The sequence below is a fragment of the Streptomyces sp. NPDC017095 genome (assembly GCF_044332325.1).
Classification (GTDB): Bacteria; Actinomycetota; Actinomycetes; order Streptomycetales; family Streptomycetaceae; genus Streptomyces.
On sequence record NZ_JBIROU010000013.1, the window covers coordinates 112376 to 170046 of the forward strand.

The following is a 57671-nucleotide window of genomic DNA, read 5'->3' on the forward strand; positions in this document are numbered from 1 at the left end:
ACCGCTGTTGTCGCCTGCCGTGAACTGGACCCCGGTGTTGTCACCCTCGAAGTGAGGGGCGTTGTACTGATGGCCCCGACCGGTGTTCACAGGACCCTGCGGCTCGTTGACGAAGGTGCCGGACAGGTCTCCGTTGAGGTTCCCGATGCCGCCGCGCACATCCCCGACATCGCGCGTCCGCATCCTGGTGCGTCCGGTGTCCCGGGCCGACTTCTCGCGGGACTTCGCCTCCGCTCGCTCCCGCACCGCACGGGCGTCCCGGTCCCTGGCGCCCAGCTCGGGCAGGAGCCGGGCGAGGGTGTCGCCGAGCGTCGTCAGGTCCGATTCGGCGTTGCGGTGGTCGAACCGCCGGTACTGGTAGTCCGCCAGCTCCAGCAGATCCTTCGGAAGGACGGAGCGGTCGATCCTCGTGGCCTTTCCGACGAGCACGGGGATCACGAGGATCCCGCGGTCGAGCGCGGTCTGGATCTCGCGGCGGGTCCAGTCCTGCTCGGCTTCGAGGGCGGGGCGGCCATCGGCCCCCTCTACCTCTGCCCAGCGCGGGCCGATCACGGCGAGGAGGGCCTCGCACTCCTCCACCGCCCTGACCAACTCCACCGGAAAACGGTGTCCGGGCTCGATCGAGTTGCTGGCGAAGAAGATCCGCTCGTCGCCGAACCGGCGGGCGAGTTCCCGAGCGATCATGGTCGCTGCGGACTCCTCGTCGCCTGTGCGGTAGTTGACGAAGACATCGGGCATGAAGGTTCCCTTCGTGAAAGGGGACGGGGTGAATGGGCACAGGGCTGTGGACCGGGGATCCGGTCCGCCCGGCCGTGGGGCCCCGACCGTGTGGACGGCATGGCGCAGCCACGGCAGGGCGTGCGGACGGGGGGACGCCGCCTGGTGCGTCACTGGTCGCGGGCAGCCCGGAGAAGCCGGGGACGCGATGCGGCGCGTCGAGCGGTGGTCAGAGGGTCCCGCCGGGGATCGTGGGATCCGGAGGGGCACACGGACCGGGTGGTCCGGCGAGCCGGGCGGCTCGGGTCCGTGTCGGCCGTGGAGCGGCCGTCAGTCGTGCGCGGGGGCGAGCACGCGTGCCAGCGCGGGCTGCAGATCACGTACGGCGCGGCTGCTCCGGAACCGGGAGAGTTCCCGCGCGAGACGCCGGACGTCGTGGTTCACCGTCGCCGAGGGCACGGCCGGCATCACTCCCAGGAGATCCCCGGCGATCGAGCACGCGTGCTCGACCTCCCCGGAGGCGGCATGGGCCAAGGACCGGCGGAAGCCGTACCGGGCGCGGGTACGCAGCGCGTGCGGCGGGAGGAGGCGGTACTCCCGGTCGAGCACCTCGGCGGCGGCCTTGGGGCGGCCGAGGTCGTGCAGGCACCAGCCGGTCGACATCGCCGCCGGATCGCTCACGTGGGAGGTGCCGATCACGGGCTCGACGCCCTCACGGGCGTCGTCGCCGGCGAGCAGTTCCCGCGCCCTGTCGAGGCTGCGGAGGCAGTCGGCCTCGTTGCCGGCGAGGGCGTGCCCCTGGGCCTCCCGCTGGGCCGCGAGTCCCCGGATGCGCGACGGGAGTTCGCTGCTCTGGGCGCGGCGGGCCAGGGCGATGGTGCCGGTGGCGTCCCCGCCGTACATGGTGACCAGGGCGCGTCGCACCAGTGCGTAGGAACCGAGGTACGGGTCACCCCCTGCACGCGCCAGTTCGGCGGCCTCGCCTGTCCAGCCGAGTGCCGCGTCGTTGTCCCCCGCCTCCTGGGCCATCCAGCCGGTGAACTCCGCGAAACGTGAGGCGAGCAGGAGGGCGGCGGTTCGCGAACCGGGCCGGGCATCGGCGGCCAGGCCGGCGATCACGCGGGTCTGCGTCTCCAGCAGGGGCAGCAGGACCTTGGGCGCGGTGGACTGCCCCAGCTTCCGCAGCTGGTCGAACTGCATGCGGAAGGAGAGCAGGACCGGGTCGTCGGTGGAGGACAGCGGCTGGGTGCCGAGCCTCAGGCCGAGGTCGATCAGCGCTCCGGTGCCCGCCGAGAGGACCGCCCGGCGTCCGACGAGCCAGCGGCTGGGACCGGCGGGGGATGCGGCGGTGCCCGGGTCCGAGTCGGTCGCGGGACGGGTGACCAGGCGCTCCAGCTCGCCGTCAGCGCCGAGGAAGGCGTCGCACCGCCGGGCTAGTTGGGGCGAGGCGGATCGCTCCCCGCGCTCGACCTTGCTCAGGTGCCCCTTGTCGTAGTTGAGTGCAACGGAGAACTCGGTCAGAGTCAGTCCCGCTTCCCCTCGTAAACGGCGAAGTTCCGGGCCAAAACGTGAATTCGTGCTCATCGTCAACCTCCCCTTGAACAGTGACCGTGAGAGCCGTCCGCTCTCACGGGAGCCGTCATCCGACGATCACCGGGCGACACGACCCGACGGCGAACACTCGCGGTGACGGCATGGTTCCGTCCCGCGTCCGAAAGGGAGTCTGGCACGGCGCGCGCCAGGGGAATCGGGGTTCGGCGGTGTTGCCCGTTGCCTCTTTCGGTCTTCCTTGCCGTCCGTCCGGGTCCGTTGTCGTCCGTCCGGTTCTTGGAGTGACCGGGGTCAACCGGAATCGGTATATTGCGATCGGGAATGACAAACTCACCAGCGGAGCACCGTCGTTGACGAGGGCGCAGCGTCCGCCGGTCCAGTGGCGTGGGCCGGTCGGGGCGGGGAGGTGGTCGGGCCGGCGCCGTGAACTGACCCGGGCGGAGTGTTCTCGCTCGTGCCGGGTCGTGCCGTATTCGAACGGTCCTCGCACGCGCTCAGTCGAGCACATGACCATACCTGGCAGATATTTGCGATTCCGCCTCAGCGTGCGGGGCGTAGTGCACGATGAGCTTCATCAGTCTCACCGTCGGTCGGCGGAGGACGAGGAGGGATCGTGGGGCAGGAACTGGCAGGGGCGGACGCGCCTGGCGGTGGAGGCGCGAAGTCGGTGCGCCGCGCTCGTTACCTCAAGGACGAGGCGGTGCCGTCCGCGCAGCGGATGGTGGTCGGCAACGCGCTGAGGGTGCGCCGGGAGCAGCTCGGTCTGAAGCAGGAGGAAGTCGCGCGGCTGCTGGGCGGGTCGAACTCGAAGGTCAGCCGGATCGAGTCGGGCCAGCACCAGTTCAAGGAGCGCGACCTGGCCCGCTTCTTCGCCATCTACCAGGTGACCGATCCGGTGGAACAGGACCAGCTGCGGGAGCTGGCCGAGCAGGCGAACCAGATGCCGTGGTGGCAGCCCTGGGCGGGCGTGACCCAGCGGCACCTCCAGGCGGTGGTGAGCTTCGAGGACATGGCGCAGCGCATCCGCTCCTACGAGCCGCAGCAGTTGTCGGGCCTGCTCCAGACCGAGGAGTACGCCCGCGCGGTCATCGCCAGCGGCGGCGGGGACACCCGGCAGCGTGACGCACTGGTCGCCTTCCGCATGCAGCGGCAGGCGCGGTTCCAGCAGGCCGACCCGGACAAGAAGCTGATCTGCGTCGTCGACGAGGGGTCGTTGATACGCGGATTCGGCTCACCGCAGGTCATGCGCCGGCAACTGGAGCACCTGCTGGCGCTCACGGACAGCCCGCGCTACCTGATTCGCATAGCCGAGCTGAGCCGGTACAACGTGCCGGTTCACCTCGGCTCGATCGCCATCTGGGACTTCTCCGCGCGCATCCTGCCCACCATCGCCTACCAGGAGGTCTTCGACGGCGGGATGGTGTTCCAGGACGAGACCCAGGTCGATGACCGCGCCCGGGCCTTCGACCGCCTGCGCGGGGCGTCGCTGACACCGGCACGGTCGGTCCAGCGGCTGCGGGACATACTGAAGAGAGCCGGCCGCTGACCACGCCGGCGGGCACGGCCATGCCGGATCACGGCTTGCGTGCCACACCCGCGTAGAGGGAGACCTGCGCGTCGCTGACCAGACTGGGGCCGCTCGCCGGCTCGGGGCGCCAGCGGTGGGCCACCACCAGTCCGGGGTCGACCAGTTCCAGCTTCTCGAAGAAGCGCTCCACCTCGGCCCGGGTGCGCACCTGGGCCGGGGTGCCGCGCCGTTCGTAGGTGTCGACGATGGCCGCCCAGGCTTCCGGTTCGAAGTCGCCGGTGCAGTGCGACAGGCTCAGGTACGAGCCCGGTGCCAGGCGTTCCACCAGCCGGCCGACGATCCCGTAGGCGTCTTTGGCGTCCGGTACGAAGTGCAGCAGCGCGTGCAGGCTCAGGGCCACCGGCTGGCCGAAGTCGATGCACTCGGTGCTTTCCACGGCCTCCAGCACCTTCTCGGGCCGGGTCGCGTCCGCCTCGACGTAGTGGGTGATCCCCTCCGGAGTGCCGTCGAGGAGTTCGTCGGCGTACACCAGGACGATCGGGTCGTTGTCGACGTAGACGATCCTCGCGTCGGGCGCGACGCCCTGCACCACCTCGTGGAGGTTGGGAGCGGTGGGGATGCCGGTGCCGACGTCGATGAACTGCCGCACCCCCTGGCGGGCCAGATAGCGTACGGCACGGTGCATGTACGCCCGGTTGACCCGGGCGACCACCTCGATGGCGGGGAAGACCCGGATCACGGCCTCGGCGGCCTCGCGGTCCACGGAGTAGTTCGTCTTGCCGCCGAGGTAGTAGTCGTACATCCGCGCGCTGTGCGGTCTGTCCTGCCCTAACACCTCTTCCACGCCGGGCTCCTGCGCCGGTTCTTCCCGCTCCCCCACGGCTGATATCCCCTTGCGTCGAAGTCCGTTCGCACCCGGATGAGGAGCGAATGCATGTGCACCGGCCCCATGCCTACTGGCCGGTCCCGTCACCTGTCCAGTACGACCGCGGGTGGCACGGGTGTGACGGGAGAGGCGAGGCAGGCGAGGGAGGCGGAGGGGAGCGCGCGGACGGCAACCGTGCGCGCCGTCGCCGCCCCACCTCGCCGACCTGCGCCCGCGACGCGCGGGCGTACGCCCGCGCCGGCATGGGCGTGCGCCCACGTCACACGGGCCCGCACCCGCGACGCACAAGCCCGCGCACCCGAAGCCACCGCCGTGCGTGCCCATCGGTCGCACGCCGGCCGCCTACCCGTCGCTCGGATGCCGGCCGTGCCCGTCGGTCAGATGCCGCCGCGTGCCACGGCCGCCGTGAACGCCGCCGCTGCGGCCCGGTGTACGGCCATGACGGGGCCGCCCGTCACCTTCGAGTCCCGGAACAGGATCCGGGCGCCGTCGGGTTCGGCCACCTCCACACACGCGCCCTGGGGGTTGCTGTGCGAACTCTTGCGCCACCGGAGCACCGGCTCGTCCGCGGCCGTTCGCGTGTCCTTCTTCGCCATCTGCTTTTTCACCGTCTGCTTCGTCACCGGTGTGCCTCCGTTGGAACAACTCCCCGTCGCCCAAATGCAATTGCATCCGGCCTGCCACCTGAAGGATGGCCCTGCCCGGGGCGCCGTAAGCGCGCGGGGGCGACGTTGTCGCAATCTGGCTCCTGTCGAACCGGCTGGGTGTGGCGATGCCGCGGCGAGCCCGGACGGACCGCCAGACGGACCGCCAGACGGACGACCAGACGGACGACCAGACGGACGACCAGACGGACAGGAAACCGCACTGGCGTACCACCCGGCAATGCAAATGCGTCAGGCAGGGAAAGGCGTTCATCGCACAGTTCGACCGTCGCGCCGGGGCCCTGACGCGACCCGCACGTGGTCGAACAGGCGACGCCTGGTCCGCGGGCGTCCCCGCCGTGGCGGTGATTTCACCAGCCAGCAGACGGCGTACGCCGGGCGCACGCCACGAACACCGGGTTCGAACACGGCGGACCCGAGGTCCTGACCGGCGGGTGGGAGGAGCCGCGCGGCGCCGCTCGGCCGGGAAACGGCCCGGCTACCGCGACGGCCACCTTCTGCTTACCGTCGGTCGCGTTCGGCCACGGTGGCCGGGCGGCGGCAGAGCCCGGCGGTTCGCGTCCGGAGCGGACGCCGAGGCTCTGCGCCCACGACTGTCCGAAGGAGACACCGTCATGGCCTCCTGTCCTGGTCCCGCCGCCGCGCACCCGCGCAGCCACCCGCTCGCCGTACGCGGAGCCTGCCGGTAGCCGACCCCGAGGGACGCCGCCCACGGCAGCCCCCCGCACACCCGGTCGGCACCTCACTTTCCCGCCACGGAGCACCACGGAGCACCCCGTGTCCCAGCCAGAAGACACCCGCCCTTCGGCGGCCCGCACCCACATCGGCCTGGTCATGGAATCGATCCGGCAGCAGTCCCGCCTCCCGCTGACCATCCTGGCCCGGAGAACCGGCAGCACCCCGGACCACCTGACCCGCGTCCTGGCGGGCGAGCACTTCCCCAGCCGCCGGCTCACCGTCCTCTACGCCCGGGCCTGCGGCGCGGACCCCCTCGTGATGCTCCGGATATGGGACGACGAACGCGAACGCCGGCACCGTCCCGCCTCCGGGACCCGGCACACACCGGCCCGGGCACCGGCACCCGACCAGCCGTCACACGCGACGTCACCGTGTGGCCCGGCAAAACCCGTGCCCCGCTCGCCGGCCTGACCGTCCGCGTCCGGCGCTCCGTACGACGCGCCTCGGGTCACAGGCTCGTGACCGGGTACGGCGCCGGTTCCGTGACCCAGCCCGCCGCCAGCACCAGACGCGTGTCGCGGTCGGTGGCCAGGAAGCCGAACGGGCGGTCGAAGACGACCCGGACGACCGTGGTCTCGTAGCGGAACTGCGGTGCGGCCCCCGCCACCGGCATCACCGCCGTCACCGCGGCCGCCCGGAAGCCGAGCGCGCCGAACTGGGCCACTGCCGACTGCCGGGCCTCTCCCACGGCCAGCGGGCAGGCGCTCACCCCGGGGAAGTGACCGGCCTGGAGGTCCGCCGCCGAGGTGAGTCCGAACAGGCCGGCCAGGGCCAGCAGATCGTGGTCGGCCCGCACCTCGTACGCCACCGTCCGCACGTCCAGCGTCCGCGGTTCCGGTGTGTCGGCGGGCTGCTGCTCCACATGCAGGCCGGGGCCGACGTGCCCGTGCGGCAGGGCGCCGCCCGGGGTCAGCGGCAGGGACCGCTCCACGATTCCGACGCCGGCCGCCAGCACCCGGCCCGGCGCCATCCGTTCCTCCCCGAGCACCAGATGGACGTCGACGCCGTTGTCCCCGGGCACCGTCAGCGCGGTGACGAAGCCGTCCGGGGTGCCCGTGACGCCCACCCGGTCCGGCCGGACGCTGCGCCGGTGCAGGCCCCGCAGCATCCGGCCCTGCCAGGGCCCGGCGTCGGGCCGTACCGGCAGCTCGGTGAACGGCTGCCGCCACCGGGTGCGCAGCGCCAGGGCACTGGCCAGCACCATCCGCGCGTCCCGGGTCAGCGTCACCGGCATCCGCTCGACCAGCCCGCCGGTCCGCTCGGCCGCCCACGCGTCCAGCCGCTCCTGCGCGGTGACGAGGTCGTCGCCGAAGCTGCCGTGGGTCCCGGCGGGCAGCCCGGCCCGCCACTCCTCGCGCAGCGCCAGCCCCTGGTGGGTCCACAGCCCGAGCGCCGCGTCCACGCCGGTCACCGCCGCCAGCCCCGCCAGCAGCTCCCGTGCGGCACCGGCCGCCCGCTCGGCCGGCACGCCCAGGGCGCCGGCCAGTTCCGCGCGCGCCGGGCCCGCCGCGCCGTCGGCCAGGAAGGCCAGCAGCGGCCAGACGCCCGGCGCCGAGAACACCGTGCCCTCGGGCAGGGCGTGGGCCCAGCGGGCCGTCAGCCCGTTGACCCGCCGGACCGTCTCCTCGGTCACGTTGCCCACTCGTCCCCCGTTCCGGCCGGCCGCCCGTGTCTCCACCCGCGTTCCGCCCCCGTCCGTGCCCCGCTTACCATGCGGCCAGTCGTCCATCCGTCCAGCCGCCGGCCGGCCGCCGGTCCTGTGCTGCCGCCGCCCGACCCAGGAGCACGGTACCGGTGTCCATACCTCCGCCTCCCGGCCCCCACCAGCAACAAGGGCCGTTCCCGCCACCGCAGTCGCCGCCACCCGGGCCGTACGGACCGGTGCCCTACGGCCAACCGGCGGGCGACGGACCGGGGTTGCCCGGCTACCGGCCGTGGACGCAGGGCTACCGCCCCTACAACGCCCCGGCGCCGGTCAACGGCCTCGCGATCGCCTCCCTGGTGCTCGGTGTGCTGTGCTTCCTGCCCGCGGTGGGACTGGCGTTCGGGCTGGCCGCGCTCCGGCAGATCCGCCGGCGCGGCGAACGCGGCACCGGCCTGGCGGTGGGCGGCGCGGTGCTGTCCGCGGTGGGACTCGCCTTGTGGGTGCTGCTGTTCGCCACCGGCGCCGCGTCCGAGGTGTGGCACGGGATCAAAGAGGGCGCACGCGAGGGCACGGTCGCCTCGCTGACGGAGGGCGAGTGCTTCGACGCGCCGGGCGGTGCGCTGAGTGGCGAGACGTACTACGACGTGGACAAGGTGCCGTGCGCCGGCGTGCACGACGCCGAGGTGTTCGCGTCCTTCCGGCTGCCGGCCGGCGCGTACCCGGGGGACGACGCGGTCGCCGAGAGCGCCGACGACCGCTGCTGGAGCCTCCAGGACGGCTACGCGATGGACGGCTGGGCCGTCCCGCGGAACGTCGACGTGTACTACCTGACGCCGACCGGGCGCAGCTGGGCCGCCGGGGACCGCGAGGTCACCTGCGTGTTCGGCAACACCGAGGAGGGCGGCGGGCTGACCGGGTCGCTGCGCAACGACGAGACGGTCCTCGACGCCGACCAGCTCGCGTACCTGAAGGCCGCCCACCTGCTCAACGCGGCCCTGGACAGCGCGCCCGCCGAGGAGTACGCCGAGGACGACCTGGCGGGGCACAAGGCGTGGGCCGGCCGGGTGTCGGGCGCGCTGGACCGGCAGGCCCGGACGCTGCGGGCGCACGACTGGCCGGCCGGCTCCCGGCGGCCGGTCGCCGAGCTGGCCGCCGGTCTGGACAAGGCGCGCGGGGAGTGGGCGCGGGCGGCCCGGGCCACGGACGCGGACGCCTTCTCCGAGCACTGCGAGGCCGGCCTCGGCCTGATCACCCCGAGCCACGCGGTCACCGTCCGCCGGGCCCTCGGGCTGGCCACCACGCCGCCCGCGCGGCCGGACGACGACGAGGGAAGCGGCACCGGCATGCAGGTGTGAGCCGTGCGCCGCGGGGACAGCAGTACGCGGGGGCGGCCGTCCGCGCATGGCCGCCTATACGGGAGGGAAAGTGCCTGCGTAAAGCCCTCCCGGGCCTTATGTCATCACATCGAGTGATTCTCTGGCCTTTGCTTGCACGGTACAACCCAGGGTTGCCAGGCTGTTGCTGTCTGTACAACTCGAGGGGAGTGGCCAGTGGCTTTCGGTGAACAGCCGGCGTACCTGCGCGTCGCGGGTGATCTGCGCAAGAAGATCGTCGACGGTTCACTCCCGCCGCATACCCGGCTGCCCTCGCAGGCCCGCATCCGCGAGGAGTACGGCGTCTCGGACACGGTGGCGCTGGAGGCCCGCAAGGTGCTGATGGCCGAGGGGCTGGTCGAGGGCCGCTCCGGGTCGGGCACGTACGTGCGCGAGCGGCCCGTGCCCCGGCGGGTGGCCCGCTCCGGATACCGCCCGGCCGGCGGTGCCACGCCGTTCCGGCAGGAGCAGTCCGACGCCTCCGTGCGCGGCACCTGGGAGTCCCGGAGCGAACGGGCCGTGGCGGGCGCGGCCATCGCCGAGCGGCTCGCGATCCAGGCCGGCGACCGGGTCATGCGCACCAAGTACGTCTTCCGGGAGGCCGGCGAGCCGATGATGCTCTCCACCTCCTGGGAGCCCCTCGCCGTCACCGGCCGCACCCCGGTGATGCTGCCCGAGGAGGGCCCGCTCGGCGGGATGGGCGTGGTGGAGCGGATGCGGGCCATCGACGTCATCGTGGACAACGTCACCGAGGAGGTCGGCGCCCGCCCCGGTCTCGCCGAGGAACTGCACCTGCTCGGCGGGGTCCCCGGCCATGTGGTCCTCGTCGTCCAGCGCACCTACTTCGCCTCCGGCCGCCCGGTGGAGACCGCCGACGTGGTCATCCCGGCCGACCGCTACCGGGTCGCCTACCACCTGCCCGTCAAATGAGCCGCAGCCTGCCCGTCAAACGGCCTCGGCCTGCCCGTCGCCTGGCTGGACCGGGTCCCTTCCCGGTTCGGTCCGGTCGATGCGAGGTAGCCGCGGAGGCCCGCGTTCCTCTTCGCGTGAGCTAGCGCACACCCGGCGTGCGCCCCGGGAGCGGCCGGTGCCGCCGCCGGTTACGGCCGTCGGCTCGCGGGCCGCAGCGATCCGGCCGTTCTCCCAGGTGGCCACGGGTGGCCCCGGCGGGCCCCCGACCCCCGCCGACGTGCCGGGCGACGGCGCGTTCGGTCCCGTGCGCCCCTCGCGTTCCGGCTCAGTTGCGTACCTCTTCGTGAAAATCCGTATGCGCAGCGTGAAGGTAGGGCGTACGCTCGGGCATATGCGGAGTGCGGTTTCCTTATCCGGGGGAAGCGGGTGGGGCGGTGCGAGAGGGGATGCGAGCGGTGGGGGCCATGAGTGAGGGCACGGTCGCGCTGCCCTGGATCGTCATACGGCAGGACGACAACGGCAATCGCTACCGCGTCGGCCGGTACGCGACCCGCGCGGAGGCGCAGAAGGTCGCCGACAGCTTCGACGACCGCGGCCACAAGCAGCTCTACTGGGTCGAGCGCATCGGTCAGACCGGGGACGGCATAAGGAACTGACCGTCGACGGCGTACGGAACCGACCGTCAACGGCATACGGAACCGACCCGCGACGGCGTGCGGAACCGACCGGCCGCGCGCTCCCGTAGGCTCCCCTCCATGACGCGCACGACCCCCGGGGCGGACCCGGTCCTGGTGGTGGCGGCCGCCCTGCTCGACGGCGGCCGGCTGCTCGCCGCGCGCCGCAGCGCCCCCGAAGACCTGGCCGGACGCTGGGAGCTGCCCGGCGGCAAGGTCGAGCCGGGCGAACGGCCCGAGGACGCCTTGGTGCGGGAACTGCGCGAGGAACTGGGCGTCGACGCCGAGCCGGTGACGCGCGTGCCCGGCACCTGGCCGCTGCGCCCGCCGTACGCCCTGGCGGTGTGGACCGCCCGGCTGCGCCCCGGCTCGCCCGCGCCCCGCCCCCTCCAGGACCATGACGCGCTGCGCTGGCTCACGCCGGACGAGCTGTGGGACGTGCCCTGGCTGGACCAGGACGTGGCCGCGGTACGGGAGATCGGGAGACGCGGGCTGGGCTGAGCCCGTCGTACGCCGTTCGTGCCACAGTGCGCCCTCTTGAACGGTACTGGCTCCCAGATACCGGGTATGTGCCCATTAACCCCATGAAAACGGACATGGGTGGGCTCCGCTGGCCTGGGAAGTGATCGGCGTGATCGACACCGATGGCGGCTGCGCCGAATGGACCTTCCCCGCGGAGCCGGGTGCCGTGCGCACCGCCCGCGCGGCGGTCCGGGGCCAGTTGCACGGCTGGGACCTGGACTGCCTCGCCGACCTCGCCGCGCTGCTGGTCAGCGAGCTGGTCACCAACTCGCTGCGGCATGCCAGCGGCCCCATCGGCGTCCGCCTGGTCCGGCCCGCCACGCTCGACGACACCCTGCGGGTGGAGGTCTCCGACCCGCTCCCCGACCTGCCGCGCGAACGCGTCGCGCACGCCGAGGACGAGAGCGGACGCGGCCTCCAGCTCGTCGCCGGCTCCTCGCGCCGCTGGGGCACCCGGCCGGGCACGGGCGGAAAGACCGTCTGGTTCGAACTGGCGATGCCCGGGTGAGACGGGCGCTCCACGGGGCACAGGGGTGTACGGCTGCCGACGTGCCGTACAGCGTGCGCGCCGGGGGCGCACGGGGTCCGTCGGCGGAAGGTTCGGGGGTGTGTTCCCTGGTTAGAAGAGTGGAAGTGTTGTGACGGGCCGGTCCGAAAAGCACCTCGACCGAGCTGTGATCGTGAACACCGTGTCGTGCGGCGCCGTAGTGCTGGATACTGCGGGCAGCCGCCCCCGGTGACCGGTGCCGGACGCGGTGAGCTGGAGGGGACGGTTCGCGTGAGCGAGATACCAGCGAAGGCCACGGAGTCCGAGGACCCGTCGGACGGCGCGAGGAGTCAGGCCGCGGAGGCAGACGCGGGACCCGGTGACGCCATGTGGCAGAGCAGTCCACCCGGTTCGATCTACGACTACATCCGGGTGGCGTCCTTCTCCATCAGCCCCGGCGGGCTCGTCGACCAGTGGAGCCTGCGCGCCGAACAGCTCTTCGGCATCCCCGCCGCACACGCCGTGGGCAGGGACCCGATAGAGGCGTTCGTCGATCCCGACCTGCGCGAGCGCGGTCAGCGGAAGATGGCCGAAATACTCGACGGGCGCGAGTGGACCGGAGTGGTGCCGTTCCGGATGCCGGACCTGCCCGACGGCACGCGCGGCGAGGAGGGCCTCGCCGAGGTGTACGTCATGCCGACGCACACCGCCGAGGGCGAGAAGGCGGCCGTCTGTATCGTCGTGGACGTGCGCACACTGCGCAGCATCGAGACCGATCTCGCCGCCTCGCAGGCCATATTCGGCCAATCGCCCTTCGGCTTCCTGCTGATAGACACCGATCTGCGGGTCCGCCGGGCCAACACGCGGTTCGCCTCCCTCTACGGCGGCACCCCGGACGACCACCGGGGCAAGGGAGTTCACGAGTACCTGCCGCGCCCCGAGGCGGAGCGGGTCTCGGCCACGCTGCGCCGGGTGCTGGAAACGGGCGAGTCCATCACCGACATGCACGTCACCGGGTACGTCCCGGGCTCCGAGGAACGCCGGCACTGGTCCATCAACCTCTACCGCGTGCACAGCGGCACCGGCCGGCCGATCGGCGTCGCCTGGCTCGGCACGGACATCACCGCCCGCCGGGCCGCCGCCCGCGAGGCCGCCGCCGCCCGGCGCAATCTGGCCCTGCTCAACGAGGCCGGTGCCCGCATAGGCAACTCCCTGGACCTGGAGACCACCGCCCGCGAACTCCTCGACGTGGTCGTCCCCGGCTTCTGCGACCTCGCCACCGTCGACCTCTACCAGGGCCTGCTGGCCGGCGACGAGGCCCCGCCCGGCCTCGCCGACGGCAGCGCCGAACTGCGCCGCGTCGCCTTCGCCAGCGCCGTCTCCGGCGCGCCCTTCGGCGGCTCCGGGCAGCCCGTCGACGTCGGCGCGGTCCACCACTTCCCGTTCAGCTCGCCCAGCGCCGAAGCCCTGCGCACCGCCCGGCCGCAGCGCGTGCCCGCCGAGGAGGGCGGCCTGGTGCAGTCCACGCTGGCCGTGCCGATGGTCGCCCACGACACGGTCGTGGGACTCGCGCAGTTCGCCCGTACGAAGGGCAGCGAGCCGTTCGGCGACCGGGACCGCGACCTCGCCGTCGAACTGGCCGCGCGCGCCGCCGTCTGCATCGACAACGCGCGCCTGTACCGCCGGGAACACGAACGGGCGCTGATCCTGCAACGGTCCCTGCTGCCGCCCGGCGACCCCGAGGCGTCCGGCCTGGACATCGCCTGCCGCTACCTGCCCGGCAACACGGCCACCGAGGTCGGCGGCGACTGGTTCGACGTCATCGAACTGCCCGGCCACCGTACGGCGCTGGTCGTCGGCGACGTGATGGGCCGGGGCCTGCGCGCGGCCGTCGCGATGGGCGAACTGCGCACCGCCGTACGCACCCTCGCCCTGCTCGACCTGGAACCGGCCGAGGTGCTGTCCGCGCTGGACGAGATCGCGCGCGGGCTCGGCACGCCCGGTGGGATCCAGCAGGCCACCCGCACGGCCCGCCAGCCCCGGGACGCCGACCTCTCCGAGGTGTACCTCGCCACCTGCGTGTACGCCGTCTACGACTCCGTCACCCGGCGCTGTACGTTCGCCAACGCCGGCCATCTGCCGCCGGTGCTGGTCGAGCCCGGCGAGCCGGCCCTCATGCTGGACGTGCCGCCGGGCATGCCGCTCGGCGTGGGCGGCGAGCCGTTCGAGGAGGTCGAGGTCGAACTGCCGGAGGGCGCGCTCCTCGCCCTCTACACGGACGGCCTGGTCGAGTCCCGCGACCATCCGCTGGACGAGGGCCTCCAGGCGTTCGTCGGGGCGCTCACCGATCCCAGCCGCCCGCTGGAGGACGTCTGCGACCACGTCCTCAGCACCCTCGACACCCACCACGGCGAGGACGACATCGCGCTGCTGATGGCGCGGGTGCAGGGGCTGCCCGCCGAGTCGGTCGGCGACTGGACGCTGCCGCGCGAGCCGCGCAGTGTGGGGCGGGCCCGGGAGTACGCCCGCGGCCAGTTGCTCTCCTGGGACCTGGAGCCCCTGGTCGATACCACGGAACTCCTGGTCAGCGAGCTGGTGACGAACGCCCTGCGGTACGGCGAGGGGGACATCCGGCTACGGCTGCTGCTGGACCGCACCCTGGTCTGCGAGGTCTGGGACTCCGGCCTGGTCCAGCCCCGCCGGCGGCGCGCGCGGGACACCGACGAGGGCGGACGGGGACTGCAACTGGTCGGGCTGCTCAGCGCGGCCTGGGGATCACGGCGGACGCCGCACGGCAAGACGGTGTGGTTCGAGCTGCCGCTGCCGGGCGGCGAGGGAAACCTCACGGACCCGGCGGAGGCGCTGCTGAGCCTGTTCTGACGCGGACGCGGGCGGTGCGGCCGGGTCAGGCGTGGTGACGGGACCGCGTCGTCGGACCGCCGAACGCGGCGGGCGTGCCGGCGTCCGGGAACTCGGGCAGCAGGATGCCGCCGAGCAGGGCCCCGGCGAGGCCCGCCGTGTCCCCGTCCGGGCCGGCGTACGGCGTGCCGTACGCCCGTACGTCCCGCTCGGCCAGCTCCCGCGCCTGACGGGCCGCGGCATCGGCCCGGCCGGCGTGCCCCGCGCCCAGCTCCCGTGCCGCCTCCGCCAGCCGGGCCCGGGCCGCCACGCCCACCGCTCCCCGGTGCACCGCGACGAACTCCTCCGCACCGGCCACCGCGCACCGCGCCACCAGCAGCGCCGCGTCCTCCAGCACACCCGGGCCCGCTCCCGCCGCCCGCCCGGCGGCCCGGCGCAGCACGTCCAGCGGATCGCCCGGCCCGGCGTCCGGCTCCTCCCGGACACCGCCCGCGGACACGTCACGTCCACCCGGCCCCCCGCCCGCCACCGGCACCCGCGCGCCCTCACACGGACCGGCCGGCGCCTCCGTCTCCGCGTCGGCCGGTCGGTGGGGCTCGGGACCGGCGGGTGTGGGGTGGGGTGCCGGCGGTCGGGTGTCCGCCTCGGTTCGTGCGGCCGGTGCCAGGGCTGCTGCCTCCCGGAGCCGGGCCGCCAGCCGCTCCACCCCGTCCACCAGCAGCTCCGCCTGGGCCACCGCGCCCTCACCGGCGCGCAACCGGCCCACCGCCCGCCCGGGATCACCCGCGTCCGCCGCCTGGCGGGCCTCGTTGAGCCGGGTGGTGGCGAACACCAGCCGGTCCTTGGCCTGTTCGACGTACCCGGAGACGGACGCGGTCGCCGAGGGCGCGTACCGCTGCCGGAGATCCGCCAGGGTGTGCTGCGCGGTCACCGTCCGGGCCGTCAGCTCGCGGAACCGCCCCTCGGCCACCACCAGTGCCGCGCCGAGCCCCTCCGCCGCCGCCCCGAAGCCCCGCAGCCGGTCCAGTTCCGGCGCCCGCGCGTCCAGGTGCCGTCCCGCCTCCGCGCACCGGCCGATCACCCCGGCCAGCGCCTGCTGCCGGGCGCCCGGGTCCTGGGGGAGACCCTGCTCGTACCGCCGCCAGATCGCGAACGCCGCCGCCAGCTCGGTCTCGGCGGCCCGCAGCGCGTGCGTGAAGGGCTCGGTCCGCTGCTCGCCGAACCGTTCCCGTACGAAGGACAGCTCCTCCCGGCTGGTCCGTACGCAGTCGTCGGCCAGGCGCAGTGCCGCGCGCGCCTGTCGTTCGGAGCCGGCCGGGCCGGGCGCGGGCGGGGGAGCGGGGACGGTCCCCGGAGTCGTCCGGGTCCGGGCCCGCCGGGTGCGCCGCAGCCGGCCGTAGCCGGCCAGGGCCAGCACCACGGCCACCGCCGTGAACGGCAGCACCAGATCGGCGACCGACGTCCCGTCCTGCCGCCCGGCGGCGGTGGCCGGGGGAACCGGAACGCGGGCGGCGGCCGTCGTCACCGGCAGCACCAGCCACCAGACCCCCGCCACGGCACCGAGCACGGCGTGCGCCACCCGCACCCGTATGTGCGCCGTGGCGTGCCGGGGCCGGCCCCGGATCAGGAAGGACGTCACGTTCCGGAGCGTAGGGGCGGCCCGGCGGCTCCGCGAGCGGGACGGACACGGGTGGGGGAACAGCGACGGAGGGGACGGGACACACGAGAACCAGTGCCCGTACGACGGCTACGCCCCGGAGCGCCTCCTGATCTTCGAGCCCAGCCACACCAGCGGGTCGTACTTGCGGTCGGCCGCCCGTTCCTTCAGCGGGATCAGGGCGTTGTCGGTGATCCGGATGTTCTCGGGGCAGACCTCCGTACAGCACTTGGTGATGTTGCAGTAGCCGAGGCCGTGCTCGTCCTGCGCGGCGCGGGCCCGGTCCAGGCCGGTCCCGGCGGCGGCGTCCAGCGGGTGCATGTCGAGTTCGGCGATCCGCATCAGGAAGCGCGGCCCGGCGAACGCCTCTTTGTTGTCCTCGTGGTCACGCACCACATGGCAGGTGTCCTGGCACAGGAAGCACTCGATGCACTTGCGGAACTCCTGCGGGCGGTCCACGTCCTCCTGGAACATCCGGTACTCGCCGGGTCCGAGCCCGGCGGGCGGCACGAAGGCCGGGACCTCGCGCGCCTTCTCGTAGTTGAAGCCGACGTCCGTCACCAGGTCGCGGATCACCGGGAAGGCCCGCAGGGGGGTCACGGTGATCGTCTCCGCGCGGTCGAACACCGACATGCGGGTCATGCACAGCAGCCGTGGGCGGCCGTTGATCTCCGCCGAGCACGAACCGCACTTGCCGGCCTTGCAGTTCCAGCGCACGGCGAGGTCGGGTGCCTGGGTGGCCTGGAGGCGGTGGACGATGTCGAGGACCACCTCGCCGTCGTTCACCTCGACCGTGAAGTCCTCCAGGCCGCCGCCCCGCGCGTCGCCCCGCCACACCTTGAAGCGGGCCTCGTAGCTGCTCACTCGTACAGCTCCTCTTCGGCGAGGTACTTGACCAGCTCCTCCTTCTCGAAGAGGGCGAGCAGGTCCGGGCGGATGGGCGCGGTGGTCTCCCGGGTGAGCCGGATCTGGCCCCGGGCCGGGTCGGCCGCCGCGAGGGTGCCGGCGGGGTCGGCGAGGGCGCACAGCAGGTTCACGTTCCGCCACGCGCGGTCCATCGCCGGGCAGTCCTCGCGGGTGTGCCCGCCGCGCGACTCGGTGCGCTCCAGCGCGGACCGGGCCACGCACTCGCTGACCAGCAGCATGTTCCTGAGGTCCAGGGCCAGGTGCCAGCCCGGGTTGAACTGGCGGTGGCCCTCCACACCGGCCCGCCGGGCCCGCGCCCGCAGCTCGGCCAGCTTGTGCAGGGCCTGCTCCATCTCGGGTTCCCGGCGGATGATGCCGACCAGGTCGTTCATGGTCTGCTGGAGCTCCTGGTGCAGCGTGTACGGATTCTCCGGCGGCTCCGCCGCGCCCGCCCCGCCGCTCCCGGCACCGTGCGCACCCTCGGCCCGGACCCCGGCCTCGGGTCCCGCCCCCGCCCCCGCCGAGAAGGGACGCAGCGCCTCCGCCGCGGCCACGTCGATCTGGGCCTCGTCCACGGTGGGGCGCCGGTACGCCAGACCTTGCGCGTACTCGGCCGCGTGCAGGCCCGCGCGGCGGCCGAACACCAGCAGGTCGGACAGCGAGTTGCCGCCGAGCCGGTTGGAGCCGTGCATGCCGCCCGCGACCTCGCCGGCCGCGTACAGGCCCGGCACGCCGCGCGCCGCCGCCGTGTCGGAGTCGACCGCGACGCCGCCCATCACGTAGTGGCAGGTCGGGCCGACCTCCATCGCCTCCGCGGTGATGTCGACGTCCGCCAGCTCCTTGAACTGGTGGTACATCGACGGCAGCCGGCGCCGGATCACCTCGGCGGGCATCCGGGTGGAGACGTCCAGGTAGACCCCGCCGTGCGGGGAGCCCCGGCCCGCCTTCACCTCGGCGTTGATGGCGCGGGCCACCTCGTCGCGGGGGAGGAGTTCGGGCGGGCGCCGGTGGTGGTCCGGGTCGTCGTACCACCCGTCGGCCTCTTCCTCCGACTCGGCGTACTTGTCCTTGAAGACGTCCGGGACGTAGTCGAACATGAACCGTCTGCCGCCAAAGTCGCGCAGCACCCCGCCGTCCCCGCGCACCGACTCGGTGACGAGGATGCCCTTCACCGACGGCGGCCAGACCATGCCGGTGGGGTGGAACTGCACGAACTCCATGTTCAGCAGGGGAGCGCCGGCCAGGAGCGCCAGCGCGTGGCCGTCGCCGGTGTACTCCCAGGAGTTGGACGTGACCTTGAAGGACTTGCCGATGCCGCCGGTCGCCAGGATCACGGCCGGTGCCTGGAGGACCAGGAAACGGCCGCTCTCGCGCTCGTAGCCGAAGACCCCCGAGACGCGCTCGCCGTCCTTGAGGATGCGGGTGACCGTGCACTCCTGGAAGACCTTCAGCCCGGATTCGTAGTCACCGGTCTCCCGGTGGTCCTCCTGCTGGAGCGCGACGATCTTCTGCTGGAGGGTGCGGATCAGCTCCAGGCCGGTGCGGTCGCCGACGTGCGCGAGCCGCGGGTACTCGTGGCCGCCGAAGTTCCGCTGGGAGATCCGGCCGTCCTTCGTGCGGTCGAACAGCGCGCCCCAGGTCTCCAGCTCCCACACCCGGTCCGGGGCCTCCCGCGCGTGCAGCTCGGCCATCCGCCACTGGTTCAGGAACTTGCCGCCGCGCAGGGTGTCGCGGAAGTGGACCTGCCAGGTGTCGTGCGCGTTGGCGTTGGCCATCGCCGCGGCGATGCCGCCCTCGGCCATCACCGTGTGCGCCTTGCCGAACAGCGACTTGCAGATCACGGCCGTACGGGCGCCCCGCTCGCGCGCCTCGATCGCGGCCCGCAGTCCGGCGCCGCCGGCCCCGACCACGACGACGTCCCACTCCTGCCGGTCCACCACGGACATCAGTCGGTCCCTCACTGGTCTCTAGAAGAAGCGCGGATCGTCGAAGACGCCCGACGCGACGAGATAGACGTAGAAGTCGGCGAGCGCCACGCTCAGCAGCGACGCCCAGGCCAGCTGCATGTGGCGGGCGTTGAGCCGGCCGACGAACCGCCAGGCCCGGTAGCGCACGGGATGCCGGGAGAAGTGCTTGAGCTTGCCGCCGACGATGTGCCGGCAGGAGTGGCAGGAGAGGGTGTACGCCCAGATCAGCGCGATGTTGGCCAGGAAGACCAGGGTGCCGAGGCCCATGTGGCCCCACCGGTAGTGCGTGTCCCGGAAGGCCAGCACGGTGTCGTAGGTGAGCACACCGGCCACCAGCAGGGCGGCGTAGAAGAAGTACCGGTGGAGGTTCTGCAGGATCAGCGGGAACCGGGTCTCGCCGGTGTACGACCGGTGCGGCTCGGCCACCGCGCAGGCGGGCGGGGACGCCCAGAAGGCGCGGTAGTACGCCTTGCGGTAGTAGTAGCAGGTCAGGCGGAAGCCGAGCGGGAAGACCAGGATGACGAGGGCGGGCGAGAGCCCCCACCAGCCGCCGAGCAGCGCGGCGTTGGGCCCGGCGCGCATGGTCCGGCAGTTCTCCGCCAGGCACGGCGAGTAGAAGGGCGAGACGTACGGCGCCGCGTAGTAGTGGGCGCCGGCGAAGGCCCGCCAGGTCGAGTAGACGACGAAGGCGAGCAGGCCGGCCGCGGTGGCGGCGGGCGCCAGCCACCAGCGGTCGGTGCGCAGGTGCGCGGCGGCGATCGCGGCGCGGGCAGGGGTGCGCACGCCGCCGCGGTGCCGGGGGGATTCCGTACCAGTGGCCAAGGCGGGTCTCCGGTCGGTAGCGGGTTCAGGGGGCGCGGCGGTCGCGGGCGCCCAGGCCCTCGTCGTCCGAGTCCGTCCACAGGCTGATGTCGTAGGGCGCGTCGGAGATGGTGACGAGGTCGGGCCGGTGCGGCGCGGCCGGCGCGGCGGCCGCCTGCCGCAGCAGGGCGAGGCTCTCGCGCAGGTGGTCGGCGTCCAGCCGGACCCGGCGTATCTCCAGACCGCCGCGGCCGAGGTGGTCCTCCAGGCGGCCCAGCGACCGGTGCAGGTCGTCGAGGCACCGCTGGACTGCGTTGATGTCGTCGTGCACGGACATGACATGCCCTCGCTTCCACGGGACCGGCGGGCCATGGGCGGCAACGTTCATGCGCCTTGGAGTGTTGCGCCTCACGCCTGCCTGTGTGAAGGGATGTGCCGCGATTGGCCGGGGGCGTACGGGTGCACGGCCCGGCCGGGTTGCGCCGCACGGGTGGGCTTACCGGTTGTCGCCGCCGTGTCGCCCACCGTTGCCGGATCCTTTCCTCTTCAGTGGCCGCATAGATCTGATCAGCTCCATATACCGCCAAAAGTGATCAGCTCCATATAACCGACAAATGTGAGCATACGGCCCGTGGCTCCCCGGAGGTAGCAGAGATGTCCTACGAAGGCGTCGGCCCCCACTCGGCCGCAGCGGGGCAGCGTCCCGACGGGGCGCGAGACGGCCTCGGCGAGCGGCTCGGCCGCGGGGCGCGACCGGCCATGACGCCCCCGCGGCCGGGCGCCGGCACGTCCCGCCGCACCGGCCCGCCCCGGCCGGTGCGGCGGAGCGTGCGGCGCGCGGTCACCTTCCTCACCGCCGGCGCGCTGGCGGTCCCGCTGCTCGCCGGCTGCGGTGACGACGACCAGGCCGGCACCCCGCTCGCGCCGCAGGACATCGCCCCGGTCGCCCGGGACCTGGTCGCCGAGGGCGGGACGCTGCGCTGGGCCATGGACGCCGTACCGGAGACGCTGAACACCTTCCAGGCCGACGCCGACGCCGGCACCAGCCGCATCGCCCAGGCCGTGCTGCCCTCGATGTTCCGGCTCGACGCGACCGGTCGCCCGGTGGCCAATCCCGCCTATCTGGAATCGGCCAAGGTCATCGAGACCGAGCCGCGCCAGGTCGTGCTGTACAAGCTGAACCAGCAGGCCGTGTGGAGCGACGGCCGGGAGATCGGCGCCGCCGACTTCGTCGCCCAGTGGCGCGCCCTGTCCGGCCGCAACAGCGCCTACTGGACCGCCCGCAACGCCGGCTACGACCGCATCGCCGCGATCGAGCGCGGCGACAACGACCTCCAGGTCCGGGTCACCTTCTCCCGCCCCTACGCCGACTGGAAGTCGCTGTTCTCACCGCTGTACCCGAAGGACGTCATGGGCACCCCGGACGCCTTCAACGACGGCGCCCGCCGCAAGCTGAAGGTCACCGCCGGGCCCTTCAAGGTCGAGAAGGTCGACACCGCCAAGAAGGACGTCGTGCTCACCCGCAACGCGCGCTGGTGGGGCAGGCCGGCCAAGCTGGACACGATCGTGCTGCACACCGTCTCGCACGGCAAGCGGGCCGTCGCGCTCGCCGACGGCAGCGCGGATCTGGCCGAGATCGACGCGCTGGACGTCCAGCGGATCGGCCTCGCCCACCGGACCAAGGGCACCGGCACCCCGCTCCAGGGCGGCGGCCGGACCTCGGTGAAGAAGCTGCGCGACTGGGCGCTCGCCCACCACCTCGGCGCCAAGGCGGCGCACGCCGGCGAGGAGAAGCTGGGCGAGGCCATCACCCGGTACCTGGAGCAGCAGCAGGTGCTGCGCGGCGTCGAGGTCCGCAAGTCGCTGGAGCCCGTCTACACCCAGCTCGCCCTGAACGGCTCCGCCGGCCCGCTCGCCGACGAACGGGTCCGCCGGGCCGTGGCCCGCGCCGTGGACCGCGCGGAGCTGGCCCGGCTGGTGCTCACTCCGTTCGGTCTGCCCGCCGTCCCGGTCGGCAGCCACCTCGCGCTGTCCGGGCAGGCCGCCTACGCCGACGGCAGCGGCGCGCTCGGCGCCCCGGACGCCAAGGAGGCCCAGGCGCTGCTCGCCGACGCCGGCTGGGTGCGCGGCGGCCCGCTGAAGGAGCAGAAGAAGACCGAGAAGGCGGCGGGTTCCGAGAACCGCCGCGAGGAGGTGTCCGACGGCGGCGACGACGGCGAGTACATCGTCGGGGAGGACGACAAGAACCCGGGCGGCGCGGACGACGACGGCAAGGGCAAGCACCGCGAGTCCGACCAGCGCGAGCCCACCGACCAGCACCTCGCGCAGGAGGGCAGGCACGGCGGCGCGCCCGGCGCGTACGCGCCGAAGGGCACCGCCGCCCCGGCCGCCGCGCCCGCCGGGCCGCTCGCCAAGGACGGCAAGCCGCTCGCGCTGCGCTTCGTGCTGCCCTCCGGCCCCGGCTCGGACACCTTGAACACGGTCGCCGAGCGGATCTCCGCGATGCTGGAGCAGGTCGGCATCCGCACGACGGTCACCAAGGTCTCGGACGAGAGCTACTTCAAGGACCACATCGCCGCCGGCGACTACGACCTCGCCCTGTACTCCTGGCCCGCCTCCGCCTTCCCGGCGACGGACGCCCGGCCCATCTACGCCAAGCCGGTCCCGGCGGCGGACGGCTCGGTGAACGTCGAGCAGAACTACACCCGGGTCGGCACCGACCAGGTCGACCAGCTCTTCGACGAGGCCGCGACCACACTGGACGAGGACGCGGCGCGCGACCTGATCCGCAAGGCCGACTCGCGCATCTGGGCGGCCGCCGGATCGATCCCGCTCTACCAGCGGCCGCAGCTCGTCGGGGCGCGCGGAAACCTGGTCAACGCCGGTGCGTTCGGCTTCCAGACCCCGGTCTACGAGGACATGGGCTTCCTGAAGAAGGGCGCGAAGATCTCGCCTGCTCCGGCCAAGGGCTGAGGTCCCGGAAGGGGCTCCCGGGGTCCCGTCCGGGGCCCCGGGACGGCCCGCCGAGCCTCCGCGGCCGCGGCCACGTACCATGGGGTGAGGCCGTGGCGCGTCCAGCCCGGCAGGGCCCGCGCGACGGACGTACGCGCAGGGCAGTCCGCACACTCCGGGAGTACGCCACAATATGGCCACGCGCCACGACATCCGCAACGTCGCCATCGTCGCCCACGTCGACCACGGCAAGACCACCATCGTCGACGGCATGCTGAAGCAGGCCGGCGCGTTCGCCGCCCACCAGCTCGACTCGGTCGACGACCGCATGATGGACTCCAACGACCTGGAGCGTGAGAAGGGCATCACGATCCTCGCCAAGAACACGGCGGTGAAGTACCACCCGAAGGACGGCGGGGAGCCCATCACGATCAACATCATCGACACCCCCGGCCACGCCGACTTCGGCGGCGAGGTCGAGCGGGGTCTGTCGATGGTCGACGGCGTCGTCCTGCTCGTGGACGCCTCCGAGGGCCCGCTGCCGCAGACGCGCTTCGTGCTGCGCAAGGCGCTCCAGGCCCGTCTGCCCGTCATCCTGTGTATCAACAAGACCGACCGTCCGGACGCCCGGATCGACGAGGTCGTCAACGAGACCTACGACCTCTTCCTCGACCTGGACGCGGACGAGGAGCAGATCGAGTTCCCGATCGTCTACGCCTGCGGCCGGGACGGCGTCGCCTCGCTGACCAAGCCGGACAACGGCACGGTGCCGGCCGACTCCACCAGCCTGGAGCCGTTCTTCTCCACGATCCTGGAGCACATCCCGGCCCCGACCTACGACGAAGAGGCGCCGCTCCAGGCCCACGTCACCAACCTCGACGCGGACAACTTCCTCGGCCGCATCGCGCTGCTCCGCGTGGAGCAGGGCGAGCTGCGCAAGGGCCAGACCGTGGCCTGGATCAAGCGCGACGGCACCGTGCAGAGCGTGCGGATCTCCGAGCTGATGATGACCGAGGCGCTCACCCGCAAGCCCGCCGAGAAGGCCGGCCCGGGTGACATCTGCGCGGTCGCCGGCATCCCGGAGATCATGATCGGCGAGACCCTGGCCGACCCGGAGAACCCGATCGCGCTGCCGCTGATCACGGTGGACGAGCCCGCGATCTCCATGGTGATCGGCACGAACACCTCGCCGCTGGTCGGCCGGGGCGGCACCGGCAAGGGCGCCGACAACAAGGCGGCCGTCAAGGACCGCAAGGTCACCGCCCGCCAGGTCAAGGACCGCCTGGACCGCGAGCTGATCGGCAACGTCTCGCTGCGCGTGCTCGACACCGAGCGGCCGGACGCCTGGGAGGTGCAGGGCCGTGGTGAGCTGGCGCTCGCCATCCTGGTCGAGACCATGCGCCGGGAAGGGTACGAGCTGACGGTCGGCAAGCCGCAGGTCGTCACCCGGGAGATCGACGGCAAGGTCCACGAGCCGGTCGAGCGTATGACGATCGACGTGCCCGAGGAGCACATGGGCGCGGTCACGCAGCTCATGGGCGTCCGCAAGGGCCGCATGGACAACATGTCGAACCACGGCTCCGGCTGGGTCCGCCTGGAGTTCGTCGTGCCGTCCCGTGGCCTGATCGGCTTCCGCACCGAGTTCCTGACCCAGACCCGCGGCACGGGCATCGCCCACTCCATCCACGAGGGCCACGAGCCCTGGTTCGGCACCCTCCAGACCCGGAACAACGGTTCGCTGGTCGCCGACCGCTCCGGCACGGTCACCGCGTTCGCGATGACGAACCTCCAGGAGCGCGGCGTGCTCTTCGTGGAGCCCGGCACCGAGGTGTACGAGGGCATGATCGTCGGTGAGAACTCCCGTGCCGACGACATGGACGTCAACATCACCAAGGAGAAGAAGCTCACCAACATGCGGTCCTCGACGGCCGATGTGACCGAGTCGATCGTGCCGCCGCGCAAGCTGTCGCTGGAGCAGTCGCTGGAGTTCTGCCGCGACGACGAGTGCGTCGAGGTGACCCCGGAGGCCGTTCGCATCCGCAAGGTCGTGCTGGACCAGCGCAACCGCGCCCGGGCCGCGAGCCGCGCCAAGCACGGCTGATCTCCCGGCACTTGAGCCCGGGTGTCCCCATGGTGGGGGCACCCGGGCTTTTTGCAACCCGTTTTCTCCGGCCGTATGTCCGGCATGCGGAGATCACTGCCCGATAGCCATGTAACAAGTCCGTTTCGCGCCTTCTTCTACTGAACACTTTGTCCAGATTTTGGAAGCTGTAGCCATGATCTGTGACTGAATTGAGATCTACGGGCAGTGGTCGGTGGTCGACCCATGGCAGATAGTTAGCCGCGTAACGCTCGGGTCAATGGGTCTCGCGCTGTGGGGACAGCGCCCGACTCACGAGCACCAGGGGGTGTCCGACCCTCCGTCAGGGGTGTCGGAGGGTGGACGGAAACCCCCTCTGTCGGTGAACACGTGAAGTCATGAGGAGGGAAACCCCGGTAACTACGCGCGTCCGACTGCGGTCACGCGCGTTCTCGGAGTACCTGGGCGCCTCTCCTACTTATCCTGTGAAACGGACGAACCGTGACGAGTCCTATCGATCTGGAGGGCGGCGGGGCGTCGGTCGTCGTCGGCGGCGCACCAGAGCCGGCCGCGAAGGGCGACGCCGTCGAACTCGCGGGCCGGTCTCCCGGCCAGCTGATGTGGCTGCGCTTCCGGCGCGACCGCACCGGCGTCGTCTGCGCCGTGGTGGTGATCGGCTACTTCGTTGTCGCGCTGCTCGCGCCGTTGCTCGCGAAGCTGCCGGGGACCGATCCGTACACCCTGTACGGTCAGGACCCGACCTACGCCGACAAGCCCCTGCTCGACGAATTCGGGCTTCCGCTCGGCTACTTGGGAGGCGTCTCGGGCGCCCACTGGTTCGGCGTCGAACCGCAGTACGGCCGTGATCTCTACGCCATGCTGCTGTACGGGATGCGCACCTCGTTGTACATGGCGCTCGGCATCACCGTCCTCATCATGTTCACCGGTGTCGTGATCGGGCTGATCGGGGGGTACTTCGGCGGTCGTACGGACTACTGGATCGGCCGCGGCACCGACTTCTTCCTGTCCTTCCCGCAGCAGTTGTTCTTCATCGCGTTCATGCCCGTCGTGACGTCGTTCTTCGTGAACCCGCGCGAGGAGACGCCGACCTACTTCCGCGCCGTGGCCATGCTGATCGTGCTGTGGCTGCTGGGCTGGATGGGCATGGCCCGCCTGGTGCGGTCGACCGTACTGTCCCTGCGGGAGCGGGAGTTCGTGGAGGCCGCCCGGGTCTCCGGGGCCTCGCCGTGGCGGATCGTGCGCAAGGAGATCCTGCCCAACGTCGTCACCCCGATCCTGGTGCAGTTCACGTACCAACTGCCCAGCACGATCCTCAGCATCGCCTTCCTGTCCTTCGCGGGCGTCGGGTTCGTCGAGCCGACGCCCGACTGGGGGCGCCTCTTCGCCGCCGGCGCCCGGTACGCCGAACAGGATCCGGCGTTCATGTTCTTCCCCGGTGTGGCACTGGTGATCTTCGTCCTGTGCTTCAACCTCCTCGGGGACTCGGTACGGGACGCGTTCGACCCCAAGTCCGGGCGCTAGCTCGTCCGTTGGGTGGGGGGTGGCTGCCGCCCCCGCCGGCCCGCCCGGCCGGCGCCCGGCAGATCTCACGGACAACAACCACAGGTAGGTGGATTCGCCACATGATCTCTCATCGCGCCCGCAGAACGCGTGCCGTCGTGGTCGCCCTCGCGGCCGGCTCCCTCGCTCTCACGGCCTGCTCGAAGAACGAGGGCGGCACGTCCGGCAAGGACTCCAAGAAGGACCAGAAGGAAGCGGCGGTCCAGTCGAAGGCGGTCACCTACGTCGACGCCGCGGGCTCGACCGGCCCCGCCAAGGAGGTGCCGGGCGCCAAACCCGGCGGCACGATCACCGTGTACCAGGAGGCCGGCCTGTCCCACCTGGACCCCGGCCAGATCTACGTCTCCGACTCCGGCCAGGTCGCCAACCTGCTCTTCCGCCGGCTGACCCAGTTCCAGGAGGACGACAAGGGCGACGTGTCGGTCGTCGGCGACCTCGCCACCGACTCCGGCAAGCCCACCGACGGCGGCAGGACCTGGACCTTCACCCTGAAGGACGGCATCAAGGACGAGGCCGGCCACCCGATCACCTCCGCCGACGTGCGGCACACCGTCGAGCGCCAGTACGCGAAGTTCATCTTCGACGGCCCGACCTATCTGCAGACCTGGCTGAGCGGCGCCGACTACCGCAAGGCCCTGCCCGGCGGCGGCTTCGACGGCAAGCACCTGCCGGCCTCGGTCCTGGACACCCCGGACGCCAAGACGGTCGTCTTCCACTTCGACCAGCCGCGCCCGGACCTGCCGCAGACGCTCGCCATGGCCGGCTACGCCCTGGTCCCGGCCAAGGGCGACACCAAGGAGCGGTACGAGAAGAAGCCGGTCGCCACCGGACCGTACAAGATCGCCGAGAACAAGGTCGGCAAGACCCTGAAGCTGGTGAAGAACGGCAACTGGGACCCGAAGACCGACGCCGTGCGCCACCAGTACGTCAACGGCTTCACCTTCCAGTTCGGCGTCACCGAGTCCACCCAGACCAAGCGCCTGATCGCGGACGAGGGCGACAACAAGAACGCCATCCAGCTCACCGGCGGTGTCGACGCCACCCAGATCCAGGACGTCATCAACGACCCGGACGCCAGCAAGCGCACGGTCAAGGGCTACCAGCCGTACGTCATGGCGCTGACCTTCAACCTCGACCGGGTCAAGGACAAGAAGGTCCGCGAGGCCGTCACCTACGCGGTCAACTCCAAGTCGCTGATCGCCGGCGAGGGCGGCGCCTACGGCGGTGACGTCGCGCCCAACCTCTTCGCGCCGACGCTGCCGGGCTACGAGGCGGGCTACGACCCCTACGGCCGTCTGAAGACCCCGCAGGGCAACATCGCCAAGGCCAAGGAGATCCTCAAGGGCGTCCCGGCCGCCGAGAAGAAGCTCGTCTTCGCCTACGCCAACAGCGAGCAGGGCCAGCGGCGCAAGGTCGCCATCGAGGACGCGCTGAGCAAGGCCGGCTTCGACGTCGTCGCCAAGGAGGTCGACGCGGCGAGCTACTACGAGCAGATCGGCAAGCTGGACAACCCGTTCGACCTCTACATCAGCGGCTGGGGCCAGGACTGGCCGTCCCCGGGCACGGTCGTCACGCCGATCTACGACGGCTCGCAGGTCACCGACGGCTCCGCGAACTACTCCCACGTCAAGGACCCGAAGGTCGACGCCCTCATCAAGAAGGCGGTGACGCAGGCGCCGGCCGAGGCCGCCAAGACCTGGAAGGAAGCCCACCACTACCTGCTGGAGAACGTCATCCCGGCGGCACCGCTGTGGTACACGAAGCAGTTCCAGATCTCCGGCGGCAACGTCGGCGGTGCCCGCTACGGCACGGTCTCCAGCCTCATCGACATCAACCGGCTGTACCTGAAGTCGTGATCCTCGGCCGATGACGGGGGCGCGCTGCGAAGCGAGCGCGCCCCCGCCTCCGAGCGCGTCCCTCCCCACCGTCTGTGCAGAGAGCAGCCAGCCCGCCATGCTTCAGTTCATCCTCCGGCGCACGGTAGGCGCCTTCGTCACGCTCTTCCTCATCGGAGCGGCGACCTTCTTCCTCTTCGTGGCCGCACCCTCCGACTACGCCTCCCTGGCCTGCGGCAAGGACTGCTCGCCCCAGCGGCTGGCGGACATCCGGGAGGCCCTGGGCCTCAACCTGCCCCTCGCCCAGCAGTTCTGGGACTTCATGTCCGGTGTCGTGACGGGCCGTGACTTCCCGGCCGGTCACTGCTCGGCACCCTGCCTGGGCGTGTCGTTCTACTCCGGGGACATGGTCTGGAGCACGATCATGGACCGGTTCCCGCTGACCCTCACCCTGACCGCTGGCGGCGCGATCGTCTTCCTCCTCGTCGGCGTCGGCGCCGGCATGATCGCCGCCTACCGGCGCGGGACACTGGTGGACAAGGTCGCCACCGGCACCTCCATGGTGCTCAGCTCCTTCCAGATCTACTTCCTCGGCCCGGTCGTGCTGACGGTCCTCGTCTACAGCACCGGCTGGATGGAGGACCCCCGGTACGTGCCCTTCACCCAGGACCCGGTCGGCTGGTTCACCGGCATGTCGATCCCGGTCTGCGTGATGGCGACGATCTTCACCGCGCAGTACACCCGTATGGCGCGCTCGTCGATGATCGAGCAGCTCGCCGAGGACCATGTGCGCACCGCCCGGGCCAAGGGCATGTCACGCGGGTACGTCTTCCTGCGCTACGCCTGGCGCGGCTCGCTCATCCCGATCGTCACCGTGCTCGGCATCGACGTCAGCTCCATGCTGGGCGGCGCCGTCGTCACCGAACTCACCTTCTCCCTCCAGGGGATCGGCCGGCTCGCCGTGGACGGCGCGGTCAACAAGGACCTGCCGCTGACGATGGGGGTCATGCTCTTCGGCGCCTTCTTCATCCTGCTCATCAACATCCTGACCGACATCACCTACGCGTGGATCGACCCGCGCATCCGGCTCTCCTAGGAAGACCAGCCATCGTGACCACAGTGACCAAGGCGGCGGGCGCACCGGCCCCGGCCGGGCCGGACGGATTCCTCTCGGTGCGCGATCTCCAGGTGACGTTCTCCACCGAGGACGGCCCGGTCAGGGCCGTCGACGGGCTCTCCTTCGACCTGCACCGCGGCCGGACCCTCGGCATCGTGGGCGAGTCCGGTTCGGGCAAGTCGGTCACCAACCTGACGATCCTCGGGCTGCACGACCCGCTGTTCACGACGGTCGACGGGGAGATCGTCTTCGACGGCAGGGAACTCGTCACCGCCACCGAGAAGGAACTGGAGCGGCTGCGCGGCAACCGGGTGGCGATGATCTTCCAGGACCCGCTCACCGCGCTGTCGCCCTTCTACAGCATCGGCCGGCAGATCGCCGAGCCCTACCGGAAGCACACGGGCGCATCGAAGAAGGCCGCCTGGGAGCGGGCCGTGGAGATGCTCGGCAAGGTCGGCATCCCCAACCCCGCCGAGCGTGCGCGGGACTACCCGCACCAGTTCTCCGGCGGTATGCGCCAGCGCGCGATGATCGCCATGGCGCTGGTGTGCACCCCGGACCTGCTGATCGCCGACGAGCCGACCACCGCGCTGGACGTGACCGTGCAGGCCCAGATCCTGGACCTGCTCAAGGACCTCCAGCGGGAGTTCGGCACCGCGATCGTCTTCATCACCCACGACCTCGGTGTCATCGCCGACATGGCCGACGACATCATGGTCATGTACGCAGGCCGCGCGGTGGAGCGCGGCACGGTCGACGAGGTCCTCCGCTCACCGCGGCACCCGTACACCTGGGGCCTGCTGAACTCCATGCCCCGGCTGGACTCCGACCTCGGCACCCCGCTCTCACCCATCCCCGGTACGCCGCCGAGCCTGCTCCATCCGCCGACCGGCTGCCGCTTCCATCCCCGGTGCACCTTCCGGGACCGGGTCGGGGGCGACCGCTGCGTCACCGAGCGGCCCGCGCTGGCCGGGGGCCGTTCCTCGGCGTGCCACCTCGACGCCGAGCAGAAACGCACCATCTTCGCCGAAGAGATCAGGCCCGGTCTGGGCTAGGAGGACCACCGTCATGACAGAGGACCTCGTCCTCCCCGCCGCCCGCGAGGCCGGCGACACCACCCGCCCGGAGCCGCTGCTGAAGGTCTCCGGGCTGGTCAAGCACTTCCCGGTCAAGGGCGGCTTCCCGATCCGGCGGACCGTCGGCGCCGTGCAGGCCGTCGACGGCCTGGACTTCGAGGTCGGCGAGGCCGAGAGCTTCGGCCTGGTCGGCGAGTCGGGCTGCGGCAAGTCGACCACCGGCCGGCTGGTCACCCGGCTGCTGGAGCCGACCGGCGGCACGATCACCTACCGCGGCCGGGACATCGGCCACGCCTCCCGCCGGGATCTCGCTCCCATCCGCTCCGAGATCCAGATGATCTTCCAGGACCCGTACTCGTCGCTGAACCCGCGGCAGACGGTCGGCAAGATCATCTCCGGTCCGATGGAGATCAACGGCATCAGCCCGCCCGGGGGCCGGGAGAAGCGGGTGCGCGAGCTGCTGGAGACCGTCGGTCTGAACCCGGAGCACTACAACCGGTTCCCGCACGAGTTCTCCGGCGGCCAGCGCCAGCGCATCGGCGTGGCACGGGCGCTGGCCCTGGAGCCGAAGCTGATCGTCGCCGACGAGCCGGTGTCGGCGCTGGACGTCTCCATCCAGGCGCAGGTCGTCAACCTGCTCCAGAAGGTGCAGCGGGAACTGGGCATCGCGTTCGTCTTCATCGCCCACGACCTCGCGATCGTCCGGCACTTCTCGCAGCGCGTCGCCGTCATGTACCTCGGCAAGATCATCGAGGTGGGCGACCGCGACTCCATCTACACCCGGCCGCGCCATCCGTACACCCACGCCCTGCTCTCCGCCGTCCCCGAGGTGACCCTGACGGAGGGGGAGTCGACCGGACGGGAGCGCATCCGGCTCGCCGGCGACGTGCCGTCCCCGATCAACCCGCCCTCCGGCTGCCGCTTCCGCACCCGCTGCTGGAAGGCGGCCGAGAAGTGCGCGGCCGAGGAGCCCCCGCTGATCAGGTTGTCCGGCAACCGGGACGGCCACCTCACGGCCTGCCACTTCCCGGAGGAGCCCACCATCGAGGCCCGCGACCAGGACATCGTCCTTGACCCGGCACTGGCGGCCCTGGAGGAGAAGCAACCGGACTGACCGGCCGCGGCCCCGGCCGCGTGGCGCGCCGGCCGGTCCGCCGCCTGATTGTGCGGCGGGGCGGGGCGCCCACGGCGTACGACCGGGTGCCGGCGGCGGAGCCGTGTCCGCCGCCGAGCGCAGAAGAGGGCCCGTGCCTGGGCAGGCACGGGCCCTCGTCCCCTGGACCGGACGTTCAGGGCTCGGGTCAATGGGCCGGTGAAAGTCCGCTCCACCAGGGGGCGGCTGACGGAAAGGGGTGTGTCAGGCCGCCGCCTCGGGGTCTTTGGACAGGCGCGGAGCGGGGACGGTGTCCGCCGTCTCAGGGTAGTGGCACGCCGTGAGGTGGCCCGGCTTGTTGCCCTCCACCTGCACCAGCGGCGGCGCCTGAGTCGCGCACTTCTCGGTCGCCTTCCAGCAGCGGGTGCGGAAACGGCAGCCGGACGGCGGGTTGATCGGCGACGGCACGTCACCGGTCAGCCGGATGCGCTCGCGCGGCACCTCGTCCACCGTGGCCTCGGGCACCGCGGAGAGCAGGGCCCGGGTGTAGGGGTGGCGCGGGTTGCCGTACAGGTCGTCGCGGTCCGCGATCTCCACGATCTTGCCGAGGTACATGACGGCGACGCGCTGCGAGAAGTGCCGGACGATCGCGAGGTCGTGGGCGATGAAGACGAACGCGATGCCCAGTTCCCGCTGCACCTTCTGGAGCAGGTTGACGACCTGGGCCTGGATGGAGACGTCCAGGGCCGACACCGGCTCGTCGGCGACGATCAGCTTCGGGTCCAGCGCGAGGGCGCGGGCGACGCCGATGCGCTGGCGCTGGCCGCCGGAGAACTCGTGCGGGAACCGGTTGTAGTGCTCCGGGCTCAGGCCCACGATCTCCAGCAGCTCGCGCACCCGCTTCTCGTGGCCGCCGGGCGGGTTGATGCCGTTGATCTCCATCGGACCGGAGATGATCTTGCCGACCGTCTGCCGCGGGTTCAGCGAGGCGTACGGGTCCTGGAAGATCATCTGGATCTCGGAGCGGATCGGCGCGAGGTCCTTGCGGCCGGCATGCGTGATGTCCTGGCCGCGGTAGGCGATCCTGCCGCCGGTCGGCTCCAGCAGGCGCGTGATCAGCCGGCCGGTGGTCGACTTGCCGCAGCCCGACTCGCCGACCAGGCCCAGGCTCTCGCCCTCGGCAACCTGGAAGTCCAGGCCGTCGACGGCCTGCACGGCGCCGACGGTCCGCCGGATCGGGAAGCCGCCCTTGATCGGGAAGTGCTTGGTGAGCCCGGAGACGTCCAGGAGGGGGGTGGTGCTGCTCATGGTGGTGAAGTCCCGTCTGAGGTCCGTCAGTGCGTGCGGGCCGCGGCGTAGTCGGAGAACAACTCGCGCTTCTGCTCCGGCGTCAGATGGCAGGCGGCGGCCCGCCCGTCGACGACCTCCAGCACGGGCCGCTCGGCGGAGCACCGCCCGCCGGCCACCTGGTCGGCGAACGCGCACCGGGGGTGGAAGCGGCAGCCGGTCGGCGGGTTGAGCAGGGAGGGCGGCGAGCCCGGGATCGGCGACAGCGGTACGTCGACCGGCCCGTCCAGGCTCGGCATGGACCCGAGCAGCCCCAGCGTGTACGGGTGCTGCGGGGCCTGGAGCACTTCCTTCTTCGTGCCGCGCTCCACGCACCGGCCGCCGTACATCACCAGGACGTCGTCCGCGATGTCCGCGATGACGCCCAGGTCGTGCGTGATGAAGATGATCGCGGTGCCGAACTCCTGCTGGAGGTCCTTCAGCAGGTCCATGATCTGCGCCTGGACCGTCACGTCGAGGGCCGTGGTCGGCTCGTCGGCGATCAGCAGCTCGGGGTCGCAGACCAGTGCCATGGCGATCATCGCGCGCTGGCGCATACCGCCGGAGAACTGGTGCGGATAGTCGTCCACCCGGACGTCGGGCTGCGGGATGCCGACCCGGCGCAGCATCTCGATCGCGCGGACCCGGGCCTCCTTCTTGGAGCAGCCGGTGTGCTTCCGGTAGGTCTCGCCGATCTGCGCGCCGATGCTGTGGTACGGCGACAGCGAGGCCAGCGCGTCCTGGAAGATCATGGACATCTTGTTGCCGCGGAGCCGCTCCAGCTCCTTCTCGGAGGCGGTGATCAGCTCCTGGCCGTCGAGCAGGATCTCGCCGTCGAGGGCGGTGTTGCGGCGGTCGTGCAGGCCCAGGATCGCCATGTTGGTGACGGACTTGCCCGAGCCGGACTCGCCGACGATGCCGAGGGTCCGGCCCTTCTCCAGGTCGAAGGAGAGTCCGTCGACGGCCTTGACGACGCCGTCCTCGGTGGAGAAGTGGACCTTGAGGTCGTGGACGGAGAGGAAGGGGGTGCTCATGGGTCTCTCCTTAGGCGAGGCGCACGCGCGGGTCGATCATGGCGTACACGGCGTCCACGATGATGTTGAAGACGACGATCGCGGCCGCGGCCACCAGGATGACACCCAGCAGCATCGGCAGGTCGTTGGTGCCCACCGCCTTCACCGAGAGCATGCCCAGGCCCTGGAGGCTGAAGGTCGACTCGGTGATGATCGCGCCGCCGAGCAGCACACCGAGGTCGAGGCCGAAGATGGTGATGATCGGGCCCATGGCGCCGCGCCAGGCGAACCGGAAGAACACCGTGCGGGCGGACAGGCCCTTGGCGCGGGCGGTGCGCACGTAGTCCTGGCTGAGCGACTCGACCATCTGGGAGCGCGTCATACGGGTGTAGTTGGCGGTGAAGATCAGCGACAGCACCAGCCAGGGCACCAGCAGCCCGGAGAACCACTTGGCCGGGTTGTCGGTGAACGGTGTGTAGCTGGCCCGGTCCAGCAGGTGCAGTTGGTCGACCAGGAGGTAGGTGGCGAACACACCGACGACGTAGATCTGCATCGAGGACGCGATCAGCGAGGCCGAACTGGCGATCTTGTCCAGCGCCTTGCCCTGCTTGACGGCGGCCAGCATGCCCGTGCCGACACCGAAGATCAGGAAGACCACGGCGGCGCCCAGCGACAGGGAGACCGTGGTGGGGAAACGGTCCAGGATGGTGTCCAGGACCGGCTCACGGCTCTGGAACGAGTAGCCCAGGCACGGCGCGTCGCAGTGTCCGAACGAGGTGTAGTCCCGCCCCACGAACAGGCCCTTGAGCCATTCCCAGTACTGCACGGGGAGCGGATCGGAGATCCCCAGGTTCTTCTTCACCAACTCCAGGGTCTCCGGGGTGCAGACCTTGCCGCAGGCGATGCGGGCCGGGTCGCGCGGAGCGGCGTAGAACAGGACGAACACCAGGGCGCTGATGATCAGCAGAATCACCGCGGCGCCGAGGATCCGGCGGACGAGGAAGCGGAACATGGCAGTTGGGATTTCCTGACGGATGCCGTAGGGGGGTGAGACGGCGGGGCGGCACCTGGGCCGCCCCGCCTAGGAGGCCGTACGTCAGGCCTTGACGAACGTCTTGTAGAGCAGGGTGGCGGAGAAGTTCGGGTCGAACTGAGCACCGCCGACCTTGTTGCCGTAGACGTAGAAGCGCCGGGTGAACGTCTCGGGGATGATCGGGGCGACTTCCTTCATGATCCGCTGGTCCAGCGCGACCCAGGCCTTGCCGGCCTCCGCCTGGTCGGCGATGACGGCGTTCTTCTTGATGCCCTCGTTGATCCAGGCGACGTCGGTCTGCGACACGTTGTTCTTGCCGTTGCCGATGGCGTCGCCGTCGTACAGCGGCTGGAGCATCGTGTAGGCGGTCGGCCAGTCCGGGGACCAGCCGCCCCACATCACGTCGTAGCTGTTGTCGACCTGCTGGATCTGGTCGTAGTACGACGTGGAGTCGATCGGCTTGATGACCGGGTTGAAGCCGGCCGCCTTGAGCGCGTTCTCGATGACGACCTTGGTCTTGTTGTAGGTCGGGTCGTTCGGGAAGGCGTAGACGACCTTCTGGCCCAGCTTGCCGGCCTCCTTCAGCAGCTTCTTGGCCGCCTCCGGGTCGCCCTGCGGCTTCTTCAGCTTGTCGTACACATCGGACTTCTGGTAGCCGATGATGTCGGGGCTGATGGTCGTCGTGGCGATGTCGCCGGCGGACGGGCCGCCGTAGATCTGCCGGATCTGCTGGAGCGGCCAGGCGTGGATCAGGGCCTGGCGGACCTTCAGGTCGGTGATGCGCTTGGTGTTGATCCAGTAGAAGTAGGTGCCGGTGATGAGGCCGTTGAAGGTGCGCTTCTTCAGGTCCGGGTCGCTGAGGACCTTCTGGATGCGCTCGGCCGGGACACCCTTGTAGATGGAGACCGCGTAGGCGTCGTTGCCCTGGGAGGCGATGAGGCGGTCGACCGAGTCCAGGGTCTCGACACCGAAGGTGAACTCGAAGCCGTCCGGGTAGGCGTTGCGGATCGAGTCGGTCTTCGGGTCCCAGTGCTTGTTCCGGATCAGCACCATCGACTTGTCGGTGGTGTGGGCCTTGATCTTGTACGGACCGGAAGCGACGGGCTTCTTGTCGTACTTCTCCTTGGTGTCCTGCTTCACCGGCACGGCGGCGTAGGAGTGCATGGCCAGGGTGAAGTTGAAGTCCGGCTTGGACTCGGCCAGCTTGAAGGTGATCGTCCGCTTCGCCTTGTCGGTGACGATCGAGTCCAGGTGCTTGCCGCCGTAGGGGCCCTCGTACACGTCACGCCACTTGCCGGCCTTGCCGGTCAGCGCCCGCTGGGCGTAGTCGGCGCCCTCGGTGATGAACGGCGCCCAGGCGCGCTCGAAGCCGTGGCGGACGTCCTCGACGGTCAGCTCGCTGCCGTCCTCCCACTTCAGACCCTCCTTCAGCGTGAAGGTCCAGGTCTTGTTGTCGTCCGAGGCGGTGCCGACGTCGGTGGCCAGGTCGCCGACCAGCTTCTGCTTGCCGGTGGCGTCGATCTTGTAGCCGGTCAGGCAGCGGTGCAGCAGCAGGGCGACCGTGGAGTTGTACGCGTAGTAGATGCGCTGCGGGTCGAGGTGCGAGAAGTCGTCCGGGGCCAGACCGCGGATCGTGCCGCCCGCCTTGGCGCCGGGGATCTCGGGGGCCGGGCCGGTGGAGTCGGCCTTGGTGCCGACGGTGACCTTGGCGCCGGTGTACTCCGTGGCGCCGGCGCTCGGGCTGTTGCCGCCGCTTCCTGCGTCACCGCTGCTGCACGCGGACAGCAGGGTCGAGCCCGCGGCCGCGACAGAGGTGGCTATCAGGAAGTTTCTGCGGGAAAAGGACATGGCTGGCCTGTTCTGGTGAAGGAACGAAGTGGTGCTGAAGCCCCGGCCGGGCCCCGTCGCCGTGGCCGGGGATGGAGCTCAGCGCTTGGTCTTGGGGTCCAGGGCGTCGCGGACCGAGTCGCCCAGCAGGTTGAAGGCGACGACGAAGATCACCATGGACAGGCCCGGGAAGAGCATGAAGGTGATGTCGTCCTGGTACACCTTGGCGCCGTTCTGGATCATCACGCCCCAGTCGGGAGTGGGATCCGACAGACCGACACCGACGAAGGCGAGGCCCGCTTCGGCCGTGACGTAGGCCGGGAGGAGAAGGGTCGCCTGGATGAGGATCGGCGTCCACAGGTTCGGCAGCAGTTCCTTGAAGATGATCCGCGCCGGGGACGCGCCGGTGACCTTGGCCGCCTCCACGAACTCCCGTTCGCGCAGCGCGAGGACCTCGCCGCGCAGCAGACGGGCCATGGAGGCCCAGCCGAAGGCGGTCATCACGACGATGAGGCTGGTGGTCGTCAGCCAGACCGGGGTGTTCTCGTCCGGCGGGACGAGGATCGCCATCACGACAGGCCAGAAAGCGATGAAGAAGAGAGTCTGCGGGAACGCCAGCAGGACGTCGATCACGCGGCCGACGAAGTAGTCCGTCTTGCCGCCCAGGTAGCCGGCGGTGATGCCGATGACGACGCCCATCAGGGTCGTCAGCAGGGCGGCCACGGAGGCGATGAGCAGGGAGTTGCGGATGCCGTAGAGCAGGAAGGTGAAGACGTCCCGGCCGAGCTGGGGCTCGATGCCCAGCCAGAAGTCGGAGCTGATGCCGCCGTTGGGCTTGATGGGGTAGTTGAACTCGTTCAGCAGGCCCGGGATGTTCATGCCGTAGGTGGTGTACGGGTCCTTGCCGTACAGCTTGGCGATGAGCGGCGCCAGGATGCCGATCACGAAGAAGAAGATCACCACGAAGGCGGAAATGACGCCCGTCCGGTCCCGCTTGAAGCGGGTCCAGGCCAGCCGTCCCGGAGAGCGGCTCTGGGAGCCCTTGGGGGTGTCGGGCTTCGCCGGTGCGGCGCTTTCTTCGTCGGTCACCTCGAGAGGGGCGGCCGGGGAAGGGGTTGCGGGGGTCATGATGCTCCGTGCCTTGTGGGTCAAGGCTCCGCAGGGCGCTCCCCTACGGGCTACGCCGGACTTTTTCAACGCAATTCATTCAAGGTCAATAAATTCTCGGGCGCCTTGGTTTTGTCTTTACCTTCTTTACTCTTTCTTGATCATTCCGTAGCTACGCGGGTAGCGCGCCGTAACCAATCCGTGCTTCACATCGGACTATTCGGGCCAATCGGGCAAGAAGTTCGATATGCGGACGGTGGAGTGTCGAAATGCGTACATCGCCGCGCCGCAATCCAACGTTTCGGCATCGTTACGCGTCGATCTATTGCATCCGACACGCAAGATCATCTTGGTGGCGGACGGCGGTGCCTGCATTCGGATGACGTGTCCCGCTAAAAGCCGTCGAAAGGGGCGGTGCGGGAAAACTGAGCGCGGTATGTGTCGATAGACCGTGCCCGGTCCAGGGCTCAGGGAGGAGGCACGCCATGCGGGGCAGCACACGGGTCCGCCGGGCCGTCCGCGCCGCGTCGGCGGCAGCGGTGGCGCTCGCCGCCGCGGGCTGCGCGGGCGTCGGCGCGGGCGGCAACGGCGGCGCCGTGCTCAGCTCCTCCTGGGCCGACCCGCAGAACCCGCTGGAGCCGGCCAACACCAACGAGGTGCAGGGCGGCAAGGTCCTCGACATGATCTTCCGGGGTCTGAAGAGATACGACCCGAGGACCGGCGAGGCCCGGGACTGGCTGGCGCGGTCCATCGAGACGAGGGACTCGCGGAACTTCACCGTCCGGCTCAAGGACGGCTGGACTTTCTCCAACGGCGAGAAGGTGACCGCCCACTCCTTCGTGGACGCCTGGAACTACGGGGCGAGCCTGGGCCACAACCAGAAGAACGCCTACTTCTTCGCCTACATCGACGGCTACGACAAGGTCCACCCCGCCACCGGCCGGCAGACCGCCGCCACCCTGGCGGGTCTGAAGGTGCTGGACGACCACACCTTCACCGTCCGGCTCAACCAGAAGTTCTCCGGCTTCCCCGACACCCTCGGCTACGCGGCCTTCGCCCCGCTGCCCCGCGCCTTCTTCACCGACCACGCCGCCTGGCTCCGCAAGCCGGTCGGCAACGGGCCGTACGTCATCGAGTCCTATACGAAGGGCTCGCAGATGTACCTGCGCCGGCGCGCCGACTACCCGGGCCCGGACAAGGCGCGCAACGACGGCGTGACGCTGCTCGTCTACACCGACGGCAACACCGCCTACACCGACCTCCTGGCCGGCAACCTCGACCTCGTCGACGACATCCCCGCCGCCCAGTTGAAGAACGTCCGGTCCGACCTGGGCGACCGCTACCTCAACACGCCCGCGGGCATCATCCAGACCCTCGCCTTCCCCTACCACGACAAGGCGTGGAGGACGCCCGGCGCCGCGAAGGTCCGCACCGGCCTGTCCATGGCGATCAACCGCGCGCAGATCACCGGCACCATCTTCCGCTCCACCCGGACCCCGGCCACCGACTGGACCTCCCCGGTGCTCGGCCGGGCCGGCGGCTACGCGCCCGGACTGTGCGGCCGGGCCTGCCGCTACGACCCCGCCGGCGCCAGGAAGCTGGTCAAGGAGGGCGGCGGCATCCCGGGCGGCCGGCTCACCCTCACCTACAACGCGGACTCCGGCTCGCACCGGCAGTGGGTCGACGCGGTCTGCAACTCCATCAACAACGCGCTCGGCGACGACCGGGCCTGCGCCGGCAACCCGGTCGGCACCTTCGCCGACTTCCGCAACCAGATCGGCCGGCACACCATGCCCGGCCCGTTCCGGGCGGGCTGGCAGATGGACTACCCGCTGATCCAGAACTTCCTCCAGCCGCTCTACTACACGGGCGCGTCCTCCAACGACGGCCAGTGGTCCGACCCGCGCTTCGACCGGCTCGTGGACCGGGCCAACGCCGAGACGGACCCGGCCCGGGCCGTCGTCCTCTTCCAGCGCGCCGAGGAGGTCGTCCGGGACGCCATGGCCGCCATCCCGCTCTGGTACCAGAACGGCAGCGCCGGCTACTCCGAGCGGCTCTCCGACGTGGCGCTCAACCCCTTCAGCGTCCCCGTCTACAACGAGATCAAGGTCGGCTGAGCCGGCATGGGACACCACGTCCTGCGGCGGCTGCTGCAGATGATCCCGGTGTTCATCGGGGCCACGCTGCTCATCTTCCTGATGGTGAACGTGATGGGCGATCCCGTGGCCGGACTGTGCGGGGAGCGGGCCTGCGACCCGGCGACGGCCGCCCGGCTGCGCGCGGAGTTCGGCCTCGACCAGCCGCTGTGGCGGCAGTACCTCGGCTACATGGGCAAGGTCTTCACCGGAGACTTCGGTACGGCCTTCAACGGGCAGCCGGTCACCGAGCTGATGGCGACGGCGTTCCCGGTCACCATCCGGCTGACCGTGGTGGCCGTCGTGTTCGAGATCGCCGTCGGCGTCACGCTGGGCGTCGTCACCGGACTGCGGCGCGGCCGGCCCGTGGACACCGCCGTACTCCTGGCCACCCTGGTGGTGATCTCCGTGCCGACCTTCGTCACCGGGCTGCTGCTGCAACTGCTGCTCGGCATCCGGTGGCAGTGGATCAGGCCCTCGGTGCGCGGCGGCACCTTCCTGGAACTGATCGTGCCCGGCCTGGTCCTCGCCTCCGTCTCGCTCGCCTACGTCACCCGGCTGACCCGCACCTCCATCGCGGAGAACAAGCGGTCCGACCACGTCCGCACGGCCGTCGCCAAGGGCCTGCCCCGCCACCGGGTCGTCATCCGGCACCTGCTGCGCAACTCGCTGATCCCGGTGGTCACCTTCATCGGCACCGACATCGGCGCGCTGATGGGCGGCGCGATCGTCACCGAGCGGATCTTCAACATCCACGGCGTCGGCTACCAGCTCTACCAAGGCATCCTGCGCCAGAACACCCAGACCGTCGTCGGCTTCGTGACCGTCCTCGTCCTCGTCTTCCTGGTGGCCAACCTGCTCGTCGACCTGCTGTACGCCGTACTCGACCCGAGGATCCGCTATGCATGAGCAGCCGCACGAGCCCGAGGGCGCGATCGCCGGCACCGGCATGGGCGGTGCGATGGACCTCGGCGCGAGCGAGGCCGCCACGCTGGAGCGGCCGCCGCCGGGCGGCCCCGACGGCGGCACACCGGACGGACCGGACGGCGGCGCGCCCGACGGAGCGGCACCGGCCGGCCGGTCCCGCTCGCTGTGGTCCGACGCCTGGCGGGACCTGCGCCGCAACCCGGTCTTCCTGCTCTCCGCCCTGGTCATCTGCTTCCTGGTGCTGATCTCCCTGTGGCCCTCGGCGATCGCCCCCGGCAGCCCGCTCGCCTGCGACCTGGCCAAGGCCCAGGACGGCCCGGCACCGGGTGCCCCGTTCGGCTACGACGGCCAGGGCTGCGACGTCTACACCCGCACCGTCCACGGCGCCCGCACGTCCGTCACGGTCGGCCTGTGCGCCACGCTAGGGGTGGCCCTGCTCGGTTCGGTGCTCGGCGCTCTCGCGGGCTACTTCGGCGGTGTCTGGGACGCCGTGCTCTCCCGGGCCACCGACATCTTCTTCGCCATCCCGGTCGTCCTCGGCGGTCTGGTCCTGCTGTCCGTGGTGTCCTCCGACACCATCTGGCCGGTCGTCGGGTTCATGGTGCTGCTCGGCTGGCCGCAGATCTCCCGGATCGCCCGCGGCTCGGTCATCACGGTCAAGCAGAACGACTACGTGCAGGCCGCCCGCGCCCTCGGCGCCTCCGACACGCGCATCCTGCTGCGGCACATCGCCCCGAACGCCGTGGCGCCCGTCATCGTCGTCGCGACCATCGCGCTCGGCACCTACATCGCCCTGGAGGCGACCCTGTCCTACCTCGGCGTCGGCCTCAAACCGCCCAGCGTCTCCTGGGGCATCGACATCTCCGCCGCCTCCCCCTACATCCGCAACGCCCCGCACGCCCTGCTGTGGCCCTCCGGTGCCCTCGCCGTCACGGTGCTGGCCTTCATCATGCTCGGCGACGCGGTCCGCGACGCCCTCGACCCGAAGCTGAGGTGATGGTGCCGTGCTGCTCGAAGTGCGGGATCTGCACGTGGAGTTCCGGACCCGGGACGGCGTCGCCCGGGCCGTCAACGGGGTCGGCTGCGCGGTGGACGCGGGGCAGACGCTGGCCGTGCTCGGCGAGTCCGGGTCCGGCAAGTCCGTCACCGCGCAGGCCGTGATGGGCATCCTGGACAGCCCGCCCGCCCGGATCACCGGCGGCCGCGTGCTGTTCCAGGGGCGGGACCTGCTGACGCTGAAGGAGCGGGAGCGGCGCAGCATCCGGGGCTCGGCGATGGCGATGATCTTCCAGGACGCGCTGTCGGCCCTCAACCCGGTGCTCTCCGTCGGGGACCAGCTCGGCGAGATGTTCGTCGTGCACCGGGGGATGTCCCGCAAGGACGCGCGGGCCCGGGCCGTGGAGCTGATGGACCGGGTGCGCATCCCGGCGGCGGCCCAGCGGGTGCGGGACTACCCCCACCAGTTCTCCGGCGGCATGCGCCAGCGCATCATGATCGCCATGGCGCTGGCCCTGCGCCCGGCGCTCGTCATCGCCGACGAGCCGACCACCGCCCTGGACGTCACGGTCCAGGCCCAGGTCATGGACCTGCTCGCGGAGCTGCGCCGCGAGTACCGCATGGCCCTGATCCTGATCACCCACGACCTGGGCGTGGTCGCGGACGTCGCCGACCGGATCGCGGTGATGTACGCCGGGAAGATCGTGGAGTCCGCGCCCGTGCACGACCTCTACCGGGCCCCGGCCCACCCCTACACCCGCGGCCTGCTGGACTCCGTACCGCGGCTGGACCGCAAGGGGCGGGAGCTGTACGCCATCAAGGGCCTGCCGCCCAACCTCGTGCGCGTCCCGCCCGGCTGCTCCTTCCATCCGCGCTGTCCGCTGGCCCGGGAGGTGTGCCGCACCGACGAGCCCCCGCTGTACGAGGTGCCCGGCGGCCGGGGCAGCGCCTGCCACTTCTGGCGGGAGTGCCTGCGTGGCTGAGCCCGTCCTCGAAGTGACCGGACTGGTCAAGCACTACCCCCTCACCCGGGGCGTCCTGCTGCGCCGGCAGACCGGCGCGGTGCGGGCGGTCGACGGCGTCGACTTCACCCTGGGCCGGGGCGAGACGCTGGGCCTGGTGGGCGAGTCGGGCTGCGGCAAGTCCACGGTCGCCCGGCTGCTGTGCGGCCTGGAGCGCCCGACGGCCGGCTCCGTCCGGTTCAGGGGCGAGGAGATCACCGGGCTGTCCGGCCGGGCTTGGAAGGCGGTGCGCCGCAACATCCAGATGGTTTTCCAGGACCCGTACACCTCGCTCAACCCCCGGATGACCGTCGGGGACATCGTCGGGGAACCGTTCGAGATCCACCCCGAGGCCGCCCCCAAGGGCGACCGGCGGCGCCGGGTGCGGGAACTGCTGGACGTGGTCGGCCTCGATCCGGAGTACGTCAACCGCTATCCCCACCAGTTCTCCGGCGGCCAGCGCCAGCGCATCGGCATCGCCCGGGCACTGGCGCTGCGCCCGGAGGTCGTCGTCGCCGACGAACCGGTGTCCGCCCTGGACGTCTCGGTGCAGGCCCAGGTGGTCAACCTGCTGGCCCGGCTCCAGTCGGAGTTCGGCCTGTCGTACGTCTTCATCGCGCACGACCTGTCGGTGGTCCGGCACCTCGCGGACCGGGTCGGGGTCATGTACCTGGGCCGGATCGTGGAGAGCGGGCGGGACGACGCGATCTACGACCACCCGACCCACCCCTACACCCAGGCCCTGCTCTCCGCGGTGCCCGTGCCCGATCCCGGCGCCCGTGACCGGCGGGAGCGGATCGTGCTCACCGGGGACGTGCCCTCGCCGGCGGCCGTCCCGTCCGGCTGCCGCTTCCGCACCCGCTGCTGGAAGGCGCGGGAGCGGTGCGCGCGGGAGGTACCGGCGCTGGCGGTGCCGGCCGTCTTCCGGGACGTGTCCGGGCCCGCGGCCCATCCCTCGGCGTGCCACTTCGCCGAGGAGAAGCGGGTCGTGCCGCCGGCCGCGCCCCGGCCGGACGGCAACGGGCCGGGGTGACATCGCACCCCGGCCCGTTTACGGCACCCGCACGGCCGTACGGAGTTCAGGCTGGCGTGTCCGTATATCGGTACCGCTTCGGTGGAGTTGCCTCCGTGTTAACGCTGTTCAGGCGCGCTGCGCCGGGGGCAGGGAGCGGCGCAGGAAGTCCAGTTGGAGGCGGAGCAGGTTCTCCGCGACCGCCTCCTGCGGGGTCATGTGGGTCACTCCGGACAGCGGCAGCACCTCGTGCGGCCGGCCGGCGGCCAGCAGTGCCGAGGACAGGCGCAGCGAGTGGGCGACGACCACGTTGTCGTCCGCGAGCCCGTGGATGACCATCATCGGGCGGTGCGGCTCGGCCGGGTCGACCAGACCTGCGTCGTCGACCAGCGAGTTGCGGCGGTAGACCTCCGGCTGCCGGCCCGGGTCGCCGAGGTAGCGCTCCTGGTAGTGGGTGTCGTAGAGCCTGAGGTCGGTGACGGGCGCGCCGACCACCGCCGCGTGGAAGACGTCCGGGCGGCGCAGCACCGCGAGCGCCGCCAGGTAGCCGCCGAAGGACCAGCCCCGGATCGCCACCCGGCCGAGGTCCAGCGGGTACCGCGCGGCGAGCGCGTGCAGCGCGTCGACCTGGTCCTGGAGCACCACGGCGGCCAGGTCGTCGCGGACCGCCTTCTCCCAGGCCGGCGAGCGGCCCGGGGTGCCCCGGCCGTCGGCGACGACCACCGCGAAGCCCTGGTCGGCGAACCACTGGGAGGTCAGGTGGGCGTTGTGCGCGGCCACCACCCGCTGGCCGTGCGGACCGCCGTACGGGTCCAGGAGCACCGGCAGGGGAGTGTCACCGGAGTAGTCCCGGGGCATAAGCACGGCGCACGGGATTCGGCGTGCGCCCCCTTCGGTGAGGGTCACCCGGGGGGACAGACCGGGATGTTCGGCGTACGACCGGACAGTCGTCGCCGGTTTCCCGTCGCACAGCACCCGGGCCCGGGTCCCCGGGCGGTCCGGCGCGGCGGACAGCAGGACGGTGACGCCGCCGGCGCGCACCGCCGAGTGCACCCCGGGCTCGTCCGACAGCCGTTCGACGCCCAGTTCGTTCACCCGGTACACATGGACTTCGCCAATTTCCGGCGTGGGCGCCTCCGGACCGGAAGAGGCGGAAACCAGTACGTCGTCCGCACCCACGTCCAAAACCGCACGGATGTGCAACTGCGCGCTGGTCAGCGGCCGTTCACCGACCGCGAGGACCCGGGCGCCGCCCTCGTCCGCGATGCGGACAAGCTGCCCTGAGGGGCTCCAGCAGGGCACCCCGGCGAAAAGTTCCAGCCAATCTGGATCCTCCTCGGCGTGCACCATCCGGGTGGCCCCGGAATCCGGGTCCACGGCCAGGAAGAGCTGGCCGCGCTGATCCCGCGCCTGCACGAGCAGCAGCGGCGCACCCGCCGCTGACCAGTGCACACGTGCCAGATAGGGGTAGCGCGCCCGGTCCCAGACCACCTCCGTGCGCGTCCCGTCCAGCCCGTACACGAACAGCCGGACGTCCGCGTTCGGCGTGCCCGCCGCCGGGTACCGGATGTTGAGTGGCTCACGCTCCGGCCGGGCCGGGTCGGCGATCCACCACCGCCGCACCGGCGTGTCGTCCACCCGCGCCACGAGCAGCCGGTCCGACTCCGGGGACCACCAGAAGCCCCGCGAACGGCTCATCTCCTCGGCCGCGATGAACTCCGCGAGCCCGTAGGTCACCCCCGCCGACTCCGGTTCGGCCAGCGCCCGGTCGCCCTCGCCCTCGGCCCCGACCACCCGCAGCGCGCCTCCCGCGACGTATGCCACATGCCGTCCGTCGGGTGCCGGACGGGGGTCGACCACCGGTCCCGCGACGGGCAGTTCACGCGCCGTGCCGGCCCGCAGCTCCGCCGTGAAAAGCCGCCCTGACAAGGCGAAAGACACCAACTCCACGGCGCCGTCGGTGGCGTAGCCGACGATGCCGGCACCGCCCTCGCGGCTGCGCTCCCGGCGCGCCCGCTCCTCGGCCGGCAGCTCCTCCGCGGCGCCCTTGAGCAGCACCCCGGGATCGGCCGCCAGGCGCTCCGCGCCGCCCGGGAGATCCACCACCCACAGCGAGTTGGCCCGCTCGGTGCCGGAGCCGGACCGCAGGAACGCGACACGCGAACCGTCGGGCGCCACCGTGAACGCACGCGGCGCGCCGAGCGTGAACCGCTGGGTCCGGGCGTGCCGACGGGGGAAGGAGTCAGCCTCTGTCGTCATACCCCGACCATATTGGCCATGCGCCCCCTTGTGCGGCCGTGCGCCGAGCGATGCGCGCATACGGATAGTTATGATCACTACCGCTGAGTGGGTATGAACCTGCTGGCGTCTGCATGGATTTGCTCAACTGATCTGGAACCCGCGTCCCTGGGATCTTTGGAGGTGAGCCGCCGTGGCACTCTCGATTTCGGCGGTGGTGCTGCTGGCGATCATCGTCTTTCTGTTGATCAAGAAGTCGGGGCTGAAGGGCGGCCATGCCGTCATCTGCGTCCTGCTCGGCTTCTACCTCGCCTCCTCGACGGTGGCGCCCACGATCAAAGAGCTGACGACCAACGTCGCTGGCATGATCGGCAACCTGAAGTTCTGACGGCCGTCGTCGCCGGGAGCGCGGCGGGCACCTCGTAGGCTGGTCCCATGACGGAACTGCCCGCGCGGCGTCTGCTGCTGGTGCACGCGCACCCGGACGACGAGTCGATCAACAACGGCGCGACCATGGCCAAGTACGCGGCCGAGGGTGCCCAGGTGACCCTGGTCACCTGCACCCTGGGCGAGCGGGGCGAGGTCATCCCGCCGGAGCTGCGGCACCTCACGGGCCCCGCGCTGGGCGCGCACCGCCGCGGCGAGCTGGGCGCGGCCCTCGGCGCGCTCGGCGTCACGGACGGCCGGCTGCTCGGCGGCGCCGGGCGGTACGGCGACTCCGGGATGACGGGCACGCCCGACAACGACGACCCGGGCTGCTTCTGGCAGGCCGACGTGGACGAGGCCGCCGGCCTCCTCGCCGAGGTGATCCTCGAGGTCCGCCCGCAGGTCCTCGTCACCTACGACGACAACGGCGGCTACGGCCACCCGGACCACGTCCAGGCCCACCGCGTCGCCATGCGCGCGGCCGACCTCGCGGCCGGGCGGGGCCACCGCATCGCCAAGGTCTACTGGAACCGCGTACCGCGCTCCGTCGCCGAGACCGCCTTCGCCCGCCTCCGGGACGAGCTGGCCGCACTGCCGTTCGACCGCAGCGCGACCGTGGCCGACCTGCCGGGCGTGGTCGACGACGAGCGGATCACCACCGCGATCGACGGCAGCGCGCACGCCGCCGCCAAGGCCGCCGCGATGCGCGCCCACGCCACCCAGATCCAGGTGGCCGAGCCCTGCTTCGCGCTCTCCAACGACCTCGCCCAGCCGCTGCTGACCACCGAGTACTACGAGTTGGTGCGCGGAGCGGGACAGCGCGGCGAGACCGACCTGTTCGCCGGCGTCGAGGAGGCGTCGTGAGCGGCGGCGGACCGGGCTCGCTGCTCGCGCAGCCGCTGCGCCCGCCCTCCGCCGGCCGCAGCGCCGCCCTGGCCGGCCTGCTGCTGCTCGGCGCGGCCGTGGGCCTGGCCGGAAGCCTGGTGCAGGCCGCCTGGTTCCCCGGCGGGCTGCTGCTCGCCCTCGCGGGCACCGCCGGGCTGTTCCTCGGCGGGGCGTACGCCACCCGCAGCCGCGGCGGGGCACTCGCGCCGGCGGCGGGCTGGGTCGTCGCCGTCATCCTGCTCACCACCACCCGGCCGGAAGGCGACTTCCTGTTCGGCGCGGGCGGCGGGTCCTATCTCTTCCTGCTCGGCGGCATGGTCCTGGCTGTGATCTGCGCCACCGTCGGTGCCGGACGGCAACCCGGCGGCGGCCCCGCCCGACTTGGCAAGTGACGTACCACTTCGCCGCGCGGCGCACGTGCGAGTCCGGTGGGGGTTTCCCCGGCGGTCATGGGATACGCGCAAGAGGCGGACAGTATGGTGGTGCGCGCCGCCGAGCCGCCCGAGCAGTCAGGTCGTAAGGGCGGCGGAGCCAACCGGGAGAACCTGCCTTGAGTCGTGAAACTGACACTCCGTCCTCCGGGCCCAACGGGCGCGGCGGAGCCGCATACCCCTCCGGCACCCCGCCGTACGGGACCCCCTTGGCTCCCGGTGACGGTACGGGCGCGGGCCGTTCGGGCACGCGTCCGGAGGAGAAGAAGACCGAGACCACGCTGACGACCCGGATCCGGATCAACATCCCCGGGTCCCGGCCCATCCCGCCGGTCGTCGTGCGCAAGCCCGTCGGGGACGGCGAGGGCGCCGACGAGGAGACGCCCGCCGCCCAGCCGCGGCCCGCGGCCGACCGGACGCCCGCCGCCGAGGCCCCGGCCGAGTCCGGCGCCCCGGCGGACGAGAAGACCAGCGACTGGTTCGCGCCCCGCAAGTCCGGTGCCCCGAAGGGCACTCCGGGCGCCGGCGGCACGAACGGCGCGGGCCTGCCCGGCGGTTCCGCCCCCGCCGCCGGCCCGTCCGGCGCGGCGGCCCCCCGCAAGGGTGGTCCGGGTGCGTCCGGCGCGGCCGGTTCCGCCGGCGCGCGCCCCGGCGGTGTGGTCGGCGCCATGAGCGTGCCGGGCGGCTCCCGTCCGGGCGGGACGAACGGCAGAGGCCTGCCTGGTGCCACCGGCGGCCCCGTCGCCCCGGGGCACGGCGGCGGCACCGGCTCCTTCGACGTGACCGAGGCGCTGACCGCGGGCCCGCTGGGCGGCGGCTCCCGCCCCGGCGCCCCCGGCCCCGGCGAGCCCCGCCGCGACGAGCTGCCGTACTTCTCGGAGAACGGCGGCGGCCAGGACGGCTTCGGCAGCGGTCCGGCGGCCGGGAACGGGCACGACGGTTTCGGGTCCGGTCCGGCGGCCGGGAACGGGCACGACGGTTTCGGGTCCGGTCCGGCGGCCGGGAACGGCCAGGACGGTTTCGGGTCCGGTCCGGCGGCTGCGAACGGCCAGGACGGCTTCGGCGGCGGCCAGGACGGCTTCGGCACCGGTGGTCCGGCGGCCGGAAACGGCCACGACGGCTACGGCGGTGCCCCGGGCGGTGTCCACGGGCACGGCGGCGCCAGCGGCTTCAACGGACCCGGCGGGCCCGGCCCCACCGGCGGCCCGCAGGGCCCGGCCGGTCCCACCGGCGGCCCGGTCACCGGCGACGGCACCCTCGTCCCGCCCGCCCCCGGACACGGCGGCCCCGGCGAGCCCTTCGACGGGCCCCCGGCCGCCGGTTTCGCCGGACCGGGCACCCCGCCCGCGCGCAGCGCCCTGACCGGCCTCGACGGACCCGGCGCCGGCGACCGCGGCCCGGGCGCCGGGTTCAGCGACGACACCGCGATCCTCACCCCGCAGAAGCCGGCCCCCGAGCCGGGCGCGCCCGGCTACCGCTCGCCGTCCGCCGGCAACGTCTCCGGGCACACCGTCACCAGCGGCATCCCGGTCGTCCCCGACGCGGGCGCGGCCCCGTTCGGCGGCCCCGGCGACGGCCCGGCCGCGGCCACGCCCCGGCCCGAGCCGGCCGCCGCGGCCAAGCCGGCGCCGAAGGCGGCGGCCAAGCCGGCGAAGAAGAAGGGCCGCAGCAAGCTGATGCTGCTCGTGGCCGGCCTGATCGTCGTCGCGGGCGGTGCCTACGGCGCCGGCCTGCTGATGAACCACACCGACGTGCCCAAGGGCACCACCGTGCTCGGTGTCGACGTCGGCGGCGGCACCCGCGACGACGCCGTCGAGAAACTGGACGCGGTCTTCGGCAAGCGCGTGAACAAGCCGCTGAAGCTGGCCGTCGGCGACAAGACGGTCACCCTCACCCCGGAGAACGCGGGCCTGCAGTTCGACTACCAGGCCACGGCCAGCGCGGCCGCGAAGAGCGACTACAACCCGGTCCACGTCATCGGCTCGCTCTTCGGGCAGAAGCGCGTGGTCGAGCCGGTCATGCCGGTGGACGAGGAGAAGCTCCAGGCCGCGCTCCAGCAGGCCGGCGGCGGCACGGGCACGGCCTCGGCCGGCGACGGCACCATCGAGTTCACCTCCGGCAAGGCGGTCCCCGTCTACGGCAAGGCGGGCAGGTCCGTCGACGCCGCCCGCTCCGGCCGGGCGGTCGAGCAGGCGTACCGGACGCTGGTGGAGACCGGCGGCGCGGCCCCGGTCGCCGTGCCCACCACGACCCGGCAGCCGACGGTGCCGAACGCCGAGGTCGACCGGATGATGAAGGAGTTCGCGCGGCCCGCGATGTCGGGCCGGGTGGTCGTCCAGACGGACCCCGCCCACTCCGTGCCGATGAGCCCGCAGAACTCGCTGTGGAAGTTCCTCCGGGTCACCGCCGTCGACGGCAAGCTGGTCGACAAGCCCGACCTGAACGCCCTCAAGCAGCTGTACGGCCAGACCTTCGACGGCGTGCTGATCACCCGGGGCAACGGCAAGAAGACGGCCGTCACCCCCGAGGACGTCTACGCCGCCCTGCGCCCGGCGCTGATGAGCACGACGAACCGGGTCGCGGTCATCGACACCAACCCGAGCTAGCCGCGCCAGCCGCCGTCGGGGGGCGCTCCCGGCCGGGAGCGCCCCCCGCGCCGTACCCGTCACCCGGTCCGCATGACATCTGTCATCCGCCGGTCAGGACCCCCGGCACTGTCCGGGACCCGGGCCGTACCGCGAGCATGGACGCCATGACGACGACAGCGGCACCGGCCACCACCACCCCGGTGGTCGGGTTCGACCAGGTGACCAGGACATACGGGAACGTACGGGCCGTCGACGGCCTCTCGCTGCGGCTGTACCCGGGCGAGACCGTCGCCCTGCTCGGCCCGAACGGCGCCGGCAAGTCCACCACCCTGGACCTCCTGCTCGGCCTGAAGTACCCCGACAGCGGCTCGGTCAGCCTGTTCGGCACCGGCCCGCGCGAGGCCATCACGGCCGGCCGGGTCGGGGCCATGCTCCAGAGCGGCGGCCTGATGGACGGGGTCACGGTCGCCGAACTGGTGCGGCTGGCCTGCTCCCTGCACCCGCGGCCGTACCCGGTGTCCGAGGTGCTGGCGCGCGCGGGCATCGACCAGATCGCCGACCGCAAGGTCGACAAGCTCTCCGGCGGCCAGGCCCAGCGGGTCCGGTTCGCCCTCGCCACCGCCGGCGACAGCGACCTGATCGTCCTGGACGAGCCGACCACCGGCATGGACGTCTCCGCCCGCCAGGCGTTCTGGGCCACCATGCGCGAACAGGCCGACCAGGGCCGTACGGTCCTGTTCGCCACCCACTACCTGGAAGAGGCCGACGCCATCGCCGACCGGGTCCTGGTGCTGCACCGGGGCCGGCTCTTCGCCGACGGCACCGCCGCCGAGATCAAGGCCCGGGCGGGCGCCCGCCGCATCTCCTTCGACCTGGCCGGCCCGATCGACGAGAGCGCCCTGCGCGCCCTGCCGTTCCTCACCGCGCTCGACGTCTCGGGCCACACCGTCCGCATCCAGTCCGCCGACGCCGACGCCACCGTGCACGCCCTGTACGGCCTCGGCCTGTACCCCCGCAATCTCGAAGTCGCCGGGCTCGGCCTGGAGCAGGCGTTCGTCGCCATCACCGCCGCCGAGGAGGCGAAGCAGCAGTGAACAGCCTGATCAAGCTGGAGATCACCCGCACCCTGCGCAACCGCAAGTTCCTGTTCTTCTCCGTGCTCTATCCGGCGGGCCTGTTCCTGCTGATCGCGGGCGGCGCCGACAGCCGTACCGAGATCGACGGGACCGGGCTGACCCTGCCGGCCTACATGATGGTCTCCATGGCCTCCTTCGGCGCCCTGACCGCCGTCCTCATGGGCAACAGCGAGCGCATCGCCAAGGAGCGCGAGAGCGGCTGGGTGCGGCAGCTTCGGCTGACCACGCTGCCCGGACGCGGCTACGTCCTCGCCAAGACCGCCGGCGCGGCCGTGGTCAGCCTGCCGTCCATCGTGGTCGTGTTCCTGGTCGCCGCAGCGGTCAAGGACGTACGCCTCGACGCCTGGCAGTGGTGCGCGCTGAGCGGTGCCATCTGGGCCGGCAGCCTGGTCTTCGCCGCGCTCGGCGTCGCCCTCGGCTACCTCGCCAGCGGTGACGCGGTCCGCCCCATCACCATGATCATCTACTTCGGCCTGTCCATGCTGGGCGGCCTGTGGATGCCGACCGCCACCTTCCCGGGCTGGCTCCAGGACATCGCCGAGTGGCTGCCCACCCACGCGTACGCTTCCCTGGGGCGGGCCATCGAACAGAGCCGGGCCCCGCAGGCCCAGGACATCGCCGTGCTCGTCGTCTCCTTCGTCCTCTTCGCGGGCGGCGCGGCCTGGCTGTACCGGAAGGACACGCTGAAGGCGTGAGCGCGACGACGGAAGGCCGGCAGGCGGCGCCCCGGCACACCCCCGTGGGCTGGCCGCCCGCCAACCGCCGCGACCTGCTGGTCAAGACACTGTGGATCACGGTCTGGCTGGTCTTCCTCAGCTCACCGGTCGAGGACCTGGTGCACGGCGGCCACTCCGCCCGCGCCACCGCGGCGGGCGCCTGCGGCCTCGCCGTCTTCGTCGGGGCCTATCTGACGCTGGTCTTCCGCAACATCGGCCGGCCGTTCTCCCGGCGCGTCGTGCTCGGCCTCGGCGGTGTCCTCGGCGTGCTCGCGCCCGTCCTGGCCTCCACCCTGGGCGCCGCCTGGCTGGGCCTCTTCGTCTACCTGGCGGTCGCCTGGGGCGCCACCTTGCCGCTGCGCGCCGCCTACTGGGCCATCCCGGCCTCCGCGGTGGTGATGTACCTGATCGGGCTGCACTCGAACGAGAAGGAGGCGCGCGGCCTGGTCGTCCTCGTCCTGCTCATCGGGTTCGCGATGACCGGCGTGGGCCAGCTCGTGCGCACCACCATCGAGCTGCGCAAGGCCCGGGCCACCGTCGCCCAGCTCGCCGCCAACGAGGAACGCCTGCGCCTCGCCCGCGACCTGCACGACCTGCTCGGCCACTCGCTGTCGCTGATCACGCTGAAGAGCGAACTGGCCGGCCGGATGCTGCCCGGCCACCCGGACCAGGCGGCCCGGCAGGTCGCCGACATCGAACAGGTCAGCCGGCAGGCCCTGGTGGACGTCCGGGAGGCCGTCACCGGCTACCGGCGGCCCCGGCTCGCCGCCGAACTCGCCGGCGCCCAGGTCGCCCTGACCGCCGCCGGAGTCGTCGCCGAGGTACCCGCCGAACCCGGCCTCGCCGGTGTCCCGGAGGAGGCCGAGTCCGCCCTCGCCTGGGCGCTGCGCGAGGCGGTCACCAACGTGGTCCGGCACAGCGGCGCCGACCGCTGTGCCGTACGGCTGCGGCGCCACGAGTCGCTGGACGGGCCGGTGCTCGAACTGTGCGTCGAGGACAACGGCAGCGGCGGCTCCGGCAAGGGTCCCGGCAACGGGCTGACCGGTCTGGCCGAGCGGCTGGAGAAGGCCGGCGGCACCCTGGTGGCGGGCCGGGACCGGCACGGGTTCCGGCTGGTCGCCCGCGTGCCCCTCGCCTCCGCGGCCGACATAGGATCCGGGGCATGACGAGCCCGATCAAGGTCCTGCTTGCGGAGGACCAGTCGATGGTCCGCGAGGCGCTGGCCGCGCTGCTCGGCCTGGAGGCGGACATCGAGGTCGTCGCCCAGGTCGCGCGCGGCGACGAGGTGCTCGCCGCCGTCGGCGCGCACGGCGTGGACGTGGCACTGCTCGACATCGAGATGCCCGGCTGCACCGGCATCGAGGCCGCGGCCCTGGTGCGCCGGGCGCATCCGCGGGTCAAGCTGGTCGTGCTCACCACCTTCGGCCGGCCCGGCTACCTGCGCAGCGCCATGGAGGCGGGCGCCGACGCCTTCCTGGTCAAGGACGCCCCGGCCGCGCAGCTCGCGGCGGCGATCCGCACGGTGCTGGCCGGCGAGCGGGTCATCGACCCGACCCTGGCCGCCGCCGCGCTCGCCGATGGCGCGAACCCGCTCACCGAGCGGGAACGCGAGGTGCTGCGCGCGGCGGCCGACGGCTCCACCAACGCCGAACTGGCCCGGGCCCTGCACCTGTCCCAGGGCACCGTCCGCAACTACCTGTCGACGGCCATCCAGAAACTGGCGGCACGCAACAGGGCGGAGGCGGTGCTCATCGCCCGGGAGAAGGGCTGGCTGTGACCGCGGGGGCCGACCGCACACAGCGCCGGCTGTGACCGCCGGGGCCTGTCCGCGTCCGGCGTCGGCTGCGCCCGCCGGGGCCCGCCCGCCTCCGGCGTCGGCTGTGACCACCGGAGCCGCCCGCACCCGGCCCCCGCCCTACCGCCCCCGGTGTCGGCTGCGCCCGCCGAGGCCTGCCCGCAGACGGCGCTGGCTGCGCCCGCCGGGGCCTGCCCGCACCCGGCGCTGGCTGCGCCCGCCGGAGCCCGCCCGCATCCGCCCCCGCCCTACCGCCCGCGGACGCACGTCAGTTGAGCTTGGACCGTGCCGTGCCCGCCTCCTGCCGTACCTTGCGCGCCGCCGACTCGTCCACCACCTCGATCAGTCCGGCGTAGTGCTCCAGTTCCTCGGCGCCCGCCACGAACTCGCCGCGCTGCACGAGCAGTTGCCCACGCTCATAGCGCAGCCGCGCCGGATGGGACGGGATGAGCAGAGCCAGCTCCACCGCCCGCAGCGCGATGTCCGACCGCTCGGGCCGGGCCGCGGCCCACGCCCGGATGTTGTTCAGCACCCGCTGCACGACCTCCAGCGGCGGCGCCTCCTCCAGCATCGAGGGATCCGGCGGCGCGCCCGTGGCGCCCACCACCAGCAGCTCGGCGTCCGTCCCGGTCAGCACCCGGCCGCCGTCGAACGGGTCGGCCAGCACCCGCTCGGCCGCCGCGCCGAACCCGACCACGAAGTGGCCCGGCAGCGCCACCCCGTACACCGGGGCCCCGGCCCGGCGTGCGACCTCCAGCCACACCACCGACAGCAGGATCGGCAGTCCGCGCCGCCGGCCGAGCACCTCGTGCAGCAGGGAGGACTCCAGCCGCTGGTAGTCGCCCGGCGTGCCGCGGAAGCCGTAGCGCTCGCCGAGCAGCCGGCGCAGGGCCTGGGCCCACGCGTGCGGGCCGCCCGGCCGGTACGGCAGCTCGCCCGCCAGCCGGTCCAGCTCCGCCTGCGCGGCGTCCAGACCGGCCTCGTCCAGCGAGCCGTCCGTCTCGGCGCCGATCAGCAGGCACAGCGCCGACAGGTCCGGCTGCCCGGTCCGGGCCTCCTCGGCGAACCGCCGCCGCAACTCGGCGGAGCGCGCGGGCGGCGGCGGGTACGGCGGCGGCAGATAAGGGTGAGGCATGGCAGCATCCTGCCCTTCCACGACGGTGCTACGGACGTCCGGGGCCGGAGGGCGTGAGCGGCTCCAGCGGTTCCCGGTAATGGTGGTAGGCGTGGTGCGGTACGAAACCGAGCGCGCGGTAGAGCGCCCGGGCCCCGGCGTTGTCCTCCTCCACCTGGAGCCAGGCCGCCGAGGCGCCCTCGTCCAGCGCGCGCCGGGCCAGCGCGGCCATCACCTCGGTGGCCAGCCCCTGCCGGCGCCGGGCCGGATCGACCTCGACGGCGGCGAAGCCGGCCCACCGCCCGTCCACGGCACACCGGCCGATCGCGGCCGGGGGCTCGCCTTCCGCGGGGCCGGGCACGGCGGCGAACCACACCGACGGTCCGCTGCCGAGCACCCGCAGGACCGTCTCGTCCGGCCCCGTGCGCCGGTACCGGGCGAGCCACGCCTCGTCCACGCTCCGGGACAGCACGACGCCCGCGCCCTCCGCCCGGTCCGCGACCGGCGCCAGCGCGCCGGTCCACAGCCCGGCGGTCACCTCCCGCACCCAGCCGCGCCGCTCCAGCTCCGCGCACAGCGGCTCCTGCGTGCCCTCGGCACCGGTCGCGGCCTGCACGTAGGCGGGCAGCCCGCGCTCGCCGTACCAGCGCCGTACCGCTTCCAGGGCCGCGTCGAGCGGCAGCCCGGGATCGCCGAGCGCCAGCACGCTGTTGGCCCGCCGGGTGAACCCGGCGGCGGCCCGCAGCTCCCACTCGCCCAGCCGTTCGCTCTCCACCGGCCGCCAGGCCCGCGCGGTGACGCGCGCCAGTTCCGGATAGGAAGCGGCGACTCCGCCGCGCCGCGCCGGTGCGGCGGGTACGACTTTCCCCGCGACCAGTGCGGATTGTGGGATCCTCACACTTTCGCCGTCCCGCCGTGTGATCATGAGCACGCCGCCGTCCCAGGAGGTGAGAACGCCCACCGTGTCAGTGAACTTCTCCGGTCCGGCACCGGGTTCGCCCAACCGCCGTACGGAGACCCGTTTCCCCACGTCATCCGGGGTAATTCGGACCTCCAGGCGTCCAGCCGCCGAGATTTCCACTGGTCAGTTCACCCCTCCTGTTCGGATCATGCTCCGGAACGGAGATACTAGGGGCGGGCATCGACGACGCCGCGCTCCCGCGCGCCAGGCGGCGGGGCCTGAGGAGGCCCGCCAGCGCCCTATCGAGGAGGAACGACAGCGTGACCTACGTCATCGCGCAGCCTTGTGTCGACGTCAAGGACAAGGCGTGCATCGAGGAGTGCCCGGTCGACTGCATCTACGAGGGCCAGCGGTCCTTGTACATCCACCCGGACGAATGCGTCGACTGTGGTGCCTGTGAGCCGGTCTGCCCGGTCGAGGCGATCTTCTACGAGGACGACGTCCCGGAGGAGTGGAAGGACTACTACAAGGCGAACGTCGAGTTCTTCGACGAGCTGGGCTCGCCCGGCGGCGCCAGCAAGCTGGGGCTGATCGAGCGGGACCACCCCTTCGTCGCCGCGCTGCCGCCGCAGGGCGAGTGACCGTCTGAGCGCCAAGCGGCCGCAACAGCGCCGCCTCGGTCCCGTACGGCCCGATCACCCGATCGGCGCCGTACGGGACCCAGGCGTGTGCCGCACCGTACGAAAGTGAGCCACTGACCGTGTCCGCAGTCTCCGACCGCCTGCCCGAGTTCCCCTGGGACAAGCTGGAGCCGTACAAGAAGACGGCCGCCTCCCACCCGGACGGCATCGTCGACCTCTCCGTCGGCACCCCGGTCGACCCGGTGCCCGAGCTGATCCGCACGGCCCTGGCCGACGCGGCCGACTCGCCGGGCTACCCGACCGTCTGGGGCACGCCCGCCCTGCGCGACGCGATCACGGGCTGGCTGGAGCGCCGGCTGGGCGCCCGCGGGGTCACCCACCGGCACGTCCTGCCGGTCGTCGGCTCCAAGGAGCTGGTGGCCTGGCTGCCGACCCAGCTCGGCCTCGGCCCCGGCGACAAGGTCGCCTACCCGCGCCTGGCCTACCCCACCTACGAGGTCGGCGCCCGCCTCGCCCGCGCCGACTACGAGGTCTACGACGACCCGCGCGAGCTGGACCCGTCCCGGCTGCGGCTGCTGTGGCTGAACTCGCCGTCCAACCCCACGGGCAAGGTGCTCACCCGGCGGGAGCTGACCGACATCGTCGCCTGGGCCCGCTCCCACGGCGTCCTGGTCGTCTCCGACGAGTGCTACCTGGAGCTGGGCTGGGAGGCCGACCCGGTCTCGGTCCTGCACCCGGACGTCAACGGCGGCTCCTATGACGGCGTGGTCGCCGTCCACTCCCTCTCCAAGCGCTCCAACC

General features: G+C 72.0%; 48 protein-coding genes (2 of these 48 running past the window's edge). 30 read left to right on the forward strand and 18 right to left on the reverse strand.

Annotated elements, in window-relative coordinates:
* Together ACH4OA_RS25115 and ACH4OA_RS25120 are read right to left on the reverse strand one after the other, a co-directional pair.
* Positions 1-738, reverse strand: the 5' portion of a protein-coding gene (locus ACH4OA_RS25115) for a toll/interleukin-1 receptor domain-containing protein (protein ID WP_397971036.1). It extends 54 nt beyond the left edge of the window; only the first 738 of its 792 coding nucleotides appear in the window; the start codon lies at positions 736-738; the stop codon falls past the left edge of the window.
* A 309-nt stretch (positions 739-1047) separates the two neighbouring features.
* A complete protein-coding gene (locus tag ACH4OA_RS25120; RefSeq protein ID WP_397971039.1) occupies positions 1048-2301 on the reverse strand; it encodes a helix-turn-helix domain-containing protein in 1254 nt (417 codons plus the stop codon).
* 580 nt (positions 2302-2881) lie between these two features.
* Here ACH4OA_RS25120 and ACH4OA_RS25125 point away from each other — a divergent pair.
* Positions 2882-3814 (forward strand): helix-turn-helix domain-containing protein, encoded by a 933-nt coding sequence (locus ACH4OA_RS25125; RefSeq protein WP_397971042.1) that lies wholly within the window; start codon positions 2882-2884, stop codon positions 3812-3814.
* Positions 3815-3842: 28 nt separating this feature from the next.
* Here the strand turns inward: ACH4OA_RS25125 and ACH4OA_RS25130 are convergent, their stop codons facing one another.
* Together ACH4OA_RS25130 and ACH4OA_RS25135 are read right to left on the reverse strand one after the other, a co-directional pair.
* A complete protein-coding gene (locus ACH4OA_RS25130; RefSeq protein WP_397944466.1) occupies positions 3843-4640 on the reverse strand; it encodes an SAM-dependent methyltransferase in 798 nt (265 codons plus the stop codon).
* A 419-nt stretch (positions 4641-5059) separates the two neighbouring features.
* The gene (locus ACH4OA_RS25135) at positions 5060-5305 is read right to left on the reverse strand and encodes a DUF397 domain-containing protein (RefSeq protein WP_397944464.1); all 246 of its coding nucleotides are present in this window, start codon (positions 5303-5305) and stop codon (positions 5060-5062) included.
* Between the two features lie 819 nt (positions 5306-6124).
* On the opposite strand from ACH4OA_RS25135, the gene ACH4OA_RS25140 reads away from it, so the two are divergent.
* Positions 6125-6496, forward strand: a complete 372-nt coding sequence (locus ACH4OA_RS25140) for a helix-turn-helix domain-containing protein (RefSeq protein ID WP_397971045.1) — start codon at positions 6125-6127, stop codon at positions 6494-6496.
* 37 nt (positions 6497-6533) lie between these two features.
* Here the strand turns inward: ACH4OA_RS25140 and ACH4OA_RS25145 are convergent, their stop codons facing one another.
* Positions 6534-7718 carry a serpin family protein gene (locus ACH4OA_RS25145; RefSeq protein WP_397971047.1) on the reverse strand — a complete coding sequence of 395 codons (1185 nt, stop codon included), beginning with the start codon at positions 7716-7718 and terminating at the stop codon, positions 6534-6536.
* A gap of 284 nt (positions 7719-8002) precedes the next feature.
* Between ACH4OA_RS25145 and ACH4OA_RS25150 the strand changes: the two genes are divergently transcribed.
* The 6 genes from ACH4OA_RS25150 to ACH4OA_RS25175 all read left to right on the forward strand — a co-directional run bounded on the left by ACH4OA_RS25150 (position 8003) and on the right by ACH4OA_RS25175 (position 14578).
* Positions 8003-9085, forward strand: a complete 1083-nt coding sequence (locus ACH4OA_RS25150) for a DUF4190 domain-containing protein (protein ID WP_397971050.1) — start codon at positions 8003-8005, stop codon at positions 9083-9085.
* Positions 9086-9280: 195 nt separating this feature from the next.
* Positions 9281-10033 carry a GntR family transcriptional regulator gene (locus ACH4OA_RS25155; RefSeq protein WP_365875623.1) on the forward strand — a complete coding sequence of 251 codons (753 nt, stop codon included), beginning with the start codon at positions 9281-9283 and terminating at the stop codon, positions 10031-10033.
* A 446-nt stretch (positions 10034-10479) separates the two neighbouring features.
* A complete protein-coding gene (locus tag ACH4OA_RS25160) occupies positions 10480-10671 on the forward strand; it encodes an SPOR domain-containing protein (RefSeq protein ID WP_365875625.1) in 192 nt (63 codons plus the stop codon).
* Between the two features lie 99 nt (positions 10672-10770).
* Entirely contained in the window at positions 10771-11190 is a 420-nt protein-coding gene (locus ACH4OA_RS25165) for a (deoxy)nucleoside triphosphate pyrophosphohydrolase (RefSeq protein ID WP_397944455.1), read from the forward strand.
* Positions 11191-11320: 130 nt separating this feature from the next.
* Positions 11321-11719, forward strand: coding sequence for an ATP-binding protein (locus ACH4OA_RS25170; protein WP_365875631.1), 399 nt, complete (start codon positions 11321-11323; stop codon positions 11717-11719).
* 270 nt (positions 11720-11989) lie between these two features.
* Positions 11990-14578, forward strand: a complete 2589-nt coding sequence (locus ACH4OA_RS25175) for a SpoIIE family protein phosphatase (protein ID WP_365875633.1) — start codon at positions 11990-11992, stop codon at positions 14576-14578.
* Between the two features lie 25 nt (positions 14579-14603).
* Here the strand turns inward: ACH4OA_RS25175 and ACH4OA_RS25180 are convergent, their stop codons facing one another.
* The 5 genes from ACH4OA_RS25180 to ACH4OA_RS25200 form a co-directional block, all read right to left on the reverse strand.
* A complete protein-coding gene (locus ACH4OA_RS25180; RefSeq protein WP_397971052.1) occupies positions 14604-16196 on the reverse strand; it encodes a hypothetical protein in 1593 nt (530 codons plus the stop codon).
* A 108-nt stretch (positions 16197-16304) separates the two neighbouring features.
* Positions 16305-17078: a succinate dehydrogenase/fumarate reductase iron-sulfur subunit gene (locus tag ACH4OA_RS25185; RefSeq protein ID WP_397944450.1), complete on the reverse strand. Its 774-nt coding sequence runs from the start codon at positions 17076-17078 to the stop codon at positions 16305-16307.
* Complete coding sequence (locus ACH4OA_RS25190) at positions 17075-19066, reverse strand: fumarate reductase/succinate dehydrogenase flavoprotein subunit (RefSeq protein WP_397971055.1); 1992 nt, start codon at positions 19064-19066, stop codon at positions 17075-17077. Before ACH4OA_RS25190 ends, ACH4OA_RS25185 begins: the two co-directional genes overlap by 4 nt.
* Positions 19067-19087: 21 nt before the next feature.
* Entirely contained in the window at positions 19088-19909 is an 822-nt protein-coding gene (locus ACH4OA_RS25195) for a hypothetical protein (RefSeq protein WP_397944446.1), read from the reverse strand.
* A 25-nt stretch (positions 19910-19934) separates the two neighbouring features.
* Positions 19935-20225: a hypothetical protein gene (locus ACH4OA_RS25200; RefSeq protein WP_397944444.1), complete on the reverse strand. Its 291-nt coding sequence runs from the start codon at positions 20223-20225 to the stop codon at positions 19935-19937.
* Between the two features lie 317 nt (positions 20226-20542).
* Here ACH4OA_RS25200 and ACH4OA_RS25205 point away from each other — a divergent pair, with 317 nt between their 5' ends.
* From ACH4OA_RS25205 to ACH4OA_RS25235, 7 genes are all read left to right on the forward strand, one after another.
* Positions 20543-22861, forward strand: a complete 2319-nt coding sequence (locus tag ACH4OA_RS25205; protein ID WP_397971058.1) for an ABC transporter family substrate-binding protein — start codon at positions 20543-20545, stop codon at positions 22859-22861.
* Between the two features lie 172 nt (positions 22862-23033).
* A complete protein-coding gene (gene typA / locus ACH4OA_RS25210) occupies positions 23034-24941 on the forward strand; it encodes a translational GTPase TypA (RefSeq protein WP_365875646.1) in 1908 nt (635 codons plus the stop codon).
* Between the two features lie 480 nt (positions 24942-25421).
* Positions 25422-26462 carry an ABC transporter permease gene (locus ACH4OA_RS25215; protein ID WP_397944439.1) on the forward strand — a complete coding sequence of 347 codons (1041 nt, stop codon included), beginning with the start codon at positions 25422-25424 and terminating at the stop codon, positions 26460-26462.
* A gap of 101 nt (positions 26463-26563) precedes the next feature.
* On the forward strand, positions 26564-28357 hold the full coding sequence (locus tag ACH4OA_RS25220; RefSeq protein ID WP_365875650.1) for an ABC transporter substrate-binding protein: 1794 nt from the start codon (positions 26564-26566) through the stop codon (positions 28355-28357).
* Between the two features lie 97 nt (positions 28358-28454).
* The gene (locus ACH4OA_RS25225) at positions 28455-29432 is read left to right on the forward strand and encodes an ABC transporter permease (RefSeq protein ID WP_365875652.1); all 978 of its coding nucleotides are present in this window, start codon (positions 28455-28457) and stop codon (positions 29430-29432) included.
* A 14-nt stretch (positions 29433-29446) separates the two neighbouring features.
* A complete protein-coding gene (locus ACH4OA_RS25230) occupies positions 29447-30508 on the forward strand; it encodes an ABC transporter ATP-binding protein (RefSeq protein ID WP_365875654.1) in 1062 nt (353 codons plus the stop codon).
* A 13-nt stretch (positions 30509-30521) separates the two neighbouring features.
* Positions 30522-31643: an ABC transporter ATP-binding protein gene (locus ACH4OA_RS25235; RefSeq protein ID WP_397971061.1), complete on the forward strand. Its 1122-nt coding sequence runs from the start codon at positions 30522-30524 to the stop codon at positions 31641-31643.
* A 243-nt stretch (positions 31644-31886) separates the two neighbouring features.
* Here the strand turns inward: ACH4OA_RS25235 and ACH4OA_RS25240 are convergent, their stop codons facing one another.
* The 5 genes from ACH4OA_RS25240 to ACH4OA_RS25260 all read right to left on the reverse strand — a co-directional run bounded on the left by ACH4OA_RS25240 (position 31887) and on the right by ACH4OA_RS25260 (position 37949).
* A complete protein-coding gene (locus ACH4OA_RS25240; RefSeq protein ID WP_397949074.1) occupies positions 31887-32930 on the reverse strand; it encodes an ABC transporter ATP-binding protein in 1044 nt (347 codons plus the stop codon).
* A gap of 26 nt (positions 32931-32956) precedes the next feature.
* Complete coding sequence (locus ACH4OA_RS25245; RefSeq protein WP_397971064.1) at positions 32957-33982, reverse strand: ABC transporter ATP-binding protein; 1026 nt, start codon at positions 33980-33982, stop codon at positions 32957-32959.
* A gap of 10 nt (positions 33983-33992) precedes the next feature.
* Positions 33993-34973 (reverse strand): ABC transporter permease, encoded by a 981-nt coding sequence (locus tag ACH4OA_RS25250; protein ID WP_397971066.1) that lies wholly within the window; start codon positions 34971-34973, stop codon positions 33993-33995.
* Between the two features lie 84 nt (positions 34974-35057).
* Positions 35058-36842: an ABC transporter substrate-binding protein gene (locus tag ACH4OA_RS25255; protein ID WP_397971069.1), complete on the reverse strand. Its 1785-nt coding sequence runs from the start codon at positions 36840-36842 to the stop codon at positions 35058-35060.
* 78 nt (positions 36843-36920) lie between these two features.
* On the reverse strand, positions 36921-37949 hold the full coding sequence (locus tag ACH4OA_RS25260; RefSeq protein ID WP_397971072.1) for an ABC transporter permease: 1029 nt from the start codon (positions 37947-37949) through the stop codon (positions 36921-36923).
* 464 nt (positions 37950-38413) lie between these two features.
* Between ACH4OA_RS25260 and ACH4OA_RS25265 the strand changes: the two genes are divergently transcribed.
* Genes ACH4OA_RS25265 through ACH4OA_RS25285 form a run of 5 tightly spaced genes read left to right on the forward strand, consistent with a single transcriptional unit; the run spans position 38414 to position 44020 of the window.
* Entirely contained in the window at positions 38414-40045 is a 1632-nt protein-coding gene (locus tag ACH4OA_RS25265) for an ABC transporter substrate-binding protein (protein ID WP_397940341.1), read from the forward strand.
* A 6-nt stretch (positions 40046-40051) separates the two neighbouring features.
* Positions 40052-40972 (forward strand): ABC transporter permease, encoded by a 921-nt coding sequence (locus tag ACH4OA_RS25270; RefSeq protein ID WP_397949076.1) that lies wholly within the window; start codon positions 40052-40054, stop codon positions 40970-40972.
* On the forward strand, positions 40965-41987 hold the full coding sequence (locus ACH4OA_RS25275) for an ABC transporter permease (RefSeq protein ID WP_397971074.1): 1023 nt from the start codon (positions 40965-40967) through the stop codon (positions 41985-41987). Before ACH4OA_RS25270 ends, ACH4OA_RS25275 begins: the two co-directional genes overlap by 8 nt.
* A gap of 7 nt (positions 41988-41994) precedes the next feature.
* Positions 41995-42969: an ABC transporter ATP-binding protein gene (locus ACH4OA_RS25280; RefSeq protein ID WP_397949077.1), complete on the forward strand. Its 975-nt coding sequence runs from the start codon at positions 41995-41997 to the stop codon at positions 42967-42969.
* Positions 42962-44020, forward strand: a complete 1059-nt coding sequence (locus ACH4OA_RS25285; RefSeq protein ID WP_397940335.1) for an ABC transporter ATP-binding protein — start codon at positions 42962-42964, stop codon at positions 44018-44020. The genes ACH4OA_RS25280 and ACH4OA_RS25285 overlap by 8 nt, the downstream gene beginning before the upstream one ends.
* A 108-nt stretch (positions 44021-44128) precedes the next feature.
* On the opposite strand, the gene ACH4OA_RS25290 is transcribed toward ACH4OA_RS25285, so the two are convergent.
* The gene (locus tag ACH4OA_RS25290) at positions 44129-46258 is read right to left on the reverse strand and encodes a prolyl oligopeptidase family serine peptidase (protein ID WP_397971077.1); all 2130 of its coding nucleotides are present in this window, start codon (positions 46256-46258) and stop codon (positions 44129-44131) included.
* A 172-nt stretch (positions 46259-46430) separates the two neighbouring features.
* On the opposite strand from ACH4OA_RS25290, the gene ACH4OA_RS25295 reads away from it, so the two are divergent.
* The 8 genes from ACH4OA_RS25295 (at position 46431) to ACH4OA_RS25330 (ending at position 54196) form a co-directional block, all read left to right on the forward strand.
* Entirely contained in the window at positions 46431-46625 is a 195-nt protein-coding gene (locus ACH4OA_RS25295; RefSeq protein WP_365878088.1) for a hypothetical protein, read from the forward strand.
* 47 nt (positions 46626-46672) lie between these two features.
* Positions 46673-47527, forward strand: a complete 855-nt coding sequence (gene mshB / locus ACH4OA_RS25300) for an N-acetyl-1-D-myo-inositol-2-amino-2-deoxy-alpha-D-glucopyranoside deacetylase (protein ID WP_397940332.1) — start codon at positions 46673-46675, stop codon at positions 47525-47527.
* Entirely contained in the window at positions 47524-47940 is a 417-nt protein-coding gene (locus ACH4OA_RS25305; protein ID WP_365878084.1) for a DUF6113 family protein, read from the forward strand. Before mshB ends, ACH4OA_RS25305 begins: the two co-directional genes overlap by 4 nt.
* A gap of 158 nt (positions 47941-48098) precedes the next feature.
* Positions 48099-50585, forward strand: a complete 2487-nt coding sequence (locus tag ACH4OA_RS25310) for a hypothetical protein (protein ID WP_397971079.1) — start codon at positions 48099-48101, stop codon at positions 50583-50585.
* A 146-nt stretch (positions 50586-50731) separates the two neighbouring features.
* Positions 50732-51661, forward strand: a complete 930-nt coding sequence (locus ACH4OA_RS25315; protein ID WP_397971082.1) for an ABC transporter ATP-binding protein — start codon at positions 50732-50734, stop codon at positions 51659-51661.
* Entirely contained in the window at positions 51658-52398 is a 741-nt protein-coding gene (locus ACH4OA_RS25320) for an ABC transporter permease (RefSeq protein WP_397940328.1), read from the forward strand. Before ACH4OA_RS25315 ends, ACH4OA_RS25320 begins: the two co-directional genes overlap by 4 nt.
* Positions 52395-53585 (forward strand): sensor histidine kinase, encoded by a 1191-nt coding sequence (locus ACH4OA_RS25325; RefSeq protein ID WP_397940326.1) that lies wholly within the window; start codon positions 52395-52397, stop codon positions 53583-53585. Before ACH4OA_RS25320 ends, ACH4OA_RS25325 begins: the two co-directional genes overlap by 4 nt.
* Complete coding sequence (locus ACH4OA_RS25330; RefSeq protein WP_365882093.1) at positions 53582-54196, forward strand: response regulator transcription factor; 615 nt, start codon at positions 53582-53584, stop codon at positions 54194-54196. Before ACH4OA_RS25325 ends, ACH4OA_RS25330 begins: the two co-directional genes overlap by 4 nt.
* A gap of 286 nt (positions 54197-54482) precedes the next feature.
* Here ACH4OA_RS25330 and ACH4OA_RS25335 read toward each other — a convergent pair whose 3' ends face one another.
* Entirely contained in the window at positions 54483-55349 is an 867-nt protein-coding gene (locus ACH4OA_RS25335) for a tetratricopeptide repeat protein (protein WP_397949085.1), read from the reverse strand.
* Between the two features lie 28 nt (positions 55350-55377).
* Positions 55378-56409, reverse strand: coding sequence for a GNAT family N-acetyltransferase (locus ACH4OA_RS25340; RefSeq protein WP_397971084.1), 1032 nt, complete (start codon positions 56407-56409; stop codon positions 55378-55380).
* A gap of 140 nt (positions 56410-56549) precedes the next feature.
* Here ACH4OA_RS25340 and fdxA point away from each other — a divergent pair, with 140 nt between their 5' ends.
* Positions 56550-56870, forward strand: a complete 321-nt coding sequence (fdxA, locus tag ACH4OA_RS25345; RefSeq protein WP_014674796.1) for a ferredoxin — start codon at positions 56550-56552, stop codon at positions 56868-56870.
* A gap of 119 nt (positions 56871-56989) precedes the next feature.
* Positions 56990-57671 carry the 5' portion of a bifunctional succinyldiaminopimelate transaminase/glutamate-prephenate aminotransferase gene (locus tag ACH4OA_RS25350; RefSeq protein WP_397949088.1) on the forward strand. Its footprint extends 416 nt past the window's final position, so only the first 682 of its 1098 coding nucleotides appear in the window; its start codon is at positions 56990-56992; its stop codon lies off the right edge, out of view.

Bases quoted from the DNA above. Each gene is read 5' to 3' on its own strand.
- ACH4OA_RS25120 (WP_397971039.1), bottom strand. From the start codon at position 2,301: ATGAGCACGAATTCACGTTTTGGCCCGGAACTTCGCCGTTTACGAGGG.
- ACH4OA_RS25160 (WP_365875625.1), top strand. From the start codon at position 10,480: ATGAGTGAGGGCACGGTCGCGCTGCCCTGGATCGTCATACGGCAGGAC.
- ACH4OA_RS25165 (WP_397944455.1), top strand. From the start codon at position 10,771: ATGACGCGCACGACCCCCGGGGCGGACCCGGTCCTGGTGGTGGCGGCC.
- ACH4OA_RS25190 (WP_397971055.1), bottom strand. From the start codon at position 19,066: ATGTCCGTGGTGGACCGGCAGGAGTGGGACGTCGTCGTGGTCGGGGCC.
- ACH4OA_RS25200 (WP_397944444.1), bottom strand. From the start codon at position 20,225: ATGTCCGTGCACGACGACATCAACGCAGTCCAGCGGTGCCTCGACGAC.
- ACH4OA_RS25205 (WP_397971058.1), top strand. From the start codon at position 20,543: ATGTCCTACGAAGGCGTCGGCCCCCACTCGGCCGCAGCGGGGCAGCGT.
- typA (WP_365875646.1), top strand. From the start codon at position 23,034: ATGGCCACGCGCCACGACATCCGCAACGTCGCCATCGTCGCCCACGTC.
- ACH4OA_RS25220 (WP_365875650.1), top strand. From the start codon at position 26,564: ATGATCTCTCATCGCGCCCGCAGAACGCGTGCCGTCGTGGTCGCCCTC.
- ACH4OA_RS25225 (WP_365875652.1), top strand. From the start codon at position 28,455: ATGCTTCAGTTCATCCTCCGGCGCACGGTAGGCGCCTTCGTCACGCTC.
- ACH4OA_RS25235 (WP_397971061.1), top strand. From the start codon at position 30,522: ATGACAGAGGACCTCGTCCTCCCCGCCGCCCGCGAGGCCGGCGACACC.
- ACH4OA_RS25240 (WP_397949074.1), bottom strand. From the start codon at position 32,930: ATGAGCAGCACCACCCCCCTCCTGGACGTCTCCGGGCTCACCAAGCAC.
- ACH4OA_RS25245 (WP_397971064.1), bottom strand. From the start codon at position 33,982: ATGAGCACCCCCTTCCTCTCCGTCCACGACCTCAAGGTCCACTTCTCC.
- ACH4OA_RS25250 (WP_397971066.1), bottom strand. From the start codon at position 34,973: ATGTTCCGCTTCCTCGTCCGCCGGATCCTCGGCGCCGCGGTGATTCTG.
- ACH4OA_RS25255 (WP_397971069.1), bottom strand. From the start codon at position 36,842: ATGTCCTTTTCCCGCAGAAACTTCCTGATAGCCACCTCTGTCGCGGCC.
- ACH4OA_RS25260 (WP_397971072.1), bottom strand. From the start codon at position 37,949: ATGACCCCCGCAACCCCTTCCCCGGCCGCCCCTCTCGAGGTGACCGAC.
- ACH4OA_RS25265 (WP_397940341.1), top strand. From the start codon at position 38,414: ATGCGGGGCAGCACACGGGTCCGCCGGGCCGTCCGCGCCGCGTCGGCG.
- ACH4OA_RS25270 (WP_397949076.1), top strand. From the start codon at position 40,052: ATGGGACACCACGTCCTGCGGCGGCTGCTGCAGATGATCCCGGTGTTC.
- ACH4OA_RS25275 (WP_397971074.1), top strand. From the start codon at position 40,965: ATGCATGAGCAGCCGCACGAGCCCGAGGGCGCGATCGCCGGCACCGGC.
- ACH4OA_RS25290 (WP_397971077.1), bottom strand. From the start codon at position 46,258: ATGACGACAGAGGCTGACTCCTTCCCCCGTCGGCACGCCCGGACCCAG.
- mshB (WP_397940332.1), top strand. From the start codon at position 46,673: ATGACGGAACTGCCCGCGCGGCGTCTGCTGCTGGTGCACGCGCACCCG.
- ACH4OA_RS25315 (WP_397971082.1), top strand. From the start codon at position 50,732: ATGACGACGACAGCGGCACCGGCCACCACCACCCCGGTGGTCGGGTTC.
- ACH4OA_RS25330 (WP_365882093.1), top strand. From the start codon at position 53,582: ATGACGAGCCCGATCAAGGTCCTGCTTGCGGAGGACCAGTCGATGGTC.
- ACH4OA_RS25335 (WP_397949085.1), bottom strand. From the start codon at position 55,349: ATGCCTCACCCTTATCTGCCGCCGCCGTACCCGCCGCCGCCCGCGCGC.